The sequence below is a fragment of the Kitasatospora sp. NPDC088742 genome (genome assembly GCF_055584905.1).
The window spans coordinates 1-41,986 of record NZ_JBVJLD010000067.1 but is presented as its reverse complement, the minus strand read 5'-3'; the positions used below and the strand labels follow the sequence as shown (position 1 = coordinate 41,986).

Here is a 41,986-nt window from a genome sequence, read left to right as displayed (position 1 = left end):
GGCCCGGGCCGAGCCGTGGGCCCGGGGCGTCGGCCCGGAGACGAAGGCCGTCTCGCCGTTCAGCAGGGCCCGCAGGTCCATCCCGCCCAGGGCCAGCAGCACCCCGGCGGCCAGGACCGCGAGTGGGTACCACCACCAGGCGGCGCCCTGGCCGAGCCAGCCGGGCCCGGCCAGCGCGGCCACCGCCAGCGCACCGAGCGGGGCGATCATGCCCACCAGCGACTCGGCCCAGAAGCTGGCGCCGCTCCTGGTCACCCGGGGCAGCCGCCAGGGCAGTGCCATCAGGGCCAGTTCCAGCACGGCGAGCGCCGCGAGCACCTTGGTGTCCGCACCGCCCAGGGTCCAGAGCGCCACCGCGTAGGCGGCCACCGCTCCGACCGCGAACAACCGCCCGGGCTCCAGCCGCCAGGCCGCCGGGTCGAAGCTCGACGCGTACGTCCGGTCGGCCCGACGCGCGGTGTCCTCCGGGGCGACCGCCGTCATCGCGCGGCCCCGGCGTCCGGCGCGACCACGATGCCGAGCTCCAACGCCTCCGCCAACAGCGGCTCCAGGCCCTCGAACCCGGCACCCGAGCCGGCCAGCACCTGCTCCACGCTGCGGACCCCGTCCAGACCCTGGAGCAGCGCGAGCCACTCCGGCGACTCCTCCTCGTCCAGCACGTAGGAGATGGAGCCGTCGGTGACCAGGTACCAGACCGCCGGCTCGTCGGCCGAGTGCAGCAGCAGCACGCCCTCCGCCGGGGCCAGCACCGCCGACGGGTCGACCGGGGACCGGCGGATGACGGCCGCCGTCACCTCCTCGGCCTGCGCGTCCCAGTCGGAGACCGGGACGGAGACCGGGACGGGCGCCTTGACCGCGTCCACCAGCGGACCGGGAGGTGCGGCGAGCATGTTCTCGAGCAGTCCCATGTTGACGACCCGGAGCAGGAACTCCACGTGCCCGCCGGACGGATCCTCCGTCAGGGCGGCCAGCACGGCCCGTGCGTGGTCCGCGTCCAGGTACTCGCGGGCTCCCGGCCCGGAGAGCGCCTCCTCCAGCAGCGCGCCGCCGTCCTGCGCCAGCATCCGGACGAAGCTGCGGTAGGTGTGCCGCACGCCGTCCCCGTAGAAGAACGGCACCTTGGGGCGGTCCACGAAGTCGGCCGGCAGCACACCGGCCAGGCCGCGGCGGAGGATCTGCTTGTCCCAGATCAGCGCCGGCCGCAGCTCGGCCGGGACGGCGGCGGCGATCTCGACCAGGCGGTGGTCGAGGAAGGGCACCCGCGCCTCGATCCCGTTCCCGGCGGCGGTGCGGTCCTCGTGCCAGCAGTTGTAGAGCTGGACGTCGCGGTACTTCCAGCGGAAGTGCAGCCCGTACGGGTCCTGGTGGTCCGCCTCCGCGCCCCGGCGGAGCACCTCCGGACGGAGCAGCGGCAGGCCCGGGTGGTCCCACCAGGCGGCGAGCTCGGGCCGGCGGCGCCGGTCGCGCTGCAGCGCCATCCGGTCGAGGTTGGCCATGAAGTCGGACCAGTCGCCGCCACCGGCGAACCCCGCGGAGTAGCCGCCGTTGAACTCGTCGGAGCCGCCGCCGAGCAGCATCGCCTTGACCTCGGGCGCGTGCGCGCCGACGTAGCGGTACATCTCGTACTTGTAGTAGGCCTCGGGGCCGGCCAGCGGGGTCTCCAGCTGCCAGAGGAGGCGCTTCCACTCCTCCACCCCGGGCACCGCCGAAGTGTCGAACAGCACCTGGTGGTTGACCAGTCCGAGGTGGGAGGAGATCCGGTGGCCGTACTCGGCGTCCTGGTTCTCCAGGGTGCTGCCGTTGAGCGCCGTGAAGGTCCTCGGCCGGATGCTCGACAGCGCCGCCACGGCGGCCGAGTCGATCCCGCCGCTGAGGAAGAGGCCGACCTCGACGTCGGCCGTCTCGCACTCCTTGACGGAGGCGGCCAGCGCCTCGGCGTAGGAACTGACGAGCTCGCTCTCCGAACCGGTCCGGGCGCCGTCGTAGTCGGGGAAGTCCCAGTAGCGGTGGACCTTCCGCTCGCCGGTGCCGAGGTCGAAGGTGGTGATCGCGGCCGTCGGCGCGAGCTCGACGTGCTTGAACCAGGAGTGCGGCGCACCGTCCTCCGGGACCGCGGCGGCGGTCATCATCTGGTCCGCGAGCGCACGCTCCCAGTCCAATTCGCGCGGGCAGTCCGGGTCGTCGAAGAGCGCCTTGATCTCGGAGGAGAAGACGATCCGCTCGCGGTTGACGTGGAAGTACAGCGGCTTGATGCCGAACCGGTCGCGGGCGAACACCAGCCGGTTGCGGTCCCGGTCCCACAGCACCACGGAGAACATCCCGCGGACCCGGTCCAGGAAGGCCAGGCCGTCGCGGCGGTACAGGTGGAGCAGCACCTCGCAGTCCGAACCGGTCCGCAGCCTGGTACCGGCGGGCAGGCCAGCGGCCAGCTCGCGATGGTTGTAGACCTCGCCGTTGGCGATCAGGACCAGCGAGCCGTCCTCGGTGCTGAGCGGCTGGCCGCCGCCCGCCGGGTCCACCAGGGAGAGCCGGACGAAGCCGAGGCCCACCGGGCCCGACCGGTGGTACTCGGTGTCGTCCGGGCCCCGGTGCGCGACGGTGCGGGTCATCCGCCGAAGCAGCGCGTCCGCCGACTCCGGCAGGTCTCCCCCGCCGAGCCGCGCGATTCCAGCCAAGCCACACATGGTTACCCCACTCGTGCCACTGCGTGTGCGATGCCCTGACCGACCGTCAGGAGCCTTGGGAGCGTCGGCGCGCACAGCGCGCGGCGGCGGGAGCTGGCCCACCCGGCCGACGAGCCGTGATGCTCGCACGGCCCGGAGACGACCCTCAACCGCGCATCCCCGGAGTGCGGAGAACCGCACCGGCTCTTCCGCCGGGCGGAAGCACCCGGGGGCTGCGGTCGACACCGCCGTGCGGACTCGGTCATATTCCGGCTGCCGGTCGGATGTGCGGACCCCGCAGGAGCTGCGGAGCGGTTCCCCCGGCCCGCGACCCGAGACCGAACTGCCGGGAGAGGCAAACCAGATGACTGAGTGTGGGGACCGCCCGGCCGGACAACCGGTGCGGATCGTGCGGATCGCCGGCGACGGCGTCGGCCCGGAGCTGGTGCGGGCGGGCAGCCGCCTGGTCGAGGAACTGGGCATCCCGGTGGAGTGGCTGGACCACCCGGCCGGCCTCGGCGCGTACGAGACCCACGGGGCCACCGCCCCGGCCACGACCATCGAGGCGGTGCGCGAGACCGGCCTGGCGATCAAGGGGCCGTTCGCGACCCCCAACGGCGGCACCGTGCGCAGCGCCAACCACTACCTGCGCCGGGAGCTCGACCTCTACGCCTGCCTGCGGCCGCTGCCGCTGCCGGGCCGGCCGCCGGTCCTGCTGGTGCGCGAGAACGTGGAGGACATGTACGCCGCGATCGAGTGGTCACCGGTGCCGGGCGTGGCGAACGCCCTGCGGGTGACCACCGAGGCGGGCTCCGAGCGGATCGCCCGGTACGCCTTCGAACTGGCCGCCCGCGAGGGCCGCGAGCACGTGACCGTGGTGCACAAGGCGAACAACCTCAAGCTCACCGAGGGCATGTTCCTGGCCGCCGCCGAGCGGGTGCGGGCCGACCACCCCGGGATCGGGCTGCGCGAGATGCTCGCCGACACCGCCTGCTCGACCATGATCCTCGACCCGGACGCCTTCGACGTCATCGTGACCTCCAACAACTTCGGCGACCTGCTGAGCAACATCGGCGCCGCCGTGGCCGGCAGCCTCGGCCTGGTCGGCAGCCTGAACAGCGGCGCCGGCATCCACGTGGCCGAGGCCGGCCACGGCCACGCCGCCGAGCTGGCCGGCCACGACCGGGTCAACCCGGTCGCCTTCCTGGACAGCATCCGGCTGCTGCTCGACGCGGCCGGCTTCCGGCGCGAGGCCGCCGCGACGGCGGCCGCCCTCGACGGGGTGCGGAGCTCCGGCCCGCGCACCCTCGACCTCGGCGGCAGCGCCTCGACGACCGAGGTCGTCGACTTCGTCTGCCGGGCGGCGCGGCACGCGCTGACCGACTGACGCCCCATCAACCAACCGGCCCAGAGCGGGAGCACACCGTGCGCGACGACATCATTCTCGAGGACACCACCCTGCGCGACGGGGAGCAGACGCCGGGCGTCGCGTTCTCCTTCGACACCAAGACCGCGATCCTCAACCGGCTGATCGCGGCCGGCGTCCAGTGGGTCGAGGTGGGCATCCCGGCCATGGGCGGGGAGGAGCTGCGCTTCATCGAGTCGCTGGTCGAGCGGCAGGACGAGGCCCACCTGGTGGTCTGGCACCGGGGCATCCGGGAGGACGTGGAGAAGACCCTCGACATGGGCTTCAAGCACGTGCACATCGGCCTGCCGACCTCCTCCGTCCACCTGGACAAGTCGGTGAAGAAGGACCGGGCCTGGCTGCTGGAGACCGCCCGGACCCTGATCGGCTCGGCGAAGGACCGGGGCGCCTTCGTCTCGGTCAGCGCCGAGGACCTGGCCCGCACCGAGCCCGGCTTCCTGCAGGAGTACGCGGGCGTGGTCCGGGAGGCGGGCGCGGACCGGCTGCGGCTCTCCGACACCATCGGCGTGCTGACCCCGGAGCAGTACGGCGACCGGGTGTCGCTGGTCCGCTCGGCCTGCGACATCGACCTGCAGTGCCACACCCACAACGACTTCGGCCTCGGCACCGCCAACACCCTGGCCGGCCTGCGGGCCGGCGCCCGCTACTTCCACGTGACGGTCAACGGCATCGGCGAGCGCGCCGGGATGGCCGACATCGCGCAGATGGCGGTCACCCTCAAGCTGCTCTACGGCGTCGACCTGGGCCTCGACCTCACCGCCCTGCGGGAGCTGAGCCGGCTGGTCGGCACGGCCGCCCACCACACCGTGCTGCCCTGGCAGCCGATCGTCGGCGACAACGTGTTCGCGCACGAGTCCGGCATCCACGCCAAGGGGATGCTGGAGGACACCTCGACCTTCGAGCCGTTCCAGCCCTCGGTGGTCGGCGGTGAGCGCCGGTACGTGCTGGGCAAGCACTCCGGCCGGGCGCTGGTCGCCTGGATGCTGGGCAACGCGGGCGTCAGCGCCGACGACAAGGTGCTCCAGGAGTGCCTCGAGCTGGTCCGCCAGCAGTCCATCGACACGGCCGGCCCGGTCTCGCCCGAGGAGCTGCTGGAGATCCACCGCACCGTGACGGCGGCCGCCCGATGACCTCGCTGGTCCGGCCGCTGGCCGGTCACGACGGGGCCCGGATGGTCAGTCTGGCGGCGGCCCGCGAGGCCGGCCTGCACCGGCTGGCGCGGGCTCCCCGGACAGCGCTGGTGCTCGCCGAGAACATCCTCCGGGCGGCCCATCGCGGTCCCGCCGAGGGGCGGGACGAACGGGTCGGCCGGGCGCTGGAGCTGACCGACCGGTACCTCGCCGCGGCCGTCGGCGGGGAGCAGGTCTCGCTGGACTTCGCCCCGGCCCGGCTGCTGCTCCAGGACCACTCCGGCGTCCCGGTGCTGGCCGATCTCGCCTCGCTGCGCTCGCTGCTGGCCGACGACGGCGCCGACCCGGAGCTGGCCGCCCCGAGCCTGCCGGTCGACCTGGTGGTCGACCACTCGGTCGAGGCCCACCACAGCGGCGGCCCGGAGGCGCTCGCCCTCAACACGGTCCGCGAGTACGAGCTCAACTCCGAGCGCTACCGGCTGCTCCGCTGGGCCCAGGGAGCGGTGCCGGAGCTGCGGGTGGTCCCCCCGGGCCACGGCATCGTGCACCAGATGCACCTGGAGCACCTGGCCCGGGTGGTCACCACCGACGCCGAGGGCCTGACCGTGCCGGACACGGTGCTCGGCACCGACTCGCACACCCCGATGGTGAACGCGATCGGCGTGGTCGGCTGGGGCATCGGCGGCATCGACGCCTCGGCCGTGCTGCTCGGCATCCCGGTCTCGCTGCGCAGCCAGCGGGTGATCGGGGTCCGGCTCACCGGCACCCCGGCCCCCGGGGTGGCGGCCACCGACATCGCCCTCACCCTCACCGAACTGCTGCGCGGGGTCGGCGTGGTGGAGACCATGGTGGAGTTCTTCGGCCCCGGCCTGGCCGGCCTGTCGGTCACCGACCGGGCCACCGTCGCCAACATGGCTCCGGAGTACGGCTGCACCACGGCCTGCTTCCCGGTCGACCCGACGGTGCTGGCCTACCTGCGGCTGACCGGCCGCTCCGAGGAACACGTCCGGCTGGTGGAGTCCTACACCCGGGCGCAGGGGCTGTTCGCCGACGGGGCGGAGGAGGACCGCGAGTACTGGCGCACCCTGGAGCTCGATCTCGGTTCGGTCGAGGTCAGCGTGGCCGGGCCGCGCCGCCCGCAGGACCGGCTGCCGGTCCGCGAGACGGCACGGAGCTTCCGCGCACTGGTCGGTGACGCCCCGTCCGGCGGCCCGGCGGACGGTGCGGTGGGCGGCCCGGCGGACGGTGCGGTGGCGATCGCGGCGATCACCAGTTGCACCAGCACCTCCAACCACATGAGCATGCTCACCGCCGGCCTGCTGGCCCGCAACGCCGTCGCGGCCGGGCTCACGGTGCCCGGCTGGGTCAAGACCAGCCTCGCGCCCGGCTCCCGCGCGGTCAGCCGCTACCTGGAGTCGGCCGGGCTGATGGAGCCGCTGGCCGCCCTCGGCTTCTCGGTGGTCGGCTACGGCTGCACCACCTGCATCGGGAACTCGGGTCCGCTGCACGAGGGGATGGCCGGGCTGATCGCCGGGCAGGACCTCAAGGCGGTCGCGGTGCTCTCGGGCAACCGCAACTTCGAGGGCCGGATCCACCGCGACGTGGCCGCGGCCTACCTGATGGCCCCGGCCCTGGTCGTGGCGTTCGCCCTGGCCGGGCGGATCGACCTGGACGTCACCACCGACCCGCTGGGCACCGGCCGCACCGGCGAGCCGGTCCGGCTGGCCGATCTCTGGCCCACCGCGGGCGAGTTGGAGGCGGCCGCCAGGTACGTCGACCGGGACTGCTACGCGGCCGACCGGGACGAGCTGTTCACCGGAGACGACACCTGGGACGCGCTGGACGTGCAGACCGGCCCGGTCTTCGGCTGGCCCGAGGGCTCCGACTACCTGATGCGCTCCCCGCTGGTGCGCCGGCCGGCCGGGGACGAGCTGGCGGACCTGCGCGGTGCCCGGGCCCTGGTCTTCGCCGAGGACTCGACCACCACGGACCACATCTCCCCCGCCGGGCACATCCCGGCCTCCTCCCCGGCCGGCGCGTACCTCACCGGACTGGGTGTTCCCGTCGCGGAGTTCAACTCCTACGGCTGCCGCCGGGGCAACCACCACGTGATGATCCGGGGCACCTTCGCCGGGACCGGCCTGCGCAACCGGCTGGCCGGCGGGCGCAAGGGCGGGTACACCCGGCTGCTGCCCGAGGGGACCGTCACCACCGTGCACGAGGCCGCTGCCGCGTACGCGGACCGTGGCACCCCCGTGGTGGTGCTGGCCGGCCGGGACTACGGCATGGGCAGCTCACGGGACTGGGCGGCCAAGGGCCCCCGGCTGCAGGGTGTCCGGGCAGTGCTGGCGGAGAGCTTCGAACGGATCCACCGGAGCAACCTGGTGGCGGCCGGCATCGTCCCGCTGGAGTTCGAACCCGGCCGCACCCCGGCCGAGTTGGGGCTCACCGGGGAGGAGCTGTTCGACCTCGACGGGCTGGCCGGCCTCCGGCCGCGCGGCCAGGTCGAGGTGACGGCCCGTTCGGAGAGCGGGGAGGTGGTGGCCCGGTGGACCATGCGGGCCCGCGTCGAGACCGAGCGCGAACTCGACTACGTGCGCCACGGCGGGTTCCTGGGCCACGTCACACAACGACTCACGGAGGCATCATGACCGTCCAGACCGCCCCGGCGGCACCCCGGGCCATCACCCCGGAGGGGGAGCGCTTCCTCCACCTGGTGCCGGTCCACCGGGACTTCAAGCCCGACGTCGAGTTCCGGGACATCATGCCGGTGCTCGCCGACCCGGAGGCACTGCGGTACGCCCGCAACCGGCTGGCCGAGTGGGCCGCGCCGCTGCGCCCCGACTTCGTGGCGGCGGTGGACGCGCGCGGCTTCGTCCTCGGCAGCATCCTCGCGGCGGAGCTCGGCTGCGGCCTGCTCACGGTCCGGAAGAAGGGCAAGCTGCCCGGTCCGCTGCTCGACTCCACGTTCACCGGCGAGTACGCCACCGACACCCTGGAGATGCGGACCGACCTGCTGCCCGCCGGTGCCCGGGTGCTGGTGCACGACGACCTGATGGCGACCGGCAACTGCCTGCGGACCGTGGCGGCGATGGTGGAGCGGCTCGGCGGCGAGGTGGTCGGCCTGTGCTCGCTGGTCGAGAAGGCGTTCCTCGGCGGCCGGGCCCAGATCACCGGCTACGAGTTCCGCTCGGTCTTCACCTACCACGCCTGACTCCCCCGGAGGTCGAGAGTCCGATGTCCGACGACATCAAGCCCGCCCCGCCCGGCTTCACCACCGACCAGTGGCGCGACTTCAGCCGGGACGGGCTGCTGCACGTCCCCGACGTGCTGGCGCCGGCCGAGGTGGACGCCCTGCTGGCCGCGGCCCACAGCTGCCTGCAGGGCCTGGAACTCGGCGGGCAGCACACGAACAAGGTCGAGAACGTCATCGCGCACCACCCGGCCTTCCGGGCCCTGATCGACCACCCGGGCCACATCGGCCACGTGTACGACGTCTTCGGCGACCAGCTGAGGCTCAGTCAGAACGACCTGTTCTGCCGCCCGCCCGGCAGCGTGGTGAACCAGTGGCACATCGACGGCCCCCGGGCCGTCCCGTACCGGGTGTTCTCGCCCGTCCTGCCGCTGAAGGTCCGGGTCGGGTACTGGCTCACCGACGTGGTGCTGGACGAGATGGCCAACCTGGTCTACCTGCCGGGCAGTCACCGCGCCGACTACACCGGCGAGCACACCGGCACCGGACACCTGCCCGGCCAACGGATCCTGCACTGCCGCAAGGGATCGATGACGATCTTCAACGGCAACCTCTGGCACCGGATCCAGCCCAACACCGGTGACACCACCCGGATCAACGTCTTCCTCTCGTACACCCCGACCTGGATCAACGGGTACTACTTCCAGGACGCCGGGGCGATGCCCGGCCTCACCCGCGAGCAGCGCGTCATCCTGCGCCCGTACGGCGACTCCCAGGAGGACTTCACCCGGCCGCCCGGCGGCGACCAGCCGCTGTACGCGGACGGACGGGTGGTGGACGCCGGCGGGCCGGTGGAGCGCCACAAGATCCGCCGGCACACCCGCTACGAGCAGTTCCTCCGGGAGCACGACCACTGATGGGCCGCTGATGCCGACCACCACCCACGCCTGGCCCGAGCTCGCGGCGGCGCTGGACACCGGGGCCCCGCCCGGGCGGGTGGCCGCCCTGGTGGCCGCCGCCACCGAGGCCGGCGCACTGGTCACCGCCGCGGACGGGCAGGTGCGGCACGCCGCCGCCGCACTGTCCGCCCCGGCCGGCGTCGCCGGCTGGACCGCGCGCGGCTTCGTCCCGTACCGGGTCAAGCCGAGCACCGAGCCGGATCCCGGGGCCGCCGTGCTCCGGGCCGTGCTCACGGAGCTCCGGCTGCTGCCGGAACTGGCGGCGGTGCCGCACTGGAGCGGTACCGGGATGACCGTCTCGCTGCACCATCCGGCGGCGGTGGACCTCGCCGAGGTCAGCGCCCGGCACGGCGGGTCGGCCCCGGTCCACGACCGGGTGACCGACGCCTGCCTGCACTCCTTCGACCTCTTCCTCCGCCATGACGGCCGGCTGCGCCGGGCGGCCGGGGCCGGTGCCGTGATCCGGGACTTCCCGCTGCGCAGCCGGTACGACGCCGCCGCGGCCGCGCTGGTCCGGCTGCTCGGCGGGGCGGCCGCCGGGCTGCCCCGGCCGGACCTGTCCTTCCCCGGCAGCCGCCGGGTGCTGTTCGCCGATCCGAAGCCCGCCAACCTGCTGCTGGCCGCGGCCGAGGTGCCGGACTGGCTGGCCACCGGCACGCCCGGGCCCTGCCGGGTGGACCTGGACCTGATGTGCGCGGAGTCGACCGTCGCCCTGCAGATCGTGCTCGCCGTGCTGTCGCACCCGCTCGGGCCGCGGGACGAGCGGGGAGTGCTGCGGTTCGGCGCCGCCCTGGAGAAGGGCCGCCGGCACGCGGCCGGCCACGGGGTGGAGCGGGCCGAGTTCGACTCGGTGGTCCTCTACCACCTGCTGCGCAACTTCACCTCGGCGGTCGCCGAGCAGCGCCTGCCCAAGGCCCTCGGGTTCGCCGAGGCGCTGGAGCAGGCACTGGCCGAGCTGCCGATGTGCTCCGGCCTCGCCCCGCTGGCCGAGGCGCTGCGATCCTGGCGCGCGGCGGTCAACTCCGGTGCGCGCCCGGAGGGTCCAGCAGATCACCGAAGGACGGAGCAGCGATGACCAGCCCGCCGTCCGCCCCGTCCCACGGGGCTCCGTCCAGGGTCAGCACGGCGGCCCCCGCCTCCCTGGCGACCAGCAGGCCGGCTGCGGTGCCCCACCACGTCCGGTGGCCGTGACGGCGGGTCAGTTCCTTGACCACCGCGGCCTGCCGGCCGGTGGCCACCCCGCAGATCTTCAACGACGAGCACCACATCCGGTCCTCCACCCCGAGGCCGGCCGCCCGGACCCGGGCCAGCAGGCGGACCACCCCGGGGTGGTCCCGGACGGTGGAGCGCACCGAGACCGGGCCCGACGGCGGGCCCGGGAGCGGACCGAGCCGGCAGCCGTCCCGGAACGCCCCGGCGCCGGCCGCGGCACTGAACACCGTGCCGGTCGCGGGCTGCAGGACGAAGCCGTACAGCGGACGCTCGTCCCGGCACAGGGCGACGCTCACCGCGTGCAGCGGGCTGCCGGTCAGGTAGCTGGCGGACCCGTCGACCGGGTCCAGCAGGAAGCGCAGCGCACCGGCCCCGCCGGCGTCGCCGGTGGCGCGGAAGCGCTCCTCCGCCAGCACCGGCACATCCGGGAAGTGCCGTCCGAGGACCCGGATCATCGCCTGCTCGAGGCTCCACTCGTACTCCGGCAGCAGAGCGGGCGCGGCGACGAAGCCGGCCTGCCGGGCGGGGGTGCCGGCGGCCAGCCGCCGGATCTCCCGCAGCGCCGCGCCGAACCCGCCTTCGTAGGGGGCGCCGGCGTCCCAGCCGGCCGCCCCGTCGGTACCCGCAGAGAACAACATCGATCGCCCTTTCAGGACTGGACGGGCAGTGAGGAAGGTGGCCGGATGTCCCAGCCCACACCCGTGGTGGTGATCGGAGCCGGGCGGGTCGCCCACACCGCCCACCTGCGGGAGCTGCGCGAACTGCCGGACCGGCTGCGGCTGGCCGCCGTGGTGGAGACCGACCCGGACCGGCTCGCCGCCGTCCGGGCGCTCTTCCCGGCCGCGGTGGCCTGCGGCTCGGTGGCCGAGGCGGTCCGGGCCGGGGCCCGCGCCGCGCTCTGCCTCACCCCGTGGTGGACCCACCGGGCGGTGATCGAGGAGTGCCTCGGGCACGGCCTGCCGGTGCTGAGCGAGAAGCCGGTGACCCTCGACCCGGCGGAACTGGACACCCTGGCCGAGGCCGAGCGCCGGACCGGCACCCGGGTGACGGTCGGTTACATGAAGCGGCACGACCCGGTCGTCGCCGAGTTCACCGAGCACGCCCGGCGCCATCTCGGCTCGGCCCGGCGGATCACCGTCGAGATCCACGACCCCAACGCCCCGCACCAGATCGAGCACCTCGTCCCGGCCGGCCTCTCGGCCGTCCGCCGCTACGCGCCCGAACAGGCGGCCGCCGTCGAACGGGCGCTCGGCCCGGCGAGCACCGCCCTGCAGCGCGAGGTGTACGCCCGCGGGCTGGGCGGCTCGCTGGTGCACCAGACCGACATCGTGCGGCGGATCCTGGAGCCGGCCGGCCTGGAGCTGTCCGGGCACCTGCTGCACGCCGCCGCCTGGGCCGAGGGCTCCGCGGTGACCTGCTGCTGGCGTCCTGGCCCGGACCTGGTGGTGGAGATGAGCCACGTCCGGCTGCCGGAGCACCGGACCTACCGGGAGACCATCGAGTTCGTGTCGGAACGCACGGTGGCCACGCTGCACCTGCCATCTCCCTACTCTCGGGACCTCGGAGCGGTGCTGGAGGTCGAGACCTGGGACGACGCCGGCACCTCCCGGCGCACCCGGACCACCGGCGCGCCCGGCCGGACCGGGTTCCGCGGTCAACTCCGCGCCTGGGCCGACTCCCTGGGCCCCGGCACCGGGCCGGAACTGCCCGGCCTGGCCGACGCCCGCCGGGACGCGGCGGTGCTCCTCGAAGCCGCCCTGAGGATCACCTGACGCACCGTCCGCCACAAGCGGACCGGCGGTCGTACGGGCAGTTGTGAGGACGGGCCGGCCGGCGCCTTCCACCGGGCGGAACACCGGCCCGTGGTGGTTGGCCGGCACCCGCCGACCCGCGAAGAATTCCGGCACACCAGACCAGAGGGGGCGCGCATGCGCGAGGCAGGCAGTCACGGAGCACCTCAGGTGCCGCCGGGACCGGGCGGCGGGACCGCCGCCGTCCGGGTGGAGACCCGTGGCCCGGGTGACCGCTCGGAGCCGCTCGCCCGGCTGGTCGCCGCCCGCGCGGCCGGCCGGCTGGCGGCCCAGGACCCGACGCTCTGGGGGCCCCGGGCCGAGGCGGAGGCGGCGGACCGGCTGGGCTGGGTGCTCGCCCCGCAGCGTGGCCGGGCCGCGCTCGACGGGATCGACGCGCTGCGCGCGGAACTCGGGTCCGAGGGCCTGACCGAGGTGGTGCTCTGCGGCATGGGCGGCAACGCGCTGGCGGCGGCGGCGATCGACCGCGCGGCCGGAGGCTCGCTCACCGTCCTGGACACCACCCACCCGGACGCCGTCCACCGGGTCCTGGACCGGGACCTGCGGCACACCGTGGTGGTGGTCTCCAGCAAGTCCGGCCACACCGTCGAGACCGAGGCCCTGCGCCGGGCCGCCACCGAGGCGCTGGCCGGCCAGGGGCTCGCCCCCGGCCGGCACCTGGTGGCCGTCACCGACCAGGGCTCCGACTTCGCCGCACTGGCCCGGCGGCAGGGGTACCGGGCGATCTTCCAGGTCGAGCCGGACGTCGGCGGGCGGTACAGCGCGCTGACCCCGTTCGGCCTGGTGCCCGCCGGGCTGGCCGGAGCCGACGTCCGGAGCCTGCTGGCCGGGGCCGCCGCCGCCGCTCCGCTGCTGGCCACCGATCGCCCGGACAACCCCGCGCTGCGGCTGGCCGCCGTCCTGGCGGCCTCCCCGGAGCGTCCGCTGGTGCTGGCCGACCGCCTGCCGGAGGCCGCGTTCGCCTGCTGGGCCGAGCAGTTGGTGGCGGAGAGCACCGGCAAGGACGGCACCGGTCTGCTCCCGCTGGTGGCGGGCGGCCCGGACGCACCGGAGGTGGTGCACCCGCCCGCCGGCGCCGTGGTCGGACTGCTGCTGCCCGACGGGCCGTCAACCGCCGTGCCCGAGAGGGCCGGTGACGGCTTCGCCACGTACGGCCCGCTGGGCGCGCAGTTCCTGCTCTGGGAGACCGCCACCGCCCTGGCGGGGGCACTGCTCGGGGTGAACCCCTTCGACCAGCCGGACGTCGAGTCCGCCAAGCGGGCCACCCGCGAGCTGCTGGAGCGCCCCGGGCCGGCCGTCCCCCCGCTGCTCGTCGAGGGCCCGGTCGAGGTGCGCGGCAGCGGGCCCGGCCTCCTGCCGACCCCGCCGGGCTCGGTCCGGGAGGCCCTGGCCCGGTTCGCCGACGGCCTCGGCGAGCGGGACTACCTGGCGCTGCTCTGCTACGCCGATCCGGTCCGGGACCACCGGCTGGCCCGGCTCCGGTCCCTGCTGGCGGACCTGACGGGCCGTCCGGTGACCCTGGGCTGGGGACCGCGCTACCTGCACTCGACCGGGCAGCTGCACAAGGGCGGCCCGGCCCGGGGCGCCTTCGTCCAGGTCTCGGTGGGCTGGACCGCCGACCGGGACGCCCCCGGACTCCCCTACTCCTTCGGCGAACTGATCACGGCCCAGGCGGCCGGGGACGCCTCGCTGCACGCGCTGCGCGGCTCACCGCTGCTGGAGCTCCGGGTGACCGACCCCGAGCACGGCGCCGCCCGGCTGCTCGACCTGCTGACCGCGCCTTGATCGGCCTCACCGTCAGCGACACGGCCCTGTCCCGGATCAGGGTCGCGCCCAACGCCCTCTGGGAGACGCTCTCCAGCGCCATCCTGCTGGCCCACGGCCGCGAGCTGCCGCCCTTCCCGTACCGCGGCTGGGCGCGGTCGGCCGGCGCCACGCTCGGCCGGTCGGGCGGCTGCCGGCTCCGGGACTGGGTGGCCGGCTGGCCGAGCCCGCGCATCCCGGACTTCCTGCTCTGCCCGGAGGCCGGCTCCGCGGACGGGCTGCCGGCCGCGCTCGGCCGGATCGGCGCGACCGATCCGGCCGAGCTGCGCCACCGGCTCCGGCAGGAGTACCCCGGTGGTCTGCCGCCCGCCTTCCGCCGCTTCGGCCAGGACCCGCAGGGAGCGCTGGAGTGGTACTGCGAAAGCCTCGGCCGCTACTGGGAGCTGGTGCTGGCCGGGCTCTGGCCCGAGATGCTCGGCGCCCTGGAGGAGGAGGTCACCTTCCGGGCCCGGACCCTGGTGGGCGCGGGCGTCGACGAACTGCTCCGGTGCCTGCACACCCGGGTGGAGTGGCGCGGGCCGCGGCTGCGGGTGGACACCGCCGCCACGGCCGCGCTGCCCGAGGCGCCGTCCGGCCTGGTGCTGGTGCCCCTGCTGTTCGCCCGTGAGCGGGTGGTGGTCACGGCCGACCGGGACGGCGGCGTCCACCTCGGCTACCAGGCCCGCAGCGCCGCCGGGCTGGCACGCCTGACTCCGGCGGCGGCCCGGACGCCGGAGAGCGGGGACCGGCTCTCGCTCCTGCTCGGCCGCAGCCGCGCGACGGTGGTGCGCTGCCTGACCGTGCCGACCACCACCACCGCGCTGTCCGGGCGGCTGGAGCTGTCCCCCAGCACCGTCTCCGAGCACCTCGGCATCCTGGTCTCCACCGGGCTGGCGGTGCGCCGCCGGTCCGCCAACCGGGTGCTCTACGAACTCTCGGACAGCGGGAGGGCCCTGGTCGCCGAATTCGTCGACGGCCTGGCCGGGTGAACCGTCCGGCCGGGCCTGACCACGGCCGGACCGGCGGAGATCCGGCCGGACCGGGCCGCGCCGTGCAGCGAACAGACCGCGCTGTCGTTCGGCCAGCCCCGGGCCGGGGCGGCGGGGGCGGCGTTGCCGAGATCGGCGGCCATCCGGCCGGCCGCCTCCAGCACCAGGCTGCGGATCCGGTCCCGGGTGCCGCCGCGCTCCACCCGCTCCCCGCCGGTGGTCACCGTCACGGTGGCCAGGATCTGGCCCGAGCCGCCGCGGATCGGAGCGGACAGCGACCAGATGCCCCGGTCGAACTCGTTGTAGGCGACGCCGTAGCCGTGCTTGCGGGTGAGGAAGAGGTGCCGGAGCACGTCGGGCACCCCGCGCGGAGTGCGCGGGGTGAAGGCGGTGAACTCGGTCTCCGCGAACAGCCGCCGGACCTCGTGCTCGGCCAGGTCGGTGAGCAGGGTCCGGCCCGCCGCGGTGGCGTAGAGGGGCAGGCTCTGCCCGACCCTGGCCGAGATGGCGACCGGGTGCTCCGGATCGAAGCGGGCGGTGCAGACGGCCCTGCGCTGACTGAGCTCGGTGACGAGCACCGGCTCCCGGACCTCCTCGGCCAGCCGGGTGAGGGCGCCGTGCGCGCGCTCGGCCACCGAGTCGACGCCGCGGCTGGCGCTCTCGCCGATCGCCCAGGCGGCCGGTCCGATGAAGTACCGCCGGTTCGCCTCGGAGCGGGTGATGAACTGTTCGTCACGCAGCACCGCGAGCAGCCGGTGCATGCTGGCGCCGGGTACGTCCAGGCGTTCGCAGAGTTGTTGGAGCGTCAGTCCGTCCCGCGACTCCGACAGCACACCGACCACGTCGAGTGTCCGCTTCACCAGCTGCACTTCCGCCTCCCAGGCAACGATTGGCCGTTCGAGATCCGGTCAGTTCCGTGCACCATGCCAAACCGGTGGGGGGCGGCTTGGTGAGCGGTTCGGCCGCAGATGCTACTGCGTCCCTCCGGATGCGATCCGGCGGGCACCTCACGAGAACACTGACGTCGCGGGCGTGACCGGGGATCCGCCGGGTCCGGGCCGGGCCACCGCCCGGGACGCCCGCCGGAGAGTCTTCCGCCGGGCGGAAGTGCCCCGCACCGGGGTCGACACCCGCCTCGGGCCTGGGGCAGGTTGCCGGGCATGACTGAGAACCGCCGGTGGCCCGGCTACTTCGTCGCCGTCTGCGGCATCGACGGCAGCGGCAAGACCACCCAGATCAAGCAGATCGAGGCCGCGCTGAGCCCGCTCGGCGAAACGGTCCTGACCCGCCAGCCGACCGACCGCTACCGGCAGGACCCGATGGTCCGCCGGATGCTGGACCTGGAGGTCGACGACCCGTCCGTGCTGTCCGAGCTGGCGCTGCTCGCCGCCTTCGACCGGGCGCGGCACTTCCGGGAGACGGTCACGCCGGCGCTCGCCGCCGGGGCGGCGGTCGTCACCGACCGGTACGTCTACTCCAGCTACACCTACTTCCTGGCCCGCGGGCTGACCGACCTCGACTGGCTGAAGCGGGTCAACCGGGGGCTGCCCCGGCCCGACCTGACGATCTTCATGGACGTGCCGCCCGAGGTGGCGGCCGTCCGGATCATCGAGCGGGACGGCTCCTCGAACAAGCGCGAGGAGCTGGACCTGGAGCGGATGACCGCCGTCCGCAACGCCTTCCTGGAGCAGCCCTGGGAGGAGACCCCGTCGCTGCACGTGGTCGACGGCACCCGGCCGCTGGACCAGGTGACCGCCGACGTCCTCGACCTCGTCAAGCGGCACGACCCGCGATGACCGCGGTGCTCCCGCCGGCTTCCCCGGCGGCCGCGGGGGCCGGGGTGCGGGGCGCGCTCCGGGCCCTCGGCGCGGTGGCCGGCGCGCTGCCGGACGCCCCGACCGGCGCCGACGCCGTCCTGCTCGCCCCCGCGCCCCGCACCGGTGACGGCTCGGGCCTGGGCCCGGTCGACGCGCTCCGGTGCGGGCCGCCGGAGCGGTTCGCACCGGACGGCCTCGGCTTCCCGGTCCTGATCCGCACGCTGGCCACCCCGCAGACCCGCTGCTGGCTGCTCACCGCGACCCTCCGGGGCGCCGGACCGTCGGCCCTGGCCGGGAGCCGGCCGCTGCGCGTGCTGCCCCCGGCGGTCGCGGGCGACACCTCGCGGGCCGCGCAGTACATGCTCGACCTCACCGGCACCTTCCACTGGGAGGAGGCCGTGCTGCTCGGGCCGCCGGTCGCGGACGGGCCCGACCTCCACCTGGTGATCGCGTTCACCGACGCCCACGCCGGCCCGCCCTCGGAGCGGGCCGCCCGTACGGAAGGTGAGGGACCGTCATGCGGGTAGCCGTTCTCGGCATGGGGGTGATCGGCAAGCGGCTCGCCGACGCGATCACCGCACAGCCCGGCCTGACGCTGGCCGGAGTGGCCGTCCGCTCGGCCGGCCCCGGCATCCTGGCCCGGCCGGCCCTGCCCTGCTTCGCCTACGACGAGGCCGCCGAGCTCCGGTTGGCGCTGGACGGCGTACCGGTGACGGGCCGTCTGGAGGAACTGCTGGCGGAGGCGGACGTGGTGGTGGACGCCGGCCCGTCGCGCAGCGGCGCCGGCCGGGCCGGGCGCTACCGCGCGGCCGGGGTGGCCGCCGTCTTCTGCGGCGGTGAGCGGGACCGCAGCCTCGGGCCGCTGATCCACTCGGCGCTCAACTACCGTGCTGCGGTGGGCAGTTCCAGCGTCCGACTGGCCAGCTGCAACACCACCGCGCTCGGCCGGGTGGTGGCGGCGGTCGGACCGGGGCACATCGCCCGGCTGAGCGCCACGGTCATCCGCTGCGCGACCGACACCGACAAGGCGGGCAAGGGCGCTGTGAACAGCGCCGTCTTCGACGCCCGTCCCTCGCACCACGCCACCGACCTGACGGAGGTGCTGCCCGGCCTGCTGGCCGAGTCGCACGCCGTGACGGTCCCGATGACCAGCGGCCACGTGATCGGGGTCCGGCTCCTACTGGCCGGACTGTCCGCCGGGGCCGCCGTCGAACGGCTGGCCGCCCACCCGAGGCTGACCGTGCTGTCCGAGGGCGCCTGGAGCACCGCCGCGATCAAGGCGGCGGCGGCCGAGCTGCCCGGCCACCGCGACGACCGCCACGACCTGGCCGTCCAGGCCGTGGCCGAGGCCCCGGACGAGCTCTTCGCCTGGCTGTCCCTCGACAACGAGGCCGTCACCGTCCCCGAATCACTCGACGTGCTCCAGGCCGTGGCGGGCGAGACGGACGGCGCCGCGGCCCGCGCCCGTACCGACCGGCACCTGCCCGGGCGGGGCGCCTGGCTCTCACCGATGCGGAAGGAATCATGACTCAGAACGGCGGCCTCCGGGCCCTGCTGGCATCCGGCACCCTGGTCCGGGCGATGGGCGTGCACGACGGGCTCTCCGCCATCCTCGCCGAACGGGCCGGCTTCGAGGCCCTGTGGGCCGGAGGCCTCGGCATCTCGACCTCGCACGGCGTGCCGGACGCCGGGATCCTCACCATGACCGAGTTCCACGCGGACGCCGAACGCATCCGGCGCTCCAGCAGCCTCCCGGTCATCGCGGACGTCGACGCCGGCTTCGGCGACGTCAACGTGGTCCGCCGGATGGCCCGGCTGTACGAGGACTCGGGGATCGACGCGGTCTGCATCGAGGACAAGCAGTACCCCAAGCGCAACAGCTTCCGCGAAGGGCACCGGCTGGAGGACCCGCAGACCTTCGCCCGGAAGATCGACGCCGTCAAGGCCGGCCAGCGGACCGAGGGCTTCATGGCCGTCGCCCGGCTGGAGTCGCTGATCGCGGGCGCCGGGATGGACGACGCGCTGGACCGGGCCCGGCTCTACTGCCGGGCCGGGGCCGACGCCCTGCTGATCCACAGCAAGCGGAGCACCGCCGACGAGGTCGGCGAGTTCTGCGCCCGGCTGGCGCCGGACTTCCCCGGGGTGCCGGTCCTCATGGTGCCCACCACGTACTACACGGCGGGCGGCGAGGAACTGCGCCGGCTGGGCGCCGCCGGGGTGATCTACGCCAACCAGGTCATCCGGGCGGCCGTCACGGCCATGGAGGAGCTGCTGAAGAGCGTGGCCGCCACCGGATCGACCGAGGAGGCGGAGTACCGGATCGCCTCGGTGAACGAGCTCTTCGAGCTGGTGGACACCGACTCGATCGAGAGCTGACACCGTCCCGCACGGCGGACGGCCGAGGGGCCCGCACCTGTGGTGCGGGCCCCTCGGCCGTCTCGCGGACTTCCTCACCGCGGCGAGTAGTTGGGCGCCTCGACGGTCATCTGGATGTCGTGCGGGTGGCTCTCCTTCAGCCCCGCCGAGGTGATCCGGACGAACCGGCCGCGCTCCTGGAGCTCCGGGACGGTCCGGCCGCCCACGTAGAACATCGACTGCCGCAGCCCGCCGGCGAGCTGGTGCACCACCCCGGCCAGCGGGCCGCGGAACGGCACCCGGCCCTCGATGCCCTCGGGGATCAGGTCCGAGTCGCTGGCGACGTCCTCCTGGAAGTAGCGGTCCTTGGAGAAGGACTTCCGCTCGCCCCGGCTCTGCATCGCGCTGAGCGAGCCCATCGCCCGGTACGCCTTGAACTGCTTGCCGTTGATCAGCAGCAGCTCGCCCGGAGCCTCCTCGCAGCCCGCGAGGAGATTGCCGAGCATGACCGTGTCGGCGCCCGCCACCAGGGCCTTGGCGATGTCCCCGCTGTACTGGAGACCGCCGTCGGCGACCACCGGGATCCCGGCCGCCCGCGCGGCCCGCGCGGCCTGCCGGATGGCGGTGATCTGCGGGACACCCACTCCGGCGACCACCCGGGTGGTGCAGATGGAGCCGGGGCCGATGCCCACCTTGATGCCGTCCACCCCGGCATCGATCAGCGCCTGCGCACCCTCCTGGGTGGCGATGTTCCCGCCGATCACGTCGACCCGGCAGTCCGCCTTGATCTTGGCCACCATGTCGGAGACCATCCGGGAGTGGCCGTGCGCGGTGTCCACCACGATGACGTCCGCCCCCGCCGCGACCAGGGCCTGGGCCCGCTCGAAGGCGTCGCCGGCCACCCCCACCGCCGCGCCGACCAGCAGGCGCCCCTGCTGGTCCTTGGCGGCCAGCGGGTACCGACGGGCCTTGACGAAGTCCTTGACCGTGATCAGGCCGCGCAGCGTGCCGGCCTCGTCGACCAGCGGCAGCTTCTCGATCCGGTGCCGGCGGAGCAGCTCGACCGCGTCCTCGGCGGAGATCCCGACCGGGCCGGTGACCAGCGGCATGGGCGTCATGAACTCACGCACCGGCCTGGTCCGGTCGGTGGCGAAGGCCAGGTCCCGGTTGGTGACGATGCCGAGCAGCCGGCCCGTGCCGTCGGTGACCGGGACACCGCTGATCCGGTACCGGGCGCAGAGCGCGTCGGCCTCCGCGAGGGCGGCGTCCGGCCGGATGGTGACCGGGTCGGTGACCATACCGGACTCGGAGCGCTTGACCCGGTCCACCTGCCCGACCTGGTCCTCGATCGAGAGGTTGCGGTGGAGGATGCCGATGCCACCCTGCCGGGCCATCGCGACCGCCAGCCGGGCCTCGGTGACGTTGTCCATCGCGGCCGAGACCAGCGGGACGTTCAGCCGGACGTTGCGGCTGAGCCGGGTCGCCGTGTCGATCTCGTCCGGGGCCATGTCCGAGGCGCCCGGGACCAGCAGGACATCGTCGTAGGTCAGCCCGAGGGGTGCGAACTCCTCGTCCGATGCGGCAAGTTGGTTGGTCATGACTTCCTTTCGGGGGTGCTGCGAGGGGACTGGTGGTGCGAGGGGGATCAGTGGTGGAGGGTCTTCGCCACGGTGAGGGCCGCCTGCCGGCAGGCGTCGCGGTCGACGTCGAGGTGGGTCACCAGGCGGACGGTCCGCGGGTCGAGGGCCGAGACCCTGACCCCGGCCTCGGCGCAGGCTGCGACCACGGCGGCCGCGTCGGCCACCTCCACCAGGACGATGTTGGTCTGCGGCTCCCGGACGGCCAGGCCCTCCTCGCGGAGCAGCCGGGCGATCTCCCGGGCGTTGTCGTGGTCCTCGGCCAGCCGGGCCACGTTGTGCTCGAAGGCGTGGATGCCGGCCGCCGCGAGGATCCCGGCCTGCCGCATCGAGCCTCCCATCCGGTGCCGCATCACCCGGGCCTCCTCCCGACGGTCGGCGTCGAGCAGCAGGACCGTGCCGGCCGGGGCGCCCAGCCCCTTGGAGACGCAGACCGAGAGGGTGTCGAAGCAGGGCCCGAAGGCCTCCAGCGGGACCCCGCCGGCCACGTGCGCGTTCCACAGCCTGGCCCCGTCGCAGTGCACCGCGATCCCGTGCCGGTCGGCGGTCCGGCGCAGCTCGCGCAGGGTCTCCAGCGGGTAGACCGTGCCACCGCCCCGGTTGTGCGTGTTCTCCACGGCCACCGCCCGGGTGCCGACCGACCAGCCCGCCGCCGGGCGGATCATGCGCTCCAGCAGGACCGGGTCGATCAGGCCGTCGTCGGAGAGCAGCGTGCGGGTCTGGACGCCGCCGTGCCAGGCCACCCCGGCGTCCTCGTACAGCAGGAAGTGCGCGTCGGCGTCGGCGAGCAGCTCCTGGCCCGGCGGCACCAGCAGTCGCAGGGCGAGCTGGTTGGCCATCACCCCGGAGGGCAGGAAGAGCGCTCCGCCGAAGCCGAACGCCTCGGCCAGCATCCGCTCCAGGCGGATCACGGTCGGGTCCTCGCCGAGGGTGTCGTCCCCGACCTCGGCCTCCGCCATCGCCCGCCGCATGGCCGGAGAGGGCTTGGTGACGGTCTCGCTGCGCAGGTCGATGATGGCGTCGGCCACGGTGACTCCTCGGGACGGCGGTGGGCGTGGGTGGTCAGGGGGCCGGCGGGGTGGCCGGGGCCGGCCGACGCGGGGTCGGTCGGCGCGGGGTCGGGCGCTGCGGGTCAGGCCCTGGGGGGGTCAGGCGCTGGGGGGTCAGGCGGCCGGGAGCCGGCGCAGGCAGGCGGTCAGCCCGTCGGCGAACCGGCCGAAGAACTCGTCGGGGTGGTCCCGGAAGTAGAAGTGGCCGCCGGGGAGCAGCCCCACCTCGCAGTCCGCCGTGGTGTGCCGCCCCCAGCCGGCCAGCCGCTCCGGGGTCTCCCGGTCCGCGGTGCCGCCGTAGACGCTGACCGGGAGGTCCAGCGGCGCGGTCGGGCGGTACCGGTAGGTGGCGACCACGGTCAGGTCCGCCCGCATGCCCCGCAGGTAGAGCTCGAGCAGCTCCTGATCCCGGGTCAGCTCCGCCGGGAGCGGTCCGTACAGCCGCTCCACCCGGGCCGTCAGGTCCGGGGCGGCCACCTCGGAGAGCGAGAGGCCGGGGCGGTGCTCGTCCGGGGCGCCGTTCGCCGAGACGAAGAGCTCCACGGGCCCGGGCAGGCCGCGCCGGCGCAGCTCCACGGCGGTCTCGAAGGCCACCGGGGCGCCCAGGCTGTGGCCGAAGAACGCGAACGGCGGGGCGAACTCCGCCTCCGTCACCAGGGCCTCGGTCAGCTCGGCCATCGCGGTCACCGGATCCTCCCGCAACCGGCTTCCCCGGCCCGGGAGTTGGACCGCCCAGACCTCTACGTCGGCCGGCAGCCGGTCCGCCCAGCGCAAGTACTCCCCGGCCGAACCGCCGCTGTGCGGGAAGCAGTAGAGCCGGAGCGCGGCCTCCGGTCGGCGCCGACGGCAGAGCAGCCAGCGGGAGCGTCCGGGCGGTGTCATCCGGTCCGCTCCGTTCCGGCCGGTCCGTGGCCGAGGGCCACCCCGGCCATCCGGTCCAGGGCGCGGTGGTCGACCTTCCCGTTGGGCAGCTCGGGCAGCGCGGGCAGCACCTCGATCCGGGCCGGGACGGCCACCGCCGGCAGCGCCGCCACCAGCCCGGCCCGCAGCTCGCGCAAGTCCGGGCCCTCCTCGGACGGCACCACGAAGGCCACCGGCCTGGCCCGGCCGGCGGTCCGGCCCACGCCCACGCCCGCCCCGGCCACCGACGGGTGGGCCGTCAGCAGCCGCTCGATCTCGCCGCGTTCGAGGCGCACCCCGCCCAGCTTGAGCTGGTGGTCGGCCCGGCCGTGGAAGCGCAGCTCCCCGGCCGGGGTGACGGACACCAGGTCACCGGTGCGGTACCGGCCGGCCGGCCGGACCGAATCGGCCAGGCCGGGCCCCCCGATGTGGAGTTCACCCGTCGCACCGGGCTCCACCGCGGCCCCGTCAGGGGTCCGCACGTACAGCAGCGCGCCCGGGATCGGCGCCCCGATCGGCACGTCGGCGGCCTCGGCATCGGCCGGACGGCACTCGTGGACGGTGCTCCAGACGGTGCACTCGGTCGGGCCGTACTCGTTGAACAGCCGGGTGGCCGGCAGGCTCGCGAAGTGCTCCGCGACCAGCTCCGGCGGGCAGGCCTCGCCCGCGACGATCACCGTGGAGAGCGTGCCGAGCCGGTCGGCCTGGCCGCTGCGCAGCGCGATCCGGTAGAGCGAGGGCAGTACCAGCAGGTGCGAGGCCGCGTGCTCCCCGGCCGCCCGGAGGATGGCCAGCAGGTCGGAAGGCCGGTCGCTGGGGATGACCAGCCGTCCGCCGCCGGCGAGGGTCCAGTAGATCCCCGCGACCGAGCTGTCGAAGGAGATCGAGGAGCAGAGCAGGAAGGCGGAGACCTCGGACGGGTAGTACTGCATCCGGCAGGCGGTCGAGTATCCGAGGGCCCGGGCCGAGACCGTGACGCCCTTGGGGCGGCCGGTGGAGCCGCTGGTGAAGTACGTGTAGGCGAGCGGCCCGAGCAGCGGGACGGCGCCGTCCTGGACGCCGGCACCGGTGAGGTCGGCCGGGACCGCCCGCAGACCCGGGAGGGCGGCCACCCGCGGTCCGGGCCGGTCCTCGGTCAGCCCCGGCTCCACCACGGCGAACCGGGCTCCGCTCGCCTCGGCCATCAACTGCTGCCGGGCGGCCGGGAATCCCGCGTCCACGGGCACGTACCGGCAGCCCGCGTACAGCACCCCGAGCATCGCCAGGACGGCCCACCGGGACAGCCGGGCGTGCACCACGACCGGCTCGCCGGGCGCGGCCCCGAGCCCGCGCAGGGCGGCCGCCACCGCCAGCGCCCGGGCGTGCAGCTCCGGGTACTCGAACGAGCCCTCGGGGTCCACCACGGCGGTTCCCTGACGGTTCGCCAGGTCGAGGAGGTCCAGGACGTGCCGGGGGTGCTCCGCAGGGGCCGGACCGGTCAGGTCCGGAGTCCACACCGTCATCTCAGGCCGTCCGGAGGTGGTCCGCCGCGGCGTGCGGCCGCCCGACCACGGGCAGCCGCTTGTACCCGGCGAGGAACCGGGAGTGGAACAGCTCGGCCTCGCCCACCGGGGTGATCGAGGAGCACAGCGCGAACAGCTCGGAGAACAGCAGCCGCAGGGAGAGCCGGGCGAGTTGGGACCCGACGCAGTAGTGGTGGCCGACCCCGAAGGCGAGGTGCCGGTTCGGACGCCGAGCCACGTCGAAGACGTCCGGATCGGCGAAGACCGCGGCGTCCCGGTTGGCCGAGGCCAGGTAGGCCACCACGGCGCTCCCCGCAGGGACCGACGTCCCGGAGAGCTCGACCGGGCGGAGCGTGTAGCGCATGAAGTTGCTGGCCGGGGTGGCCCAGCGCAGCGCCTCCTCCACTCCGGAGTCCAGCAGCTCGGGCCGGGCGGCCCAGTCCTCGTACCCCCCGCTGCGGGCCAGCTCGTGCACCGCCGCGGTGGCCACGTGCGGCAGCGTGCCGGCCGAACCGAGCAGCATGCTGTAGCAGTTCGAGATCACCGAGCCGGAGGAGGGCAGCACTCCGTCCACCTCCGTGGTGGCCAGCAGGCTCACGATGTCGTCACCCGGCTCCCGGGTCCGCCGGCGGACCAGGTCGGAGAAGTAGGCGAACAGCTCGCGGTGCGCCCGGGTCAGCGTCTGCTGCTCACCGGACGGCAGTTGGACCTCCGGGTCCTCCTCGGCGGTGGCCATCACGGCGAGCCGGATCAGGCGCTGGTGGTCCTCCGGCGGCAGGTCCAGCAGGAGTCCCAGCGCGATCAGCGGGAGGCGGGCCATGGCCTCGGCGAAGTCGAACGGCCGGCCCGTGCCGAGCGGCGCCACCAGCTCGCGGATCCCGGCCCGGATCGCGTCCGCGTACGACTCCAAGGGCCGTGCGTTCAGCGCCCGTTGGAGCGGCGCGCGCATGCGGTCGTGCCGGGGCGGGTCGGTGGCCGCCAGCTGCTGCCCGGCCGCCGGGTCGCCCTGGCCGAGCAGGTTGAGCAGCGTGCCGCGCTCCGAGGTGAAGACGGCGTGGTCACGCAGCACCCGCTCCACGTCCGCGTACCGGGTGACGACCCAGTAGCCGCCCTCCGCCGCCGACCGGCCGGGCTGCCAGCGCACCGGTTCGTTCTCCCGCAGCCAGCGCCAGAGCGCGTGCGGGTCGCCCTGGGAGTAGAGCCCGGGGTCGGCGAGGCGGTCCGACACCACGGCCTCGTCGATGTGGTCGGTGCTCAAGCCCGGCCCCCGTCGGTCAGCGCCCGGTGGATGACCTGGGAGAGCTCGGCGATGGTCGGCGACAGGAACAGCGTGGTGGCCGAGATCTCGACCCCGAACTCCCGGTCCATCTCCGCCTGGAGCTCGGCGGCGGCCAGCGAGTCTCCACCGAGCTCGAAGAAGTCGTCGTGCAGGCCGACGGGCGAGGTCTGCAAGGTGTCCGCCCACAGGCGCGCGAGCCGCTCCTGCACGGCCTGCGGCTCCGGCGCGGAGTACGAACCGGAATCCGGTGATCCCGGCACGGTCACGGATGTCATCGGCCCTGCCCCCCATCTCTGCCGCCCGGCTCCGATTCCGGGCCAGGCGCAACGCCCCCAAACGGTAGATGCGCGAAGACTCCGCCAGAAGCGGCCGGGGCAGGGACTTCCACCTGGTGGAACGGCAGTGGGCGGAACTACCGCGCCCGGGGTCAGCCGTCGGCCGCCCGGGCCGCCCGGGCGGCGAGTTCGCGCAGGTGGGAGCGGAGTTCGGCCGGTTCGCGGACCTCGAACTCGCAGCCCAGGGTGGCCAGTCGGATCCCGATCCACTCCAGCGAGTCGGAGCGGGTGCGCAGCAGGGTCCGGCCGCCGTCCAGTTCGGTCAGCTCGTCCTCCGCCATGCCGAGGCGCTCCCGGACCCGCTCCGGCGGGGCGTGCAGCACGGCCACCGCCCGGTACGTGCGGGGGCGGGCGTGCAGCCGGACCCGGACGTACTCGCCGGCGTCCTCGGCGGGCAGCTCCCTGGGGGCGCAGCGGGCTCCGGTGAGCTGAGGGCCGGTCACCCGGTCCACCCGGAAGATCCGCCAGTCGTCCCGCTCGTTGTCGAAGGCGACCAGGTACCAGCGCCGCCCCGCTGCCACCAGCCGGTGCGGCTCGACCAGCCGTCTGGACTCGGCGCCGTCCCCGGCCCGGTAGCCGAAGCGCAGCCGCTCCCGGCCGGAGGCGGCCGTCGCCAGCACGGTGAGCACCTCGGGGTCGACCCGGGGGCCGGACCCGACCATCGGCACGGTGGCCGCGTTCAACGAGCCGACCCGGTGCCGCAGCCGGGCGGGCAGCACCTGGACCAGCTTGGCCAGGGCCCGCACCGAGGCCTCCTCGATCCCCTCCACCGCCTGCCCGGCGGCGGCCCGCAGGCCGACCGCGATGGCCACCGCCTCCTCGTCGTCCAGCAGCAGCGGCGGCATCGCGGCCCCGGCCACCAGCCGGTAGCCGCCGATCGCGCCCTTGGTGGCCTCCACCGGGTAGCCGAGCTCGCGCAGCCGCTCGATGTCGCGGCGGATGGTGCGCGGGCTGACCCGGAGCCGGCCGGCCAGCTCGCTGCCGGGCCACTCGCGCGGGGTCTGGAGGAGGGAGAGCAGGCTCAGCAGTCTCGCCGGGGTGTCCGTCATGGGATCCAGCATGGCGGACAAGGCGGCCAGGATCTGACCTAGTTGGCCACTACCTTCGGAACGTTCCCAGCCGACGCGCGGCGTCCCTGCCGAAGGAGTCCCACCATGCCATCCGCCACCGACACCACTCTCGTGGTGCCACCCACCGACACCACGGCGGCGCCTCCCGCCGACCGGCGGCGCTGGCTGGCGCTCGCGGTGGTGATGACGGCCAGCCTGATGGACCTGGTCGACGTCACCATCGTGAACATCGCCATGCCGAGCATCCAGCAGGACCTGGGCGCGGGCTTCGGCGCGCTCCAGTGGATCACCGCCGGCTACGCGCTGGCCTTCGCCGTCGGCCTGATCACCGGCGGGCGGCTCGGCGACATCCACGGCCGCAAGCAGCTCTTCCTGCTGGGCATCACCGGCTTCACCCTCGCCTCGGCCCTCTGCGGCCTGGCCTGGAGCCCCGAAGTCCTGGTCGCCGCCCGGGTGTTGCAGGGTGCAACGGCCGCGCTGATGGTGCCCCAGGTGCTCTCGATCATCCACGTCTCCTTCCCCGCCGAGGAGCGGGGGAAGGTCTTCGGGATGTTCGGCGCGATGGTCGGGATGGGCGCGGTGCTCGGCCCGCTGCTGGGCGCGCTGCTGACGGAGTGGGACCTGTTCGGCCTCGGCTGGCGGCCGATCTTCCTGGTCAACCTGCCGATCGGCCTGGCCGGTCTGCTGATGGGCCTGAAGTACGTCGACGAGTCCCGCGCCCCGAAGGCGCTCAAGCTCGACCTGGTCGGCATGGTGATCGGGGCCGTCGGCCTGCTGATGCTGCTCTACCCGCTCACCCACGGCCGGGAGGCCGGCTGGCCGCTCTGGGGCTTCGTCTCGATGGGCCTGAGCATCCCGGTGCTGGCGCTGTTCGTGGTGTACGAGAAGGCCAAGACCCGTCGGGACGGCTCACCGCTGGTGGAGCTGGCGCTGTTCCGGGTGCGCAGCTTCGCGGGCGGGATCGGCGTCCAGCTCTGCTTCGGGCTGGCCACCGGCATCTTCTTCCTGGTCTGGACCCTCTACCTGCAACTCGGCCTCGGCTGGAGCGCGTTGAAGGCCGGCCTGAGCGGCGTGCCGTTCTCGATCGCGGTCTCGCTGGCGGCCGGGATCTCGGTGCAGGTGCTGGTGCCGCGGTTCGGACGCAAGGTGCTCCAGGCGGGCGCGCTGGTGATGGCGGCCGGCACCCTGATCTACCTCGCCGAGGCGGCCCGGTACGGACTGGCCGTCGCCCCTTGGCAGATGGCGCTGCCGCTGGTGGTGATGGGCCTCGGGATGGGGCTGATCGTGGCCCCGCTCACCGACCTGGTGCTCTCCGACGTCCCGCGCGAGGACTCCGGCTCGGCCTCCGGGATCGTCAACACCACCCAGCAGTTGGGCTTCGCGCTCGGCCTCGGGCTCTCCTCGGTGGCCTTCTTCCGGGTGGTGGACGCGGCCGACCCGGCCACCCAGGCGATGGGGCCGGTCTTCGTGAACGCCTTCCAGCACGCCCTCTGGTGGGTGGCCGGCGGCCTCCTGCTGGTCTTCGCCCTGGTCTTCGCGCTCCCCCGCCGCGCTCCGCGGCACTGACCGGGCGACGCCGCCCGCGGGGGGCCGCACATCAGCAGAGCCTCACGCTCCCAGGGCGACCGCCCTCCCCAGGGGCGAGCGGTCGAGGGCCAGGCACAGCGGTGCGACCGCCAGGCTGACCGCGACCAGGAAGAGCCAGGGCAGGGCGGCGCTCCGGGCCAGCAGCAGGGTGAGCAGGGCGGGAGCGACCGTCTGGCCGGCGGTCCAGGAGAACTGGAAGACCGCCAGGTACCGGCCGCGCAGGTGTTCCGGGGCGAGCGAGACGCTGAGCGCGTTCACCAGCGGCGTGGCCGCGGTCTCGGCGAAGGTGTAGGCGAGCGTCGCGAACACCAGCCCGGCCCCGACCGCCCACCCCGGGACCGCCCCGAGCACCGCGAAGAGCGCGAACGCGGCCGCGTTGACCAGGCAGGCCGCCGCGATCACCCGCACCGGCCGGTACCGCTCCAGCCACCGGCTCACCGCCGTCTGGGTGGCCGTCACCTGAAGCCCGTTGAGGACCAGCAGCGCTCCGGCGATCCAGACACCCAGGTGCAGGCCCTCGGTGAGGTGCACGGCGAGCAGCACGTTCAGCACCAGCGCCGCGAACACGAAGCCGAGGTTGACCAGGACGAGGAGCAGGTAACGCCGGTCCCGCAGCACCACCGCGTAGCCGCCGCCGGGGCGTTCGCGCGGACCGGTGGCCTCCCCGGCCGGGCGCCAGGTGTGCAGCAGCCGGGCCGCCACCAGGTAGCTGACCACGTTGGCCAGCACCACCGCGCGGAGCCCGGCCGCGCCGCCGACGCCGACCAGCAGCGCGCCGAGCGCCCCGCCGACGCTCATCCCGGCGTTGCGCAGCGCGTGCAGCAACGCGAACCAGCGCGGGCGCTCCGGCCCGTCCTCTGGGCGGTGGCCGTGCAGCCGCACTGGGGCCGGATCCAGCGGCTGGTCGAGGGTGAAGTGCTCCACCGCGCACGGCAGATGGCGAGCGGCGGGGCAGCCGCGCTGTTCGCCGGGCTGCACCCCAAGGTCAGCTGGGCCGACGACACCTTGCGGATCGGCCACCCGCGCTTCGAGGCCACCCGCACCCTGGCCAGCGGTCAGGGGCTGGTACTGGTCCCCACCGCCTTCCTCTGGCCCGGGGTCTACTCGCAGAGCAACCCGCCGCACCAGCCCGGCCTGGTCTACCCGCCGCGCTCTGGGAGAGCACGCCCGCCCACACCCCCGACACCCTCGCCGCCCTGCTGGGCCGCTCCCGGGCGCTGCTGCTGGCCGAGTCGGGCGCCCCCGCCTCCACCAGCGAACTGGCCGCCCGCACCGGCATGCCGTCCCCCACCGTCTCCCACCACCTCACCACCCTGCGCGCAGCGGGCCTCGCCGCCTCGCACCGCACCGGGCGCACCGTGCTCTACCTGCGCACCCCGCTCGGCGAGGCGCTGCTCAACGGCGGATAGCGCGTCCTGACGGAGGGTCAGCGGGCGGTGGGTTCGCCGAGCCAGCCGAGGGCGGCCACCTGGATGCCGGCCTGGAAGCGGCTGCGGGCGTCGACCCGGACCATCAGGTCGGCCATCATCCGGCGGACGGTGCGCAGGGAGACGCCGAGCCGTTGGCCGGCCCGTTCGTCGGTGAGGCCCTCGGCGAGGAGGCGGAGGAGTTCGCGCTCCTGGGCGGTGAGGCCGCGCGGATCCCGTTGCACGGTCTCGCCCAGCACCCTCGCCTGGTCCCAGAGTTGCTCGAAGAGGGCGCGCAGGGCGGCGATCACCCCGGGGCTGTGCAGCAGTACGGCGCCCTTGCGGGCGTCCTCCGGGTCGATCGGGACGATGGCGGTGGCGTTGTCGACCAGGATCATCCGCAGCGGGAGGGTGGGGGTGGTGCGGACGGCCCCGCCGAGCCCGTGCAGCCAGCGCGCGTACTGCACGGTGGCCGGGTCGTTGCGGACGCTGTCCTGGTAGATGGTGCGCATCCGGACGCCGCGTTCCAGGGTCTCCTGGTCGAGCGCGCGGCTGGCCTCCATGACCTGGGGCGGCTGGGGGCCGCCGGGGGCCAGTGCGAGCACCTCCGCGGCTGCGTCGGAGGCGAGTTGGATGAGCCGGCCGCGGACCTCGCCGAGGTCGGTGATCAGTTCGACGCCGGTCTGGGTGGTGGGCGTCCGCACGCTCGCGTACTCGGCGATCAGGCCGGCCATGGTCGCCCGGCTGCGTTCGATCTCCTGCTGGCGGCGGGCCGCCTCGGCCTCCTGGAGGGCGAGCAGGGTGGCGAGGCCGAGCTCCGGGTTGACGGCCCGCCAGCGGTCCTCGGCGCCGGTGGGTCTGGTGAGCGCCAGGTCCGCCAGATGGTCGAGCGCCGCCTTGACGTCGGCCTCGGGGGCCTCCAGCCGGGCGGCGATGCCCTGGGTGTCCAACTCCGGGTGGAGCAGCATCGTCCGGTACACGGCTTCGCCGAACGGGTCGAGCCCGATCGGCCGGGGATCGGTCAACGGCCCGTCACCAGAAGGTCGGAACACATCACACCCTCCCCGTGAGACCGGACATCGGACCGGCGCACCCGCTGACCGATACTGACTGGCGGTCAGCGTAGCGTCACCTGACGGAACTTAGAACAGTCTTCCGGACAATCGCGGCGATCCGATGGATGAACCGTGAAGACGCCCCGCCGCCCGCGGGGCGCCCGCGGACCGCGACATGTTGGTGCCAGGCGGGGAAATGCCACCGTGAACTGCCGGTCGGAGGCCTGACGGTGCCTCAGGCTGTGTGCTGTGTACGCGATTCGTGCCCACCTGGAGACGAGCGGACCCCTGGCCTGCCCTCCGGTGGCTCCGGCCGTACGGGACGGCCTGGAGCGCGGCTTCCGGGGGCCGGCCCGGCTCAGCCACGCGCGGATCCGGGTGAGCCCGCAGGCCGTGGACGCGGTGGCCTTCGTGGTGGCGGGCAGTCTGCTGGACGCCGAGGACGGGCTGCGCGAGGCCTGGCAGCAACTGACCACCCAGGACAGCGTGCTGAGCGGCTGGCACCTTCTGCACTGCGAGGCCGACTCCCGGCTCGCGCTCGGCCTCCACGAGCTGCCCAGCCTCCCCTGACCGGGATCGGACGTTCCCGCAGGTCAGCCCGGCTGTCACCACCGTGGCACCACATGACCCGAGCTGGCCTCAGGGTGTCACGGCACTCTGGTGCCAGCTCCGGGTGCTGACAGGAACCACCCCGGGCGGCCAATCTCATGGTGTCGGCAAGAACGACGGACCGGAAACCGGGACAGCAGCCCCCCAGGGGGCCCGGTGGGAACGTCGGCCGCACCCTTCGATCCCCGGAAGCAGCCCGGGGTTCAAGTCGAACGCGAGAGGTTCGGGCACACCCATGACGCAGAAGGTCCGTTTCATCACGATTGTCGCCCTGGGTTTCAGCATCCTGACCGGTACGGCCGCACTCCAGCTGGCCGACACCGCCCCGGCCGCCGTCGTCATGACGGCCGACGGCGCCCCCGGCGACGTGGCCAACAACGCAACCGGTGGCCAGCCCGCCCCCGCCTCGACCACCACCCCGGCCCCGATCCCCACCGGCACCCAGGGCACCTGGGGCTGGGGGTGAGCCGAACCGGCACGGAGTGCACCACCAGCACTACCAGCCCCACCAGCACCACCGTCTGACCGTTCGTCAGCCCTCCTGTTCGCCCGAGACTTCCCTGTCACCGAGGTAGCCGGATGATCACCCCTCTGCTGGACCAACCGCCGTACCGTTCGGCCCCGGGCCACACCCCCGGGACCACCACCGTGAACGTCCTGCTCGCCGACGGACACCACCTGTTCCGCTCGGGACTGGGAGCCCTGCTCGACCGGGAGGCCGACCTCGCCGTGGTCGCCGAGGCGAACACCGCCGAGGAGGCCGCCGACGAGGCCGCCAGGACCGGGCCGACCGTCGCGGTCCTCGACCTGGACCTGCCGGGGCCGGGCGGCCCCGCCACCGCCGCCCTGATCCGCGACCGCTCCCCGGACACCGCCGTCCTGCTCCTGATCGCGGTGCCGCGCTCCTCCGACCTCCAGCGGGCGGTCGCCGACGGGGTCGCGGGGATCCTGCTCAAGGACGTGCCCCCGGGCGCGCTGATCTCCGCCGTCCGCGAACTCGCCCGGGGCGGACGGGTGTACGACCCCCGCCTGCTCGCGGAGGTGGTCCGGCCGGCCGCCGTGCCGCTCACCCCGCGCGAGCTCACGGTGCTGGGCCACGTGGCCGAGGGGGCGACCATCTCGGAGGTCGCCGCCGCCCTGTCGCTCTCCCCCGGCACGGTGCGCAACTACGTCTCGGCCGCCATCGCCAAGACCCACGGCCGCAACCGCTGCGACGCGATCCGGATCGCCCGCGAGAACGGCTGGCTCTAGAGCCTGGAAACACCCACGGACATGCCGCTGCCCCGCCACTCCACGGCGGGGCATCGGCATGTCCGGACGTCTTCGGTGCAGAAAAATACGACGGGTCGTCACTCCCCGCGCGAGGTCACCACGATGTCGTGGAAGCCGTGCGCGGTGCGCGGCACGTCGGCCGGGCGGCTGCCGATCAGGAACTCGCCGACCGAGGACTCCGCCGTCCAGTCCAGGCCGAGCGCCCGGGCCGCCGCGTCGGTGTCGCCCGAGCCGAGGCCGCAGGGGGCCAGGCCCATCGCGGTCGCCACCAGGTACAGGGTCTGGTAGACCACGCCCACGTGCTTGAGGGTCAGCGCGTAGGCGATCTGGCTGTACTTCCAGGAGAGCCGGCCGAACCGCGAGGTGACGGTGAGCAGCACCTGCGGGTCCACCGTGCAGCCGGTGGCCCGCCAGGCCGCCGTCATCAGTTCGCGGAAAGCCGACTCGTCGGCCGGGCCGGCGAACGGCCGCGGCCGCAGCCGGTGGGCCGCCGCGTCGTAGCGGTAGACGCCCGGCACCAGTCCGTCGCAGCGCACCACCGAGAGGTAGACCTCGAGTTCACCGGTGGAGCCGCCGGCCGGGTAGGGCCGGTCCACGATGTCGTAGCCGTGCGGGTCGGACGGGTCTCCCGGGATGATCCGGCGGACCCGGGCCACCCGGTACAGCAGCTCGCCCAACTGGGCCAGGGTGACCGGGGTCTCGGCGTAGCTGCGGACCGAACGGCGGCCCTCCAGCACCTCGCTGAGCGCCGGGTCGCGGGCCAGCACCTCGTCCCAGTCCGGCACCGGCAGGTCGATCCCGGTGCCGTCCTCGCGGGCTCCGACGCCCGGCAGCGCCGGGAGTTGGGCCACGTCGGTATGGGCGAAGACACCGCCGCTCGGGTAGTCGTGCCGGCCCGGGCGGCTCCGGGAGTGGAACAGCAGGTCGTGGAAGTCCCAGAGCGGCGGCTCGCCGGTCGCCCCGTCGTCCAGGAAGCCGGCGCCGGCCAGCAGTCCGGCCAGCGCCTGCCCGGCCGGCTGGCTGATCCCGGCCAGCAGGGCCGCCTCGGCCACCGAGCGGTTGGCGGTGACGGCCGCCACGAAGGCGCCCGCCGCGGGCTGGTGCAGCGTCAGGCGGAACGGCGCCATCGGGGACTCCAGCACGCAGGCCCCGGCGTGCTCCTCCGGCAGCCGCCGCAGGTACGCGAAGCGGGACAGCACCACCGAGGCGGGGGCCCGGACCAGGCCGGGCAGTCCGGCGGCCCGGGCGATCGGCACGGCGGTCGCCAGCGGTTCGCCGAGCGGGTCGGCGAGGGTGGTGGAGACCAGGTAGGGGAACCGGCTCAGCAGGTGGTAGAGCCTGCCGCCGTCGGCGAGCTCACCGACGTCGAGGTGGTCCCGGGTGAGTGCGGCGAGCCGCTGGACGGTGTCGGCGCCGAGCGCGTGCACACGCTGCCGGCCCCAGGGGTGGCTGAGCTCCAGGTCGTCGCCCTGGGCGGTGACCTCCACCTCCGGGCGCAGCCGCAGCAGGGTCCGCGGCGCCCCGCCCTCGGCGGCGAGGTCGGGTGGAAGCTGTTCGGTCACGGTCATGGTTGAACCTCTTTCCGGGCTGGGCCCGCCGCCGCCTCACCATGTGGTGCGGGCGGCGGCCGGGCGGGTGGATCAGATGAAGATCGGGATCGGGTTGAGGTCCTCCTCCGGGGTGGGCGCGTCGAGCCAGCCCAGCGCCACCGGCACGTCGTACAGCCGCCCGGGCGCGAACCTGGCCCAGAAGTGCCGCATCCCGGGGACGATCACCTTGGCCACCGGGAGGCCGATGTCCGGGCGGGTCTGGTCGAGCACCAGGAACTCCATCCCCCGTTCCTCGACCAGGCGTTGGACCAGCGCCAGGTCCTCGGCCAGGTCGGCGCCGGCCAGCGGCTCCCAGCGGTCCGGGCCCGCCGCCTCGGCGGCCGGGTCGGGCACCAGGTAGGGCTGGTTGGCCACCGTCGCGGTGAGCCACCACTGCTTCTGCTCGCGGTCGGCGCCCGCGTAGCTGACGTGGCCGTTCTCGTCCCCGGCCACCGGGCCGAGGAACTGGTTCATCTCGGTGAGCGCCCGGGTGAGCGCGATGTGCGGGTCCAGGTGGGCGCCGAAGGCGATCAGGATGTCCTCGGCCGGCTTGTCGGTCCGCCGGGAGAACGCCCCGACCACCGGGATGCCGAAGTCCGAGGTCAGGTCGAGGGCCCAGATCTCACGGTTCAACCCCCGGTAGATCTCCCGGAGTTGCCCGATGTACGGGTCACCGAAGGCGTCCAGGTCGATGGCCGGGCGCTGCACCCGGTTGTACCACCAGAGCGCCACCGCGTCCCGCTCCACCAGCTCCAGGAAGCCCTGCAGGGTGGCGTCCTCGAAGGAGGTGCCGGCCGCGCAGCCGTTGGAGTCGCCGGCCGCGAAGAAGCCGTCGCGGTGCCGGTAGCCGTAGTACAGCGACATGGTGGGCAGCCAGCGGGTCCGCCGCTCGGTCAGCGACCAGGCCGGGGACCACTCCAGCTGGTCCTCCTCGCGGAACCGCTCGGGGATCGTGTTGAACATCGAGGGCTGGTCGTTCCAGCTCTCCCGCTCGGCGTACTGCCGCTCGCTGTAGAGCAGCGAGTGCGACGGGTGGACCGCGGCGTCGCCGAGCTCGGCGTAGCTGGCCCGGCGGCGGGCCTCGTCGCCCTGGAAGACGCCGGAGTAGCGCTCCATCGCCTCGCCGAGCGCACTGGCCCGGGCCTGGACGTCAGTGCGGCCCTTGCCGCAGCTCACCGACCGCAGGCCGGTACGGAGTTGCTTGAGGTCGCCGCTGCGGCGGGAGAGGTTCTGGCCGGAGATGTAGACCCGCAGACCGGTGGGCGTGCGCCCGGCCGGCACCAGCGAGGTCACCACGCCGGTGACGGGCGAGAGTTGGGGCTGGTACTTCTCCAGCATGTCCTCCGGCGAGGCGGACCGGTGGCCGCCGTCGGCGGTGAAGGCCTTCGGGCGGCTCTCGAACCGGACCGGCTCCGACTGCCGCTGCGCGACCAGGCCCTCGTCACCGCAGGCCGCGCACTGCGGGCGGCGGATCAGCCGGTGCCGCTCGGTCTCCAGCAGCACGGTGTCCAGGGTGAGCACCACCGGCTCGGCCGGGCGGACGCCGGCCAGCCACTTGGCGGCCTCCAGGGCGGCCAGCTGGACGCCGGTGCCGAGCGAGGGGGTGAGGTGGGCGCCGGCCGTGGAGATCGGGGTGTCCTGGCCCAGCCGGTGCTGGAGGTAGCTGAGCGACTGGCGGTTGGCGGAGAGCCGGTGGGCGAGGCACTCCCAGCAGCCGGTGGTGCCCTCCTGTGCGGCCGGGCCGGGCACGAAGACCGGGCCGACCCAGAGGATCGAGCCGACCGGACGGGCCAGCAGCCACGGGCGGCCGCTCTCCCGGGCCTCCCGGTCCCGCTCGGCCAGGCCGGGGTGCAGGTAGTCCTCGGTCAGCGCGATGGTGAACTCGGCGTCCTGGTCCACCGTCACCCCGGCCCCGGCCAGGGCGGCCAGGAAGGGCTCCGGGTCCAGCTCGCCGTAGACCTCGACCCGGGCCCGGGCGGAGCGCAGCGCGGCGTCGGCGGCCGCGCCGTCCAGGCCGGCCATCTCGAAGTAGGCGGCGGCGGAAGGGTCCTGGACCCGTCCGGTGTCGGCCAGGTAGCCGCGCTCGCGCAGCCGCTCGACCGCGATCCGGACCTTGTCGGCGGGGACGGTGCCGCGCAGCGCCTCGCCGATCTGCTCCGCGGTGCGGGTGCCGTCCAGCAGCGGGGCGAGGGCCTGGGCCAGGCCGCCGTCCACCACCGAGACGCCTCGCTCGGAGACCAGGTAGACGGCTTCGCCGTCCACGACGTACGGGGTGTAGTGGTGCTTGAAGCCGATCGCGGGTTCGGCCGCGACGTTGGTGTCGGCTGTTCCGGTGTCGACTGCACTGGTGTCGGACATGACGGTCCCTCGGATCTCGTGCGCGGTCGGCTGGTCAGCGGAGGGTGGCGAGCGGGGCGGTGGCCGGGTCGAGCAGGCGCAGCAGCAGCAGGGCCACGGCGGCCGAGCCGTCCAGGGCGCTGACGTTGATCCGGTCGGCGGCGACCCGGTCGGGGTACCAGCTGCCGGTGGCCCGGTGACGGGCGATCAGCTCGCCGACCAGCAGGGCGGCGGCCTCCCGGCCGTCGTAGAACGGGCCCGGCAGCAGCGAGTCCAGCGGGTCGGGGACGGTGTGCAGCAGGCCGGCCTCGGCGGCGCTGAGCGCCTCGCCGGCGGTGGCGACCAGGTCGCGGGTGGAGCGGCCGGCGATCTGCCGGGCACTCACCGGCGGGGTGAGGGCGGAGAGTTCGGCCGGGTCGACGGTGCCGGAGCCGAGCGCGACGGCGGCGTCCAGGCAGGCCAGCCGGCCTGCCCGGGTGGCGGTGGCGAAGCGGTGGCCGCGCAGCCGCTCGCGGACCGCCTCGGCGTTGGCGAGCAGGGCGGGCGCCTCGGCCACGGTGCGGGCCAGGGCGGCGGCGATCGAGTCGGGACCGGAGGGCACCAGGTCGAGGAAGCCGTTGTCGGTCTCGGCCGCGTCCTCGGCCGGCTCGGCGGCCAGCTGCTCCAGGGCGGTGGCGGCCAGCGTCCGGATGCCCTCGTCGGTGGGCGCGTGGCCCGGGCCGGTGACCCGGCGCAGCCGGAGCAGGTTGAGCAGCAGTCCGGCGCTGCCGAGCGGCGCGTCCGGGTTGGGCAGCCGGACGGGGCGGCCGGGGCGGGCCGCGACCGGGGTGGCCACGCCGACCGCGCCGGGCACCAGGGCCTGGGCGGAGGCGACCAGTTCGGGCTCGCCGAGCAGGGTGCCGACCCGGGCCAGGGCGTGGATCAGCGCGCCGGGGCCGGAGAAGCCGCCGGGGACGGGCGCGCCGCCGGCCAGCCGGCTGTCGGAGGCGAAGGCGAAGGCCCGGGGGGCCTGAGGGTCGATCAGCCGGGCGGCGGTGGCCATGGTGTGGTGGGCGGCGCGGTGGAACCGCGGCTCGCCGGTGGCGGCCCAGAGCTCGGCGAACAGGACGCCGAGACCGGCGGTGCCGCTGACCAGGTCCGGGCCGAGCACCTCGACCTGGCGCAGGCCGCTGCCGGGGTACCAGCTCTGGCCGAGCCAGCCGGTGCCGTGCCGGTCCGCGAGCAGCTGGTCGCCGATCTCCACGGCGTGGTCCAGCAGTTCGGCGTTGCCGGGGAGGTGGGCCCGGACCGAGCGCGGCACCACCGGGACGGGCAGTTCGGTGCCCGAGCGGGCGGAGTCCACACAGCCGGTGAGCACCGCGAGGTGGGCCTCCAGGTCGAAGCCCTCCAGCTCGGCGACGCGCTCCTGAAGGCGCTGCCAGCCGGTGGAGCGGAAGTGGCCCGGGATCTCCCGGCCGTCGGCGGTGAAGGCGGACGAGGAGGAGGTCAGCGAGCGGAAGAACGGGATGTCCAGCTGGCGGAAGGAGTCCAGCTCGGCGAGCACCACCTCCAGCAGGTCGCCGCGGCCCGGGTCGCCGGCCAGCGCGGTGATGGCTCCCTGGAGGGCGCCGGCGATCACCGTCTCCCGGGTGGCGCCGCTGTCCAGCGCGAGCGGGCTGGTGGAGGCCCGGATGATCTTGTAGCCGTCCCAGGTGTGCCGCCAGATGTAGCGCACCCAGATGCCCCGGAACCCGGCCAACGGGCCCTCGGCGTCCGCGAGTTCACCGCGCAGTGCGTACAGCGCCCGGTGCATCTCGCGGTACCCCTCGGTCACCTCCTCGGTGTACTGCCACGGGTCGGCGGTGACGGTTGCGCCGCTCTCGTCCACCCGGACCGGGCGGTACGGCGGCAGCGGCAGCGCGGCCACCCCGGGGGTGACCTCCAGGCTGCCGATCCGGGACAGGCAGCCGATGTCCAGGGTGTCGGAGTGCTTGGCCGGGGTCCACGGCTGGAAGGCCATCGCGGTCCGCACCACGGTGGACTCCAGCGCGTCCAGCAGGCCGTGCTGCTCCACGCTGATGCTCGGCGGGGTCTGCACCCTCGGGTAGAGCAGGCACTCCAGGTCGATCATCGCCGGGTACTCGCCGTCGGCCAGCAGGTTGTCGGCCCACAGGTCACGGCCCTCCAGCAGCTGGACCAGGCGGATCGTCATGCCGAGGCGGCGGTAGAACCGGCCGAAGCCGCCCTCGTCCGCCACCGGGCGGTGCGGGACGAGCTGCTCCCAGCCGTAGTCGCTCTCGCAGTCGGTGGCCAGCGAGGCGGCGTGGCCGTCGTCGCCGCGGTCGCTGCGGATCAGCACGGTGCGCAGCGGCAGGTCGAGCGAGAGCTCGCGGTTCAGCCGGGCCGAGAGCTCCAGGTAGGCGGAGACGTGCCGCATGTCCTTGGGCTTGTAGACCACGGCCGCACCGGTCTCGAAGTGCAGCAGCGCGACCGAGCGGCCGCCGGCGTGCCGGTCACCGGCCTCGCCGCGCACCTTGCTCAGCGCGCCCGGGTCCTCGCCGTCCCACATCCGCTCGACCAGCAGCGCGCGGTCCGCCGCGAGCCGGGCGAACATCTCGGTCTGCACGTGCTGCCACTGGCGGCAGACGGTGCCGACCAGGAAGGCCAGCCCGGGCAGCCGCTCCAGCCGGGCCAGCCAGCCCTCCTGGGAGGTGTCCAGGCCGCCGACCTCGTCCCAGTCGGTGGCGCGCGGACGGCCGGTGGCGGCCTGGAGCTCGTGGCAGAAGGCCAGCTTGCAGGACTCCACCAGACGGGCCGTCAGGGTCTGGGCCAGGTCGGCGCGGGCCGCCTCGGCGACCGGGACGCCGAGGATGCCGTCGGCCCCGTAGGGCAGCAGGGCGTCGGCGGCCGCGGCGAAGGCGGCGGTGAGCGCGCCGGGGGCGGAGGTCCCGGGGGCCGGGGAGACCGGAAGGGTGCGCAGGAAGACCGCCAGCGCCAGGGCCCAGTCGGGCAGCTTGGCCGGGTCGGCCAGCACCACCGGGCGCAGGCCGTCGCCGAGCGGGCGGCCGGTGGCGGCCAGGTGCTCCAGCAGCGCCCCGGCGCCGCCGCGCTCGCCGGCCGCCCGGCGCAGCCAGGTGTCCACCGCGGCGGTGCGGCCCCGGCGGTCCTCGTCCGGGTCGGGGGCGAAGAGCGTGGAGCCGTCCGCGCGGGCCTCGGCCCGCTCGGGGAAGGAGGCGGCGGCGGCCACCACGGCGCGCAGCCGTTCGTCGCCGCGGGCGGGGCCGGGGAGCAGGGTGCTCCCTTCCGCGTCCTGGTGGGTATCCGGGTGGCTGGCGGCGTCGGTGGTCGGGGCGGAGGCACCGTCGACGGGGAGCCAGGTCTGCAGGTCGAGCGGCATCTCACATCTCCTGGAGTCGGGCGAGTCGGGTGAACAGCGGGTCGTGGCCTAGTAGTTCGTCGTAGGTGCCGGAGGCCGTGACCCGTCCCCCGGAGAGGACGTGGATCCGGTCGGCGGTGCGGATGGTGGAGAGCCGGTGGGCGATCACCAGCCGGGTGCGGTCCAGGCCCGCGACGGCCTCGGCGACCCGCAGCTGGGTCGCGTTGTCCAGCGCGGAGGTGGCCTCGTCCAGCAGCAGGACGGCGGGCCGCCGGACCAGGGCGCGGGCCAGCAGCAGACGCTGCACCTGGCCCCCCGAGAAGCCCTGGGCGTCCTCCCCGACCCTGGTGCCGAGGCCGAGCGGCAGGGCCCTCAACTCCGCGGCGATCCCGGCCAGTTCGGCGGCCTCCCAGATCCGCTCCTCGGTCACGTCCGGGTCGCTGCCGGCCAGGTTCTCCAGCAGCGAGCCACGCAGCATCCGGCCGTGCTGGAGCACCGCGCCGAGCTGCCGCCGGACCAGCCGGGCGTCCAGCCCGGCCAGGTCCTGCCCGTCGTAGCGGACGGTGCCGGACTCGGGCGTCTCGAAGCCGAGCAACAGCCGCACCAGGGTGGACTTGCCGGCCCCGGACGGGCCGACCACCGCGACCATCTCGCCGGGCCCGGCGTGCAGCGAGACCTCGGTCAGCACCGGCGTGGCGGTGCCCGGGTAGCGGAAGGTGACCTTGTCCAGCGAGACTGCCCCACGCAGCTCGCCGGGGTCGTTCGACTCCGCGTGCCCGTCGGCCACCCGGACCTCGGCCAGGATCGGCCGGATCCGGTCCAGCACCGGGGCGATCCCGTACGCGCTGGCCGCCGCGTGGGTGACCTGGCCGAGCGCCGCGGCGACCTGGCCGGCCGCCACCCCGGCGGCCATCAGATGGCCGGGCAGGGTGTGCCCGTCGAGCACCGCGCCCGCCAACAGGACCGTCAGCAGCAGCGGTTGGAGCCCCGAGGTGAGCGCGGCGGCCGCCGCGTCGGCGCGCTGGGCGGCCGCGTCCGCCCGCTTCTGGGCGGCGAACGGCACCGCCCAGCGGCCGAAGGCCTGGATCTCCCGGCCGGCCGTCTGGATCTTGTCGATGCCGAGCAGCAGCCCGTACAGGACGCCGTTCAGCTTCCCGTGCAGTTCGAAGACCGCACTCTCGTGGCGTTGGCGGCGGCGACCGAGCACCAGCAGCAGCCCGGTCACCACCAGGACGGCGAGCAGCAGCAGCCCGCCGAGCCAGGCGTCCACCAGCATCAGGACCGTGAGGCCCGAGGTGGCGAACACCGCCCCCAGGACGGCGCTGACCAGGACTTCGGACAGCGCGGCCCGGGCCTGGGCCACCGCATTGGCGCGGTGGACCAGGTCTCCGGTGCTGAAGTCGCGGAAGAACCGGGCGTCGTGACCGAGCAGACGGTCCCAGACGGCCGGTTCCAACGCGCTCTGCACCCGCCCGGTCAACCGCACGGCGGCGGTGTTCCGGACGATCACCAGCATCCAGGCCGCGAGCACGGCCGACCCCAGCAGCAGGGCCAGCCAGCGGACGGGATGCCGGTCGGCCGCCATGAGCTCCGGCATCAGCACACCGGCGCTCAGCGGCACGATCAGCCCGAGCAGCGCCGCGCCC

Annotated in this window: 35 protein-coding genes and 1 pseudogene; 19 read left to right on the top strand and 17 right to left on the bottom strand. The window is 74.6% G+C overall.

Annotated features, from left to right (window positions below):
- Both ACZ6ZR_RS35095 and asnB read right to left on the bottom strand, forming a co-directional pair.
- A partial coding sequence (locus ACZ6ZR_RS35095) for a hypothetical protein (protein WP_465649478.1) occupies positions 1-483 on the bottom strand: 483 nt, incomplete at its 3' end.
- Complete coding sequence (asnB, locus tag ACZ6ZR_RS35090; protein WP_465649476.1) at positions 480-2,675, bottom strand: asparagine synthase (glutamine-hydrolyzing); 2,196 nt, start codon at positions 2,673-2,675, stop codon at positions 480-482. The genes ACZ6ZR_RS35095 and asnB, both read right to left, overlap by 4 nt.
- Positions 2,676-3,027: 352 nt before the next feature.
- Here asnB and ACZ6ZR_RS35085 point away from each other — a divergent pair, with 352 nt between their 5' ends.
- The 6 genes from ACZ6ZR_RS35085 to ACZ6ZR_RS35060 are packed head-to-tail and all read left to right on the top strand — an operon-like array spanning position 3,028 to position 10,446.
- Positions 3,028-4,050, top strand: coding sequence for an isocitrate/isopropylmalate family dehydrogenase (locus tag ACZ6ZR_RS35085; protein ID WP_465649474.1), 1,023 nt, complete (start codon positions 3,028-3,030; stop codon positions 4,048-4,050).
- A 38-nt stretch (positions 4,051-4,088) separates the two neighbouring features.
- Complete coding sequence (locus tag ACZ6ZR_RS35080) at positions 4,089-5,219, top strand: homocitrate synthase/isopropylmalate synthase family protein (RefSeq protein WP_465649472.1); 1,131 nt, start codon at positions 4,089-4,091, stop codon at positions 5,217-5,219.
- Positions 5,216-7,870: an aconitate hydratase AcnA gene (gene acnA, locus ACZ6ZR_RS35075; RefSeq protein WP_465649470.1), complete on the top strand. Its 2,655-nt coding sequence runs from the start codon at positions 5,216-5,218 to the stop codon at positions 7,868-7,870. The genes ACZ6ZR_RS35080 and acnA overlap by 4 nt, the downstream gene beginning before the upstream one ends.
- Entirely contained in the window at positions 7,867-8,433 is a 567-nt protein-coding gene (locus ACZ6ZR_RS35070) for an adenine phosphoribosyltransferase (RefSeq protein ID WP_465649468.1), read from the top strand. The genes acnA and ACZ6ZR_RS35070 overlap by 4 nt, the downstream gene beginning before the upstream one ends.
- A 23-nt stretch (positions 8,434-8,456) precedes the next feature.
- On the top strand, positions 8,457-9,329 hold the full coding sequence (locus ACZ6ZR_RS35065) for a phytanoyl-CoA dioxygenase family protein (protein ID WP_465649466.1): 873 nt from the start codon (positions 8,457-8,459) through the stop codon (positions 9,327-9,329).
- 10 nt (positions 9,330-9,339) lie between these two features.
- Positions 9,340-10,446: a hypothetical protein gene (locus ACZ6ZR_RS35060; protein WP_465649464.1), complete on the top strand. Its 1,107-nt coding sequence runs from the start codon at positions 9,340-9,342 to the stop codon at positions 10,444-10,446.
- Here the strand turns inward: ACZ6ZR_RS35060 and ACZ6ZR_RS35055 are convergent.
- On the bottom strand, positions 10,388-11,221 hold the full coding sequence (locus ACZ6ZR_RS35055) for an inositol monophosphatase family protein (protein ID WP_465649463.1): 834 nt from the start codon (positions 11,219-11,221) through the stop codon (positions 10,388-10,390). The two genes, ACZ6ZR_RS35060 and ACZ6ZR_RS35055, sit on opposite strands and share 59 nt — an antisense overlap.
- Before the next feature lie 45 nt (positions 11,222-11,266).
- Between ACZ6ZR_RS35055 and ACZ6ZR_RS35050 the strand changes: the two genes are divergently transcribed.
- The 3 genes from ACZ6ZR_RS35050 to ACZ6ZR_RS35040 all read left to right on the top strand — a co-directional run bounded on the left by ACZ6ZR_RS35050 (position 11,267) and on the right by ACZ6ZR_RS35040 (position 15,186).
- Positions 11,267-12,355: a Gfo/Idh/MocA family protein gene (locus ACZ6ZR_RS35050; protein WP_465649461.1), complete on the top strand. Its 1,089-nt coding sequence runs from the start codon at positions 11,267-11,269 to the stop codon at positions 12,353-12,355.
- 189 nt (positions 12,356-12,544) lie between these two features.
- Complete coding sequence (locus tag ACZ6ZR_RS35045) at positions 12,545-14,179, top strand: glucose-6-phosphate isomerase (RefSeq protein ID WP_465649459.1); 1,635 nt, start codon at positions 12,545-12,547, stop codon at positions 14,177-14,179.
- The gene (locus ACZ6ZR_RS35040; protein ID WP_465649457.1) at positions 14,176-15,186 is read left to right on the top strand and encodes a winged helix-turn-helix domain-containing protein; all 1,011 of its coding nucleotides are present in this window, start codon (positions 14,176-14,178) and stop codon (positions 15,184-15,186) included. The genes ACZ6ZR_RS35045 and ACZ6ZR_RS35040 overlap by 4 nt, the downstream gene beginning before the upstream one ends.
- Here the strand turns inward: ACZ6ZR_RS35040 and ACZ6ZR_RS35035 are convergent.
- Entirely contained in the window at positions 15,123-16,055 is a 933-nt protein-coding gene (locus tag ACZ6ZR_RS35035; RefSeq protein WP_465649455.1) for an IclR family transcriptional regulator, read from the bottom strand. The two genes, ACZ6ZR_RS35040 and ACZ6ZR_RS35035, sit on opposite strands and share 64 nt — an antisense overlap.
- Before the next feature lie 291 nt (positions 16,056-16,346).
- Between ACZ6ZR_RS35035 and tmk the strand changes: the two genes are divergently transcribed.
- From tmk to ACZ6ZR_RS35015, 4 genes are read left to right on the top strand one after another with little or no spacing between them, the layout of a single operon-like run.
- On the top strand, positions 16,347-16,982 hold the full coding sequence (gene tmk / locus ACZ6ZR_RS35030) for a dTMP kinase (protein WP_465649453.1): 636 nt from the start codon (positions 16,347-16,349) through the stop codon (positions 16,980-16,982).
- Positions 16,979-17,530 (top strand): hypothetical protein, encoded by a 552-nt coding sequence (locus ACZ6ZR_RS35025; RefSeq protein WP_465649452.1) that lies wholly within the window; start codon positions 16,979-16,981, stop codon positions 17,528-17,530. Before tmk ends, ACZ6ZR_RS35025 begins: the two co-directional genes overlap by 4 nt.
- Positions 17,521-18,531 (top strand): type II glyceraldehyde-3-phosphate dehydrogenase, encoded by a 1,011-nt coding sequence (locus ACZ6ZR_RS35020; RefSeq protein WP_465649450.1) that lies wholly within the window; start codon positions 17,521-17,523, stop codon positions 18,529-18,531. The genes ACZ6ZR_RS35025 and ACZ6ZR_RS35020 overlap by 10 nt, the downstream gene beginning before the upstream one ends.
- The gene (locus ACZ6ZR_RS35015) at positions 18,528-19,379 is read left to right on the top strand and encodes an isocitrate lyase/phosphoenolpyruvate mutase family protein (protein WP_465649448.1); all 852 of its coding nucleotides are present in this window, start codon (positions 18,528-18,530) and stop codon (positions 19,377-19,379) included. Before ACZ6ZR_RS35020 ends, ACZ6ZR_RS35015 begins: the two co-directional genes overlap by 4 nt.
- A 74-nt stretch (positions 19,380-19,453) precedes the next feature.
- Here ACZ6ZR_RS35015 and guaB read toward each other — a convergent pair whose 3' ends face one another.
- The 7 genes from guaB to ACZ6ZR_RS34980 all read right to left on the bottom strand — a co-directional run bounded on the left by guaB (position 19,454) and on the right by ACZ6ZR_RS34980 (position 27,109).
- Positions 19,454-20,956 (bottom strand): IMP dehydrogenase, encoded by a 1,503-nt coding sequence (gene guaB / locus ACZ6ZR_RS35010; protein WP_465649446.1) that lies wholly within the window; start codon positions 20,954-20,956, stop codon positions 19,454-19,456.
- Positions 20,957-21,003: 47 nt separating this feature from the next.
- On the bottom strand, positions 21,004-22,023 hold the full coding sequence (locus ACZ6ZR_RS35005; protein WP_465649444.1) for a threonine aldolase family protein: 1,020 nt from the start codon (positions 22,021-22,023) through the stop codon (positions 21,004-21,006).
- Positions 22,024-22,158: 135 nt separating this feature from the next.
- Entirely contained in the window at positions 22,159-22,926 is a 768-nt protein-coding gene (locus ACZ6ZR_RS35000) for a thioesterase II family protein (protein ID WP_465649442.1), read from the bottom strand.
- Complete coding sequence (locus ACZ6ZR_RS34995) at positions 22,923-24,446, bottom strand: AMP-binding protein (RefSeq protein WP_465649440.1); 1,524 nt, start codon at positions 24,444-24,446, stop codon at positions 22,923-22,925. The genes ACZ6ZR_RS35000 and ACZ6ZR_RS34995 overlap by 4 nt, the downstream gene beginning before the upstream one ends.
- Before the next feature lies 1 nt (position 24,447).
- The gene (locus tag ACZ6ZR_RS34990) at positions 24,448-25,704 is read right to left on the bottom strand and encodes a cytochrome P450 (protein WP_465649438.1); all 1,257 of its coding nucleotides are present in this window, start codon (positions 25,702-25,704) and stop codon (positions 24,448-24,450) included.
- Complete coding sequence (locus ACZ6ZR_RS34985) at positions 25,701-26,000, bottom strand: acyl carrier protein (RefSeq protein ID WP_465649436.1); 300 nt, start codon at positions 25,998-26,000, stop codon at positions 25,701-25,703. Before ACZ6ZR_RS34985 ends, ACZ6ZR_RS34990 begins: the two co-directional genes overlap by 4 nt.
- Before the next feature lie 152 nt (positions 26,001-26,152).
- The gene (locus tag ACZ6ZR_RS34980; protein WP_465649434.1) at positions 26,153-27,109 is read right to left on the bottom strand and encodes a helix-turn-helix transcriptional regulator; all 957 of its coding nucleotides are present in this window, start codon (positions 27,107-27,109) and stop codon (positions 26,153-26,155) included.
- A gap of 105 nt (positions 27,110-27,214) precedes the next feature.
- Here ACZ6ZR_RS34980 and ACZ6ZR_RS34975 point away from each other — a divergent pair, with 105 nt between their 5' ends.
- A complete protein-coding gene (locus ACZ6ZR_RS34975; protein WP_465649432.1) occupies positions 27,215-28,696 on the top strand; it encodes an MFS transporter in 1,482 nt (493 codons plus the stop codon).
- 42 nt (positions 28,697-28,738) lie between these two features.
- Here ACZ6ZR_RS34975 and ACZ6ZR_RS34970 read toward each other — a convergent pair whose 3' ends face one another.
- On the bottom strand, positions 28,739-29,641 hold the full coding sequence (locus ACZ6ZR_RS34970) for an MFS transporter (RefSeq protein ID WP_465649430.1): 903 nt from the start codon (positions 29,639-29,641) through the stop codon (positions 28,739-28,741).
- Between the two features lie 12 nt (positions 29,642-29,653).
- Here ACZ6ZR_RS34970 and ACZ6ZR_RS34965 point away from each other — a divergent pair.
- Both ACZ6ZR_RS34965 and ACZ6ZR_RS34960 read left to right on the top strand, forming a co-directional pair.
- Positions 29,654-29,803: pseudogene (locus ACZ6ZR_RS34965) on the top strand (ArsR family transcriptional regulator); the annotation flags it as partial.
- Between the two features lie 2 nt (positions 29,804-29,805).
- On the top strand, positions 29,806-30,126 hold the full coding sequence (locus ACZ6ZR_RS34960; RefSeq protein ID WP_465649480.1) for an ArsR/SmtB family transcription factor: 321 nt from the start codon (positions 29,806-29,808) through the stop codon (positions 30,124-30,126).
- A gap of 17 nt (positions 30,127-30,143) precedes the next feature.
- Here ACZ6ZR_RS34960 and ACZ6ZR_RS34955 read toward each other — a convergent pair whose 3' ends face one another.
- Positions 30,144-31,148: a LuxR C-terminal-related transcriptional regulator gene (locus ACZ6ZR_RS34955; RefSeq protein WP_465649429.1), complete on the bottom strand. Its 1,005-nt coding sequence runs from the start codon at positions 31,146-31,148 to the stop codon at positions 30,144-30,146.
- Positions 31,149-31,427: 279 nt separating this feature from the next.
- Here ACZ6ZR_RS34955 and ACZ6ZR_RS34950 point away from each other — a divergent pair, with 279 nt between their 5' ends.
- From ACZ6ZR_RS34950 to ACZ6ZR_RS34940, 3 genes are all read left to right on the top strand, one after another.
- Positions 31,428-31,748, top strand: coding sequence for a hypothetical protein (locus tag ACZ6ZR_RS34950; RefSeq protein ID WP_465649427.1), 321 nt, complete (start codon positions 31,428-31,430; stop codon positions 31,746-31,748).
- 274 nt (positions 31,749-32,022) lie between these two features.
- Positions 32,023-32,253: a hypothetical protein gene (locus ACZ6ZR_RS34945; RefSeq protein WP_465649425.1), complete on the top strand. Its 231-nt coding sequence runs from the start codon at positions 32,023-32,025 to the stop codon at positions 32,251-32,253.
- Between the two features lie 113 nt (positions 32,254-32,366).
- Positions 32,367-33,038, top strand: a complete 672-nt coding sequence (locus tag ACZ6ZR_RS34940; protein WP_465649424.1) for a response regulator — start codon at positions 32,367-32,369, stop codon at positions 33,036-33,038.
- A 98-nt stretch (positions 33,039-33,136) separates the two neighbouring features.
- Here the strand turns inward: ACZ6ZR_RS34940 and ACZ6ZR_RS34935 are convergent, their stop codons facing one another.
- The 4 genes from ACZ6ZR_RS34935 to ACZ6ZR_RS34920 all read right to left on the bottom strand — a co-directional run.
- Positions 33,137-34,627, bottom strand: coding sequence for a SagB/ThcOx family dehydrogenase (locus ACZ6ZR_RS34935; protein ID WP_465649422.1), 1,491 nt, complete (start codon positions 34,625-34,627; stop codon positions 33,137-33,139).
- A 72-nt stretch (positions 34,628-34,699) separates the two neighbouring features.
- Positions 34,700-37,006: a TOMM precursor leader peptide-binding protein gene (locus ACZ6ZR_RS34930; protein ID WP_465649420.1), complete on the bottom strand. Its 2,307-nt coding sequence runs from the start codon at positions 37,004-37,006 to the stop codon at positions 34,700-34,702.
- 34 nt (positions 37,007-37,040) lie between these two features.
- Positions 37,041-40,361, bottom strand: coding sequence for a type 2 lanthipeptide synthetase LanM (locus ACZ6ZR_RS34925; protein ID WP_465649418.1), 3,321 nt, complete (start codon positions 40,359-40,361; stop codon positions 37,041-37,043).
- 1 nt (position 40,362) lies between these two features.
- Positions 40,363-41,986, bottom strand: a 1,624-nt coding sequence (locus tag ACZ6ZR_RS34920) for an ATP-binding cassette domain-containing protein (RefSeq protein WP_465649417.1), incomplete at its 5' end; no start/stop codon positions are given.

Bases quoted from the DNA above. Each gene is read 5' to 3' on its own strand.
- ACZ6ZR_RS35085 (WP_465649474.1), top strand. From the start codon at position 3,028: ATGACTGAGTGTGGGGACCGCCCGGCCGGACAACCGGTGCGGATCGTG.
- ACZ6ZR_RS34935 (WP_465649422.1), bottom strand. From the start codon at position 34,627: ATGACCGTGACCGAACAGCTTCCACCCGACCTCGCCGCCGAGGGCGGG.
- ACZ6ZR_RS35055 (WP_465649463.1), bottom strand. From the start codon at position 11,221: ATGTTGTTCTCTGCGGGTACCGACGGGGCGGCCGGCTGGGACGCCGGC.
- ACZ6ZR_RS35070 (WP_465649468.1), top strand. From the start codon at position 7,867: ATGACCGTCCAGACCGCCCCGGCGGCACCCCGGGCCATCACCCCGGAG.
- acnA (WP_465649470.1), top strand. From the start codon at position 5,216: ATGACCTCGCTGGTCCGGCCGCTGGCCGGTCACGACGGGGCCCGGATG.
- tmk (WP_465649453.1), top strand. From the start codon at position 16,347: ATGACTGAGAACCGCCGGTGGCCCGGCTACTTCGTCGCCGTCTGCGGC.
- ACZ6ZR_RS35000 (WP_465649442.1), bottom strand. From the start codon at position 22,926: ATGACACCGCCCGGACGCTCCCGCTGGCTGCTCTGCCGTCGGCGCCGA.
- ACZ6ZR_RS35020 (WP_465649450.1), top strand. From the start codon at position 17,521: ATGCGGGTAGCCGTTCTCGGCATGGGGGTGATCGGCAAGCGGCTCGCC.
- ACZ6ZR_RS34980 (WP_465649434.1), bottom strand. From the start codon at position 27,109: ATGACGGACACCCCGGCGAGACTGCTGAGCCTGCTCTCCCTCCTCCAG.
- ACZ6ZR_RS34925 (WP_465649418.1), bottom strand. From the start codon at position 40,361: ATGCCGCTCGACCTGCAGACCTGGCTCCCCGTCGACGGTGCCTCCGCC.
- ACZ6ZR_RS34985 (WP_465649436.1), bottom strand. From the start codon at position 26,000: ATGACATCCGTGACCGTGCCGGGATCACCGGATTCCGGTTCGTACTCC.
- ACZ6ZR_RS34995 (WP_465649440.1), bottom strand. From the start codon at position 24,446: ATGACGGTGTGGACTCCGGACCTGACCGGTCCGGCCCCTGCGGAGCAC.
- ACZ6ZR_RS34940 (WP_465649424.1), top strand. From the start codon at position 32,367: ATGATCACCCCTCTGCTGGACCAACCGCCGTACCGTTCGGCCCCGGGC.
- ACZ6ZR_RS35050 (WP_465649461.1), top strand. From the start codon at position 11,267: ATGTCCCAGCCCACACCCGTGGTGGTGATCGGAGCCGGGCGGGTCGCC.
- ACZ6ZR_RS35015 (WP_465649448.1), top strand. From the start codon at position 18,528: ATGACTCAGAACGGCGGCCTCCGGGCCCTGCTGGCATCCGGCACCCTG.
- ACZ6ZR_RS35060 (WP_465649464.1), top strand. From the start codon at position 9,340: ATGCCGACCACCACCCACGCCTGGCCCGAGCTCGCGGCGGCGCTGGAC.
- ACZ6ZR_RS35065 (WP_465649466.1), top strand. From the start codon at position 8,457: ATGTCCGACGACATCAAGCCCGCCCCGCCCGGCTTCACCACCGACCAG.
- ACZ6ZR_RS34975 (WP_465649432.1), top strand. From the start codon at position 27,215: ATGCCATCCGCCACCGACACCACTCTCGTGGTGCCACCCACCGACACC.
- ACZ6ZR_RS35025 (WP_465649452.1), top strand. From the start codon at position 16,979: ATGACCGCGGTGCTCCCGCCGGCTTCCCCGGCGGCCGCGGGGGCCGGG.
- ACZ6ZR_RS34930 (WP_465649420.1), bottom strand. From the start codon at position 37,006: ATGTCCGACACCAGTGCAGTCGACACCGGAACAGCCGACACCAACGTC.
- guaB (WP_465649446.1), bottom strand. From the start codon at position 20,956: ATGACCAACCAACTTGCCGCATCGGACGAGGAGTTCGCACCCCTCGGG.
- ACZ6ZR_RS34945 (WP_465649425.1), top strand. From the start codon at position 32,023: ATGACGCAGAAGGTCCGTTTCATCACGATTGTCGCCCTGGGTTTCAGC.